Origin of the sequence: Chryseobacterium sp. CH25 (assembly GCF_004119455.1) — a bacterium.
Taxonomy (GTDB): Bacteria; Bacteroidota; Bacteroidia; order Flavobacteriales; family Weeksellaceae; genus Chryseobacterium.
This window is the reverse complement of the sequence record NZ_NRQT01000009.1, coordinates 57,672-114,923: the sequence shown is the minus strand read 5'-3', so window position 1 is coordinate 114,923 and position 57,252 is coordinate 57,672. Positions and strand designations below refer to the sequence as shown.

Annotated in this window: 61 protein-coding genes and 1 tRNA gene (1 of these 62 cut by a window edge); 20 read left to right on the top strand and 42 right to left on the bottom strand. The window is 35.2% G+C overall.

Annotated features, from left to right (window positions below; all coding sequences use genetic code 11):
• From BOQ64_RS18460 to BOQ64_RS18450, 3 genes are all read left to right on the top strand, one after another.
• Positions 1-1,335 carry the 3' end of a two-component regulator propeller domain-containing protein gene (locus BOQ64_RS18460; RefSeq protein ID WP_129057202.1) on the top strand. Its footprint begins 1,653 nt before the window's first position, so the window shows 1,335 of its 2,988 coding nt (coding positions 1,654-2,988); its start codon lies beyond the left edge, outside the window; it ends in the stop codon at positions 1,333-1,335.
• Positions 1,328-1,966, top strand: coding sequence for a response regulator transcription factor (locus BOQ64_RS18455; protein ID WP_129057201.1), 639 nt, complete (start codon positions 1,328-1,330; stop codon positions 1,964-1,966). The genes BOQ64_RS18460 and BOQ64_RS18455 overlap by 8 nt, the downstream gene beginning before the upstream one ends.
• Before the next feature lie 512 nt (positions 1,967-2,478).
• Positions 2,479-3,321: a M12 family metallopeptidase gene (locus BOQ64_RS18450; protein ID WP_129057200.1), complete on the top strand. Its 843-nt coding sequence runs from the start codon at positions 2,479-2,481 to the stop codon at positions 3,319-3,321.
• A gap of 196 nt (positions 3,322-3,517) precedes the next feature.
• On the opposite strand, the gene BOQ64_RS23210 is transcribed toward BOQ64_RS18450, so the two are convergent.
• The 5 genes from BOQ64_RS23210 to BOQ64_RS18430 all read right to left on the bottom strand — a co-directional run bounded on the left by BOQ64_RS23210 (position 3,518) and on the right by BOQ64_RS18430 (position 9,273).
• Positions 3,518-3,691 (bottom strand): bacteriocin-like protein, encoded by a 174-nt coding sequence (locus BOQ64_RS23210; RefSeq protein WP_410494461.1) that lies wholly within the window; start codon positions 3,689-3,691, stop codon positions 3,518-3,520.
• Between the two features lie 168 nt (positions 3,692-3,859).
• Positions 3,860-3,931, bottom strand: a tRNA-Arg gene (locus BOQ64_RS18445).
• 74 nt (positions 3,932-4,005) lie between these two features.
• Entirely contained in the window at positions 4,006-5,784 is a 1,779-nt protein-coding gene (locus tag BOQ64_RS18440) for a TonB-dependent receptor (RefSeq protein WP_129057199.1), read from the bottom strand.
• A gap of 33 nt (positions 5,785-5,817) precedes the next feature.
• Positions 5,818-6,306 carry a hypothetical protein gene (locus BOQ64_RS18435; protein WP_129057198.1) on the bottom strand — a complete coding sequence of 163 codons (489 nt, stop codon included), beginning with the start codon at positions 6,304-6,306 and terminating at the stop codon, positions 5,818-5,820.
• 3 nt (positions 6,307-6,309) lie between these two features.
• Entirely contained in the window at positions 6,310-9,273 is a 2,964-nt protein-coding gene (locus BOQ64_RS18430; RefSeq protein ID WP_129059786.1) for a tetratricopeptide repeat protein, read from the bottom strand.
• Positions 9,274-9,694: 421 nt separating this feature from the next.
• On the opposite strand from BOQ64_RS18430, the gene BOQ64_RS24615 reads away from it, so the two are divergent.
• From BOQ64_RS24615 to BOQ64_RS18420, 3 genes are all read left to right on the top strand, one after another.
• The gene (locus tag BOQ64_RS24615; RefSeq protein WP_262708775.1) at positions 9,695-9,820 is read left to right on the top strand and encodes a hypothetical protein; all 126 of its coding nucleotides are present in this window, start codon (positions 9,695-9,697) and stop codon (positions 9,818-9,820) included.
• A 56-nt stretch (positions 9,821-9,876) separates the two neighbouring features.
• Complete coding sequence (locus BOQ64_RS18425) at positions 9,877-11,547, top strand: APC family permease (protein ID WP_129057197.1); 1,671 nt, start codon at positions 9,877-9,879, stop codon at positions 11,545-11,547.
• A 133-nt stretch (positions 11,548-11,680) separates the two neighbouring features.
• Positions 11,681-12,001: a DUF962 domain-containing protein gene (locus tag BOQ64_RS18420; RefSeq protein ID WP_129057196.1), complete on the top strand. Its 321-nt coding sequence runs from the start codon at positions 11,681-11,683 to the stop codon at positions 11,999-12,001.
• Positions 12,002-12,132: 131 nt separating this feature from the next.
• Here the strand turns inward: BOQ64_RS18420 and BOQ64_RS18415 are convergent, their stop codons facing one another.
• Genes BOQ64_RS18415 through BOQ64_RS18405 form a run of 3 tightly spaced genes read right to left on the bottom strand, consistent with a single transcriptional unit; the run spans position 12,133 to position 13,871 of the window.
• Positions 12,133-12,600 (bottom strand): hypothetical protein, encoded by a 468-nt coding sequence (locus BOQ64_RS18415; protein WP_129057195.1) that lies wholly within the window; start codon positions 12,598-12,600, stop codon positions 12,133-12,135.
• Between the two features lie 9 nt (positions 12,601-12,609).
• Positions 12,610-13,068, bottom strand: a complete 459-nt coding sequence (locus BOQ64_RS18410; RefSeq protein WP_129057194.1) for a lipocalin family protein — start codon at positions 13,066-13,068, stop codon at positions 12,610-12,612.
• Positions 13,065-13,871, bottom strand: coding sequence for a hypothetical protein (locus BOQ64_RS18405; RefSeq protein ID WP_129057193.1), 807 nt, complete (start codon positions 13,869-13,871; stop codon positions 13,065-13,067). The genes BOQ64_RS18410 and BOQ64_RS18405 overlap by 4 nt, the downstream gene beginning before the upstream one ends.
• A gap of 293 nt (positions 13,872-14,164) precedes the next feature.
• On the opposite strand from BOQ64_RS18405, the gene BOQ64_RS24175 reads away from it, so the two are divergent.
• Positions 14,165-14,779: a DUF4377 domain-containing protein gene (locus tag BOQ64_RS24175; protein WP_228448465.1), complete on the top strand. Its 615-nt coding sequence runs from the start codon at positions 14,165-14,167 to the stop codon at positions 14,777-14,779.
• Positions 14,780-14,967: 188 nt separating this feature from the next.
• Here the strand turns inward: BOQ64_RS24175 and BOQ64_RS18395 are convergent, their stop codons facing one another.
• Positions 14,968-15,918 (bottom strand): SPFH domain-containing protein, encoded by a 951-nt coding sequence (locus BOQ64_RS18395; protein ID WP_129057192.1) that lies wholly within the window; start codon positions 15,916-15,918, stop codon positions 14,968-14,970.
• A 162-nt stretch (positions 15,919-16,080) separates the two neighbouring features.
• Positions 16,081-17,436, bottom strand: coding sequence for a deoxyguanosinetriphosphate triphosphohydrolase (locus BOQ64_RS18390; protein WP_129057645.1), 1,356 nt, complete (start codon positions 17,434-17,436; stop codon positions 16,081-16,083).
• A gap of 161 nt (positions 17,437-17,597) precedes the next feature.
• On the opposite strand from BOQ64_RS18390, the gene BOQ64_RS18385 reads away from it, so the two are divergent.
• Positions 17,598-18,224 (top strand): class I SAM-dependent methyltransferase, encoded by a 627-nt coding sequence (locus BOQ64_RS18385; protein ID WP_129057191.1) that lies wholly within the window; start codon positions 17,598-17,600, stop codon positions 18,222-18,224.
• A gap of 140 nt (positions 18,225-18,364) precedes the next feature.
• Positions 18,365-18,973, top strand: coding sequence for a DapH/DapD/GlmU-related protein (locus tag BOQ64_RS18380; protein ID WP_129057190.1), 609 nt, complete (start codon positions 18,365-18,367; stop codon positions 18,971-18,973).
• A gap of 123 nt (positions 18,974-19,096) precedes the next feature.
• Here BOQ64_RS18380 and BOQ64_RS18375 read toward each other — a convergent pair whose 3' ends face one another.
• Together BOQ64_RS18375 and BOQ64_RS18370 are read right to left on the bottom strand one after the other, a co-directional pair.
• Positions 19,097-19,819: a LytR/AlgR family response regulator transcription factor gene (locus tag BOQ64_RS18375; protein WP_129057189.1), complete on the bottom strand. Its 723-nt coding sequence runs from the start codon at positions 19,817-19,819 to the stop codon at positions 19,097-19,099.
• 355 nt (positions 19,820-20,174) lie between these two features.
• A complete protein-coding gene (locus BOQ64_RS18370; protein WP_228448464.1) occupies positions 20,175-20,894 on the bottom strand; it encodes a sensor histidine kinase in 720 nt (239 codons plus the stop codon).
• 257 nt (positions 20,895-21,151) lie between these two features.
• Between BOQ64_RS18370 and BOQ64_RS18365 the strand changes: the two genes are divergently transcribed.
• On the top strand, positions 21,152-21,523 hold the full coding sequence (locus tag BOQ64_RS18365) for a hypothetical protein (protein WP_228448463.1): 372 nt from the start codon (positions 21,152-21,154) through the stop codon (positions 21,521-21,523).
• Between the two features lie 51 nt (positions 21,524-21,574).
• Here the strand turns inward: BOQ64_RS18365 and BOQ64_RS18360 are convergent, their stop codons facing one another.
• Complete coding sequence (locus BOQ64_RS18360; RefSeq protein ID WP_129057187.1) at positions 21,575-21,910, bottom strand: DMT family transporter; 336 nt, start codon at positions 21,908-21,910, stop codon at positions 21,575-21,577.
• A 1,248-nt stretch (positions 21,911-23,158) separates the two neighbouring features.
• On the opposite strand from BOQ64_RS18360, the gene BOQ64_RS18355 reads away from it, so the two are divergent.
• The 6 genes from BOQ64_RS18355 to BOQ64_RS18335 all read left to right on the top strand — a co-directional run bounded on the left by BOQ64_RS18355 (position 23,159) and on the right by BOQ64_RS18335 (position 27,199).
• On the top strand, positions 23,159-23,878 hold the full coding sequence (locus BOQ64_RS18355; protein ID WP_129057186.1) for an AAA family ATPase: 720 nt from the start codon (positions 23,159-23,161) through the stop codon (positions 23,876-23,878).
• Entirely contained in the window at positions 23,875-24,624 is a 750-nt protein-coding gene (locus BOQ64_RS18350) for a YggS family pyridoxal phosphate-dependent enzyme (RefSeq protein ID WP_129057185.1), read from the top strand. Before BOQ64_RS18355 ends, BOQ64_RS18350 begins: the two co-directional genes overlap by 4 nt.
• Positions 24,624-25,055 (top strand): hypothetical protein, encoded by a 432-nt coding sequence (locus tag BOQ64_RS18345; RefSeq protein ID WP_129057184.1) that lies wholly within the window; start codon positions 24,624-24,626, stop codon positions 25,053-25,055. The genes BOQ64_RS18350 and BOQ64_RS18345 overlap by 1 nt, the downstream gene beginning before the upstream one ends.
• 92 nt (positions 25,056-25,147) lie before the next feature.
• Positions 25,148-25,321 (top strand): hypothetical protein, encoded by a 174-nt coding sequence (locus BOQ64_RS23205; RefSeq protein WP_164975843.1) that lies wholly within the window; start codon positions 25,148-25,150, stop codon positions 25,319-25,321.
• Between the two features lie 368 nt (positions 25,322-25,689).
• A complete protein-coding gene (locus tag BOQ64_RS18340; protein ID WP_129057183.1) occupies positions 25,690-26,412 on the top strand; it encodes an ankyrin repeat domain-containing protein in 723 nt (240 codons plus the stop codon).
• Positions 26,413-26,416: 4 nt separating this feature from the next.
• Entirely contained in the window at positions 26,417-27,199 is a 783-nt protein-coding gene (locus BOQ64_RS18335) for a hypothetical protein (protein WP_129057182.1), read from the top strand.
• Between the two features lie 115 nt (positions 27,200-27,314).
• Here BOQ64_RS18335 and gcvP read toward each other — a convergent pair whose 3' ends face one another.
• On the bottom strand, positions 27,315-30,173 hold the full coding sequence (gcvP, locus tag BOQ64_RS18330; RefSeq protein ID WP_129057181.1) for an aminomethyl-transferring glycine dehydrogenase: 2,859 nt from the start codon (positions 30,171-30,173) through the stop codon (positions 27,315-27,317).
• A gap of 541 nt (positions 30,174-30,714) precedes the next feature.
• Between gcvP and BOQ64_RS23200 the strand changes: the two genes are divergently transcribed.
• Positions 30,715-30,867, top strand: a complete 153-nt coding sequence (locus BOQ64_RS23200) for a hypothetical protein (protein WP_164465368.1) — start codon at positions 30,715-30,717, stop codon at positions 30,865-30,867.
• Here BOQ64_RS23200 and BOQ64_RS18325 read toward each other — a convergent pair.
• The 19 genes from BOQ64_RS18325 to BOQ64_RS18235 all read right to left on the bottom strand — a co-directional run bounded on the left by BOQ64_RS18325 (position 30,864) and on the right by BOQ64_RS18235 (position 45,184).
• Entirely contained in the window at positions 30,864-31,511 is a 648-nt protein-coding gene (locus BOQ64_RS18325; protein ID WP_129057180.1) for a J domain-containing protein, read from the bottom strand. The genes BOQ64_RS23200 and BOQ64_RS18325 overlap by 4 nt on opposite strands.
• Before the next feature lie 367 nt (positions 31,512-31,878).
• A complete protein-coding gene (locus tag BOQ64_RS18320; protein ID WP_129057179.1) occupies positions 31,879-32,526 on the bottom strand; it encodes an alpha/beta hydrolase in 648 nt (215 codons plus the stop codon).
• A 170-nt stretch (positions 32,527-32,696) separates the two neighbouring features.
• Entirely contained in the window at positions 32,697-32,954 is a 258-nt protein-coding gene (locus BOQ64_RS18315) for a hypothetical protein (protein WP_129057178.1), read from the bottom strand.
• Positions 32,955-33,045: 91 nt separating this feature from the next.
• Complete coding sequence (locus BOQ64_RS18310) at positions 33,046-33,378, bottom strand: hypothetical protein (RefSeq protein WP_129057177.1); 333 nt, start codon at positions 33,376-33,378, stop codon at positions 33,046-33,048.
• Between the two features lie 11 nt (positions 33,379-33,389).
• Positions 33,390-33,944, bottom strand: a complete 555-nt coding sequence (locus tag BOQ64_RS18305) for an RNA polymerase sigma factor (protein WP_228448462.1) — start codon at positions 33,942-33,944, stop codon at positions 33,390-33,392.
• 626 nt (positions 33,945-34,570) lie between these two features.
• Positions 34,571-36,577, bottom strand: a complete 2,007-nt coding sequence (locus BOQ64_RS18300; protein ID WP_129057175.1) for an alpha/beta hydrolase family protein — start codon at positions 36,575-36,577, stop codon at positions 34,571-34,573.
• 170 nt (positions 36,578-36,747) lie between these two features.
• Positions 36,748-37,206, bottom strand: coding sequence for a hypothetical protein (locus tag BOQ64_RS18295; protein WP_129057174.1), 459 nt, complete (start codon positions 37,204-37,206; stop codon positions 36,748-36,750).
• Positions 37,207-37,300: 94 nt separating this feature from the next.
• Positions 37,301-37,759 (bottom strand): SRPBCC family protein, encoded by a 459-nt coding sequence (locus BOQ64_RS18290; RefSeq protein WP_129057173.1) that lies wholly within the window; start codon positions 37,757-37,759, stop codon positions 37,301-37,303.
• 45 nt (positions 37,760-37,804) lie between these two features.
• A complete protein-coding gene (locus BOQ64_RS18285; protein WP_129057172.1) occupies positions 37,805-38,233 on the bottom strand; it encodes an SRPBCC domain-containing protein in 429 nt (142 codons plus the stop codon).
• A 20-nt stretch (positions 38,234-38,253) separates the two neighbouring features.
• Positions 38,254-39,120, bottom strand: a complete 867-nt coding sequence (locus BOQ64_RS18280; protein WP_129057171.1) for a VOC family protein — start codon at positions 39,118-39,120, stop codon at positions 38,254-38,256.
• A 292-nt stretch (positions 39,121-39,412) separates the two neighbouring features.
• Complete coding sequence (locus BOQ64_RS18275; RefSeq protein ID WP_164975842.1) at positions 39,413-39,670, bottom strand: DNA-directed RNA polymerase subunit alpha C-terminal domain-containing protein; 258 nt, start codon at positions 39,668-39,670, stop codon at positions 39,413-39,415.
• Between the two features lie 17 nt (positions 39,671-39,687).
• Positions 39,688-40,101 (bottom strand): SRPBCC family protein, encoded by a 414-nt coding sequence (locus tag BOQ64_RS18270; protein ID WP_129057170.1) that lies wholly within the window; start codon positions 40,099-40,101, stop codon positions 39,688-39,690.
• 75 nt (positions 40,102-40,176) lie between these two features.
• Entirely contained in the window at positions 40,177-40,608 is a 432-nt protein-coding gene (locus BOQ64_RS18265) for a VOC family protein (protein WP_129057169.1), read from the bottom strand.
• A gap of 98 nt (positions 40,609-40,706) precedes the next feature.
• Positions 40,707-41,495 (bottom strand): alpha/beta fold hydrolase, encoded by a 789-nt coding sequence (locus BOQ64_RS18260; RefSeq protein WP_228448461.1) that lies wholly within the window; start codon positions 41,493-41,495, stop codon positions 40,707-40,709.
• Positions 41,495-42,019, bottom strand: a complete 525-nt coding sequence (locus BOQ64_RS18255) for a DinB family protein (RefSeq protein ID WP_129057168.1) — start codon at positions 42,017-42,019, stop codon at positions 41,495-41,497. The genes BOQ64_RS18260 and BOQ64_RS18255 overlap by 1 nt, the downstream gene beginning before the upstream one ends.
• Positions 42,020-42,109: 90 nt before the next feature.
• Entirely contained in the window at positions 42,110-42,571 is a 462-nt protein-coding gene (locus BOQ64_RS18250; RefSeq protein WP_129057167.1) for a hypothetical protein, read from the bottom strand.
• 30 nt (positions 42,572-42,601) lie between these two features.
• Entirely contained in the window at positions 42,602-43,009 is a 408-nt protein-coding gene (locus tag BOQ64_RS18245) for a VOC family protein (RefSeq protein WP_129057166.1), read from the bottom strand.
• Between the two features lie 77 nt (positions 43,010-43,086).
• The gene (locus tag BOQ64_RS18240) at positions 43,087-43,677 is read right to left on the bottom strand and encodes a Crp/Fnr family transcriptional regulator (protein ID WP_129057165.1); all 591 of its coding nucleotides are present in this window, start codon (positions 43,675-43,677) and stop codon (positions 43,087-43,089) included.
• Positions 43,678-43,972: 295 nt separating this feature from the next.
• The gene (locus tag BOQ64_RS18235; protein WP_129057164.1) at positions 43,973-45,184 is read right to left on the bottom strand and encodes a DUF763 domain-containing protein; all 1,212 of its coding nucleotides are present in this window, start codon (positions 45,182-45,184) and stop codon (positions 43,973-43,975) included.
• A 143-nt stretch (positions 45,185-45,327) separates the two neighbouring features.
• Here BOQ64_RS18235 and BOQ64_RS18230 point away from each other — a divergent pair, with 143 nt between their 5' ends.
• The gene (locus BOQ64_RS18230) at positions 45,328-45,909 is read left to right on the top strand and encodes a peroxiredoxin family protein (RefSeq protein WP_129057163.1); all 582 of its coding nucleotides are present in this window, start codon (positions 45,328-45,330) and stop codon (positions 45,907-45,909) included.
• 12 nt (positions 45,910-45,921) lie between these two features.
• Here the strand turns inward: BOQ64_RS18230 and BOQ64_RS18225 are convergent, their stop codons facing one another.
• The 6 genes from BOQ64_RS18225 to tpx all read right to left on the bottom strand — a co-directional run bounded on the left by BOQ64_RS18225 (position 45,922) and on the right by tpx (position 48,750).
• Positions 45,922-46,326: a glyoxalase superfamily protein gene (locus BOQ64_RS18225; protein ID WP_129057162.1), complete on the bottom strand. Its 405-nt coding sequence runs from the start codon at positions 46,324-46,326 to the stop codon at positions 45,922-45,924.
• Positions 46,327-46,401: 75 nt separating this feature from the next.
• Entirely contained in the window at positions 46,402-46,749 is a 348-nt protein-coding gene (locus BOQ64_RS18220; protein WP_129057161.1) for a VOC family protein, read from the bottom strand.
• 84 nt (positions 46,750-46,833) lie between these two features.
• Positions 46,834-47,523: an alpha/beta hydrolase gene (locus BOQ64_RS18215; RefSeq protein ID WP_129057160.1), complete on the bottom strand. Its 690-nt coding sequence runs from the start codon at positions 47,521-47,523 to the stop codon at positions 46,834-46,836.
• 75 nt (positions 47,524-47,598) lie between these two features.
• The gene (locus tag BOQ64_RS24165) at positions 47,599-47,793 is read right to left on the bottom strand and encodes a hypothetical protein (RefSeq protein ID WP_228448460.1); all 195 of its coding nucleotides are present in this window, start codon (positions 47,791-47,793) and stop codon (positions 47,599-47,601) included.
• Positions 47,793-48,173 carry a Crp/Fnr family transcriptional regulator gene (locus BOQ64_RS18210; protein WP_228448459.1) on the bottom strand — a complete coding sequence of 127 codons (381 nt, stop codon included), beginning with the start codon at positions 48,171-48,173 and terminating at the stop codon, positions 47,793-47,795. The genes BOQ64_RS24165 and BOQ64_RS18210 overlap by 1 nt, the downstream gene beginning before the upstream one ends.
• Positions 48,174-48,246: 73 nt before the next feature.
• Entirely contained in the window at positions 48,247-48,750 is a 504-nt protein-coding gene (gene tpx, locus BOQ64_RS18205) for a thiol peroxidase (protein WP_129057159.1), read from the bottom strand.
• Between the two features lie 326 nt (positions 48,751-49,076).
• Between tpx and BOQ64_RS18200 the strand changes: the two genes are divergently transcribed.
• Together BOQ64_RS18200 and BOQ64_RS18195 are read left to right on the top strand one after the other, a co-directional pair.
• Positions 49,077-51,293: an NADP-dependent isocitrate dehydrogenase gene (locus BOQ64_RS18200; RefSeq protein ID WP_129057158.1), complete on the top strand. Its 2,217-nt coding sequence runs from the start codon at positions 49,077-49,079 to the stop codon at positions 51,291-51,293.
• 267 nt (positions 51,294-51,560) lie between these two features.
• Positions 51,561-53,729, top strand: a complete 2,169-nt coding sequence (locus BOQ64_RS18195) for a TonB-dependent receptor (RefSeq protein WP_129057157.1) — start codon at positions 51,561-51,563, stop codon at positions 53,727-53,729.
• Between the two features lie 312 nt (positions 53,730-54,041).
• Here the strand turns inward: BOQ64_RS18195 and BOQ64_RS18190 are convergent, their stop codons facing one another.
• The 3 genes from BOQ64_RS18190 to BOQ64_RS18180 form a co-directional block, all read right to left on the bottom strand.
• On the bottom strand, positions 54,042-55,034 hold the full coding sequence (locus BOQ64_RS18190) for an MBL fold metallo-hydrolase (RefSeq protein WP_129057156.1): 993 nt from the start codon (positions 55,032-55,034) through the stop codon (positions 54,042-54,044).
• Positions 55,035-55,172: 138 nt separating this feature from the next.
• Positions 55,173-56,174 carry an aldo/keto reductase gene (locus tag BOQ64_RS18185; RefSeq protein WP_129057155.1) on the bottom strand — a complete coding sequence of 334 codons (1,002 nt, stop codon included), beginning with the start codon at positions 56,172-56,174 and terminating at the stop codon, positions 55,173-55,175.
• A gap of 86 nt (positions 56,175-56,260) precedes the next feature.
• Entirely contained in the window at positions 56,261-57,166 is a 906-nt protein-coding gene (locus BOQ64_RS18180) for a helix-turn-helix domain-containing protein (protein ID WP_129057154.1), read from the bottom strand.
• Between the last annotated feature and the right edge of the window lie 86 nt (positions 57,167-57,252).

The following is a 57,252-nucleotide window of genomic DNA, read 5'->3' as shown; positions in this document are numbered from 1 at the left end:
TACAGTAAAGAAGATGGCTTTAACACCAATGAGTTCAATGGCGGATGTTCCCCCAGTACTTCTATTCTTCCAAACGGAGATTTTGTTTTCCCATCCATGAAAGGAATGGTATTTTTTAATCCTTTAAAAATAAGAAGCTATTATCCCAAAGATTTCTTTATGGAAAGGGTTGTATTTTATGACTCCAAAAGCAGTATAAAAGGAAATACCATCAACCTTGAAAACAATTTCTATAAAGCACTGATTCTAATAGATGTACCCTACTATGCCAACAGAGCCAATCTTGTGATTGAAGCCCAACTGAAAGGTTCCAATAATGAAAAATGGGAAAAGGTAAGCAGTGATGGTAAATATTATATCTCAAACCTGGAACCGGGACAGTATCAACTTTTGGTAAGGGTATTAACCTCTCCCAAAGGAGATTATGTTTACAGAACCCTCAATATTAATGTACAACATCTGTTCTATCAAATATTCATCGTTAAGCTGTTCTTAGTTTTATTTCTCTCTATCATAACATTAAAGCTGGTCAGATTAAGAATAAAAAGACAGCAACTAAAAAAGAAGGAACTTGAGAAGATTATTGAAATAAGAACTCAGAAATTATCAAAAACCGTTTCAAAACTTGAATACACCAAAGAACAGCTAAGAAAAGAAAGTGTACAGCAGAAAAAACTGCTGGAGACCATAAGTCATGATATTATCACACCTGTAAAGTTCCTGTCGATTACTGCCAAGAAACTATATGAAACTGATGAACACGATCATTATATACAAAAAAAGCATTTTGAAAGCTTTTATAAATCTTCTATAGAGTTCTACAATTTCGTTAAAACCTTAAAAGAGTATGCGGAAATCTATAATATTCCTGAAAAAAATGAACCATACAATCTTTTTGAGATCATTGACAATAAAATAACTCTTTTTGAAGTAGCAGCAAGGGAGCAGAATACACGCATTATCAATAACGTGAAAGACCCTACTGAATCCAATATTAATCATAATGTCATAGCAGTTATCATCCATAACTTAATAGACAATGCCATAAAAAACACCACCGATGGGATCATAGAACTTTCTACCATTGAAGATGAGCATATCTTTTTTCTGGAAGTAAGAGATACAGGGCAAGGCATGAGCCAGGAGCAGATGAAATATTATGAAAAGCTTCAGGATAATATAGAAAATGAAAAGCTCGTCCTGCAAAAATACAGCTTAGGATTACACCTTATTCTTCAGTTACTTATGATGATTAACGGAAAAATAGAATTTAAAAATAATACGCCTAAAGGAACCGTTGTTTCCATTAAAATAAAAAAACAAAAATATGGATAGAAAAATCATTATTGCAGATGATCATTTTGTAGTAAGATTAGGAACGACTCTTATCCTGGAATCTCATTACAAAGATGTAAAGATTTCATGTGCAGAATCTTATACAGATCTCACCAATCAGCTTCATGCAGAACAATTTGATTTGTTGATTCTGGATATCAATATGCCGGAAAGCAAGTATCTGAGCATGATTGGTGAAATAAAAGAAATACAGCCCAGCCTTAAAATTTTAGTGTTTTCAGTGTATGATCATGATATTGCCGCACAATACATCATTGAAGGAGCAGATGGATACATTAATAAATTATCGGATGAAAACAATATCCTGGAAGCCGTACAGCAAATCCTGGAAACAGGAACCTATTATTCCCAAGAAATCGTGAGAAAACTCGTTTCTTCTGCTAAAAAAGATACCCCTATTAACCCTCTTGAAATATTATCGGAAAGAGAAAAAGAAATATTCGATTTACTGGTTACAGGGTATGGAAATATTGAAATTTCAAATGAACTCAACCTTCACCTCTCAACAGTGAGCACTTATAAAGCAAGAGTTTATAAAAAACTGAACATCAAGAATACTGTTGACCTTGTCAGATTGGGGGATAAAAATCAAGTCCATAAATGTAAATAGTCTCATAAAATCAGCCTGCTTTTTGCTAGCAATTCTATGAGGTTTCTAGAATTTTTTAAATGATAAACCGAAAATCTTTACCATAATAAAAATCATCAGGATTTAATCACCAATATTGAATGCATTTTCCCTATAAAATTCGTCTGAAAAACACAAAACATATTTGCACTTAAATCACTATTTTTTGATTATTTAAGAATTATACATCAATAAAAAGGGATTTAATATATGTTTTTCATATCCAAAATACCAAAAAAACCACTTAATATATAAAACAAAAACACTGATATGAATCAATATCTCATTAAAATTAAAAAGTCACACATTTTAAGAATTCCTTTATAGAAGAGCCATTACAGCAAGTGTAGTACCTGTGTAGACACACCTTCATCTTAATTTACAAAAAAAGAAAGCGGGAACTTCAATTTTTATTAATAGTTTTAATTCACACAGAATAGATTATTTTTTTTCTGTGTTCAATAAAACCACTAATCAAAATAAAAACCAACGTTATGGAACTACACAAGAAGATCTTATTAGGATCATTTATTTCAATGGCTTTAGTATCATGTAACACTACAAATGACAGTGTAGATGAAAAAGCCCCTCAGGAGCAGCAATCACTTTCAGGATTACTGGCAATCCCTCAAGGAGATATCCCTGCCGGCTTTGAAAATACACAGATGTGTAAAGATGTTTATCTTCCAGGAGAAGATACAGCTCCAGGAGCAGCTTCAAAAGGAGCTGTTATTACCAGCAAAAAATGGACAAATGGCAGCGTTATCACTGTAGGTCTTTACGGTGGCAGCACCTATGTTCGCAATAAGGTAATACAATATGCCAAAGAATGGTCCAAATATGCCAATATTACTTTTAATTTTGTTACAACTGGAACACCACAGATTCGTGTGACATTTACATCCGGTGCCGGATCTTATTCATATATTGGAAAAGATGCTCTTAGTATAGCTTCTAATAAAGAAACCATGAACTTCGGCTGGTTTAATGATTCAACAAGTGATACTGAATTCAGCAGAACTGTTATTCATGAATTCGGTCACGCTCTTGGAATGATCCACGAACACCAGCATCCTCTAGCTGCTATTCCATGGGATAAGCCAAAAGTATATGCTTATTATGCAGGAGCTCCAAACTACTGGACTCAGGCTCAGGTAGACAACAACCTTTTTGCAAAATATTCAACTTCGCAAACACAGTATAGTGCTTATGATACACAGTCTATTATGCATTACAGTATCAGCTCAACGCTAACTACAAACGGATTCAGTGTTGGCAGCAATACAGTTTTATCTCCAACAGATAAGCAGTTTATTGCAACGGTTTATCCAAAATAAGACACCCACTTATCTTAATATAAGTCTACTTTGTAAATCGGGGTAGACTTTTCCTGCTTATAATTAACACAAAAAAGAGTTGTTAATAGGCTCAAAGTCTGGAGACTTTGCGGCAGTGATGTAAAAAACAAAAACCCTCTCAAAGAGAAGGCTTAATTGTATATTTTATAAACTGATATTCTGTATAAGATATCAATTACATAGGTCCGGTTACAGGAACACATCCACAAACGCAATCCCAAATACCCTGATCAGGATCACATACGTAAATAGAGTCACATCTATAGATATAGCCTACTCTACAATAAACAGGCCCCGCACCCTTGATTGATTTCATACTGTCTCGTGTAATTCTTTTTAGATTTTTCATAGTTATTTATTAATTATTAGTTTTTTAGAACATTTTGTTCTTATCCAAATATAATTAAATAAAACTAATCACCAAATGCTTATGAAATTTTATACTAATGAAGGTAATCTATGCTCTATTGGGGCATTATAATGAAAACAAAAAAAGCCCCTAAAAAAGGAGCTTTTGTGACCGCAGAAGGATTCGAACCCTCACTGTCGGAGCCGAAATCCGAAGTTCTATCCATTAAACTATGCAGCCGTATTCATGAGGAATAAATGATAAGTAATGAGTAATTCTTCAATTACTTATCATTCATTGCTTATTGCTTATGATTAGAAAGTAATCTTCACACCACCCAGAATCTGTGGACCTAAGACTTTATAAGCCTTGTAAGTCTGATATTTTGAGCTCAGAAGGTTATTTCCGAGTGCGAAAATACTGAAATTTTTGTGAATTTTATACTCTGCTGAAAGATTTAAATCCGCATAACCACCAACTTTATCGTTCGTATTTTCTAATGAACGGTAAATCATCCCATTAGGAGCTGAAGCATCTGCAATTCCTTCAATTGAAAAAGAGTTGGTAGTTCTGTCGCTTGCAAAAATCCCTTTGAAACCTAGTAATAACTTCTTGTCAAGCATTGTATATTTAGCACCAATACTTGCATTCACTAAAGGAACGTTGTAGATATTATCATAGTTCTTCAAATTATACTTTGTAAACCTTACTTCCCCGTCAATCATTAAGTTTTCTAATGGGAAATACTGTACGCTACCTTTAATATCGCTTACATTTCCGTCATCGTAGATCGCAGAGAATGTGTTCGCATAGTCATAAGCAGCACGGTTAAGGGTGTAATTGTTATCAAAAAGAGGGTTTGCTTTAAAGAACATGATGTCTCTCATCTTTCCAAAACCTGCAGAGAAGTCATATTTCAACGTTTCATCAATATCTCCTCTTAATCCTACGTAAAAGTGATATTTTGTTTCTGTAGGCTTTAAATACTGGTCAGAAAGCGCATAAGGATTCTCCTGAAGAAGATCTCCGTAAGTGTTAAGCTTAAGTCCACCGTCTACCCCACCGTAGAATTTAAATTCTTTGGCAGCAGCCACCTGGAACTCAGCTTGCGGGAACCAATATGTTTTATTGTTCTTCACCTGATCCATCAGTCTGTTTGAGTTCTTAGCATTCAGGAAAGAAAACCCTGATCCTACCATCAAATAAGACTCCCCTTTTCTGAAAGTTACTTTTGGTGTTAAATTCGTATTAAAGAAATTGGAAGAATTTTTATCTACCATTTCAAAATCGGTTTTCACCGCTTCTAAACCTACTCCTAAATCAGCATTCAGGTTGATTCCTGATTTCCCAAGTTCAACAGCATGCTTAGAGAAGTTAGCCAAAATGGAAACCTGGTTTTCCTGAGCATCGAAATGATCTTTAAGGAATGATGATTTTACTCTTACGTCATTCAGAATTTCGTTAGAATAGAAATCATAGTAACCATTTACTTTGAACTGATTCACTTTCTGCTTCAGATCAACATCAGCATTGGGCGTCAGCGCATAGATTCCATAATAGTTATAATTATTCAATCCATATTCAGCATTGATATTGAATTTACCTTTATCTCCATAAGAATTAAGGAAAGCCCCTATCGTTGCAGAAGTCTGCTTGGATTTCCAGTCGTAATCGTTTTTAAGACCGCTTGTAGAAAGCAAATGAACATCTGCTCCCACCTCAAATTTATTTTCAAGGGTCTTGGAAACATTTCCATCCAACAGAATTTTACCATAATTCCCCATTCCGAACTGGACATAGTTGTTCTGAGCCGTTCCGTCAAATTTCGGAGCTACATCCTCTCCCTGAATCGTAGACGTTTTAAAGTCTGAAACCGCAGGAACGTCTGTAATGGTATATTTTACAGGATTCTGGGATTTCTCTTCCGGCGGATAATTTTTAATAGTTTCCACGGAAGTCTTCTTTTTCTCGATCTTCTTTACCTCCGGCTCTCTCTTTTTGTTAAGAACCAGTTTCTCCTCCTTGATCTGGGAAAACGCGAACTGCGAAACCCCTAAAAATATTATGGATAATAATTGAATTTTCTTGTTCATATTTTCTTTATTTGAAAAAAATATATATTGGGTTTATTTATTAGAAGCCATATAACTCCCTAATAAAGCTTTCCCCGATTGTTTTGAAAAAGTTCTGCCTACCCTGAATATATTAAACAGCCAAAGGCTTTGATAAACTTTTAATTGATATTGATAATTTTTCGTTGTACTGTTTTCAGTTACATCATAACGATAAGAAATATCATAAGGAAACCCGGAAGGCAACAAACCGACAGTAATCATACTTCCAATCATCGGATTCCCACATGAAGGAGTACGTGTTTCCATAGGATGCAGTGTTATTTTTGCTGCATTGGTACTGTCTTCCACAATTTCATAGATATCAGAATGTTTTAAAATATTAAACTCTCTTTCTAATTCTTTATTCACCACAAAAGCCTTTTGCCTTGTAAAGTTCACTTTTGCCCTATTATATTCTTTAGGAGTGGCGCTATACGAAGGAATACAGCTGGATAGTGAAACAGAAATTAAAAAAGAATATGTTACTAATTTAAACATCATGCTTTATTTCTTAATCTGTTTTTTAACTTCTTTCGCTTCTGCTACGATGTCCGGGAAGCTCTTATAGTTCGCAATAATCTGGTCACATGTATAACTTGCCTGGTAGTTGTCTTTCAGTCCAATATAGTTTTTAGCCATCATTACCAATGCTTTAGCTCCCCAATACTCTTCAGAAGCATAATTATTAGCAAGTTTAAAGATGGTTTCATTGGAAGATTTGAATGCCTTTCCTTTATTCTGATAGTAAGCTTTTGCATACAAAGCTTCTGCAGCTACCGAAGTATTGGATGATTTTTCAAGAGCACTATAAGCTGTCTGAGCATCTTTATCTTTTCCTGAATTCATCAGACTTCTTGCCTTGATTACTTTCGCAGTTTCAATAACTGCCGCAGAGTTTTTAGAGTTGGCAATAACGGCATTGGCTAATTTTTCTGCTTCAGAAAAGTTCTTCTCATCTGCATATAGCTTCATTAACTCAACATTTGCATAGTTCTTAATGCTGATATTGGAAGAGTTTTTAATGCCTTCAAGATATTTCTTGGCTTCAGCTGTATTCCCCTGTGCAATAAAGATTTGTGCTAAACGGGTTTGAGCATCATCCTGATAATCATTCTGAACACCTGCTACCTCCTGTAAAACAAGTAAAGCTTTTGTTGTATTATTAGTTTGATAATAACTTTCTCCCAATTCATATTTAGCCTGATAAAGGCCTTCTCCTGTTGGATTCTGCGTTAGGTATTTCTCATAGTAAGAAATTGCATTTTTATAATCTTTCTTCGCGAAATTCTGTTTTCCGGTAGATAGGTTGATTTCATCAATTTCAGAAGCATCAACATTTACACCTATACTTCTTGCAAAACTTTCGTAGCCTGAAACATCCCCATTTTTCGTAAAGATAGGCTTGGATGCCTGAACAATCTTCTGAGCGTATGCTGTATTTTTATACTGCTCTCCCAATGATTTCAGTTCAGAAAGGGCTTTATCATTCTGGTTCTGATCAATATAATTCTGCGCTCTGTAAATGGAAGCATTAGCGATAAGGTCTTTGTCTGATGAAGTTTTGATAACTTTTCCAAAATAATCATTGGAATTGGCAAAATCATCCTGAGCAGCATAAGCTGTACCTATTTCGTATTGAGCATCATCATAATATTCAGAATCCGGATATTTCGATAATAAGTTTTTCAGATTGGTAATCTTCGCCTGAGTATCTCCTTTAAACCCTAAAGCCATTGCTTTTTGGTATACCGTGTAGTCTGTGGCGTCTGCATTTTTATCGTAGATCGCAATCGCTTCATTCAGATCATTATTTGCATAGTGAATATCTGCCAGACGAAGTTCTGCATCATTTTTAAATTCAGGTTTAGGATTTGTCAGATACTGTTTAAAATAAGTAGCAGCCTGATCGAATTTCTTAGCTTTAAAATAAGCATATCCTAAATCATAAGGTAGCTGTTGTTTTTCAGGGAAGTTTTCGTTCAGAAGTTTTTCATAACGAACAATAGCAGACGGATAATTTCCTTTCTGATAATATACCTGAGCAAGCCAGTATAAAGCTCTGCTGTTAAATTCTTTATTGATATTAAATCCTAAGCTTCTTAAGAAATACTTTTCAGCTTCGTCATAATTCCCTTTATTAAATTCTTCTGTTCCCAGTAAATAAGAAACTTCCTGATCTACTTTATTGATTTCAGGTGTTGAGCCTTGTAATCTGTCAATAGCATTCAGCGTTTCTTTATAGTTTCCGGAATACAGATATGATTTCACCAATAATGATCTCATTTCTGAAGCATTCGATGCATTCTGGTTATCATTGATATAGTTCTGTAGAACTGTAGATGGATTTTCAAACGGGTTTCCAATGTCGTATCCAAGTTTAGCATACTGTTCGTGAGCTAACTTTTTCACTTTCGCATCATAATCCATCTGATAAGAAGAACGGAATGCAGAAAGGGCTTCCTGTTTTTTATCTACAGCTAAATAAGCATTTCCAAGTTGATAATAGGCATTCTGTGCTAATGCTGAATTACTGTTCACAAGCTGGTTATAATAAGAAACGGCTTCGTCATATTTCTTCAGCTGAGCCGCTACAAATCCCATCTCATAAAGATCATTTTCGGATGGATTCTGCTGTACATTCAGATAATCTTTCAAATGAGGATATGCTGAATTATAATCCCCTTTCATGAAATAACTTTCTCCAATAATCTTGTGTACTTCCGCTTTATAGGATTCTGAAATATTCTCGTTCAATAAAGCATTTCCTTCAGAGATTGCTTTATCATAATTCTTATCATTATAATACATCTGTACATAATACGGACGTACAAGCTTTGAAAATTTGTCCTGATCTTTTACAGAATCGAAATACTGAAATGCCTTATCATTTTGCCCGTTACTGTAATACAGATGGCCAAGCATATAGGCTATATTTCCTTTTTGAGACTCATCTGCTGTTTTATAAGCTTCCTCCAGAGCATCAGTAGCCCCTTTAGAATCTCCCATCATGAACTTAGCATAGCCCAGCTTCATAATATATTGGGTATTCTCTTCTTTTGAAAGCTGATATTGGTTTACTTTTTTCAAAGTTTCCAATGCTTTGTCAAAATCCTTTTTTGCCAGATAATAATCTGCTAAAGGAAGGTTGGCCTGAGCAAAATAGGCAGAATTAGGATATTCTTTCATGAAAGCTGTCAATCCCTCTTCAGCATGATTTTTCTGAAGAATCACACCAATTACATTATCAAAAAACTGAGCCGCCTCCTTCTTTGAACGTGACAAATTCTGATTGTAGAAATATTGTCTTGCGTATTCGTATTGGGAGGCGTTGTATATTTTAGTCTGATAAAGATTTTCAGCTAGATTGAATCTGTAATTTTCTTTCTGTGTAAAATATTGGGACTGTTGAGCGTCGGAAATTCCGAAATAGATGACCGCAGCCGCTAAAAGTATTTTTTTTGATTTCATTCTTCTTGATATAAGAAAATTAGTCTAAATAAGTTAACGAAAATATTAAAAACTTATTGTTTAAGCAAGTTTTAGCAGATTTAATACTGTAATCAGGATATTCACAACAGTAAAAAATATTTCACTATTGATTGATAAAAACTCTTACTTCAGTCTGATAAAAATGTAAACAATTTTAGCTATCAGTTATCAGAAATACATTCTGAACTGATACTTTTTCAACAGCAGCTAAAAACATACCATAAATGCACTGTAATATGAAATTTAAGATACTTTTAGCATTAATTTTTATGAACCTCCAGCAGGTATAAAAAATTCTACTTCCAGAAAACAGTAGTTACAGATACTCTTATTTTGGAAAAACAGATGCTCATACTGGCAGCTCAATTACGGAACAGGTAAAAATGTAAGTGATAAAACCATGAAGGATACAGGGAAACCAATGGAGATAAAATGGTATAATGACAGCTATATGGAAATGCCTGTTTATAAAGACTTAATGCTTTTCGTTAAGTATTTTTACCTAAATGTTCTTAACGACTGTTAACATCAAAATAAAAAATCATTACATTTGTTTTTTTCAAATCAAATATAGTTTATTGAATGAGTCAACTTTTTAGAAGGAAAGTCTATTCGGATACAGATACTTCAACAGGACTTTTAAGAGTTTTAGGTGTATGGGACATCGTATTTTTTGGTATTGCGGCGATTATAGGAGCAGGGAGCTTCAGCAGTTTGGGAGAAGCCGTTTTCAGAGGTGGCCCGGGAGTGATCCTTCTCTATTTGATTTGCGGCTTTGCCTGTGGTTTTACCGCGTTGTGCTATGCTGAATTTGCCAGCAGAATTCCTACAGCAGGTTCTGCCTACACGTATGCTTATGCCAGTTTCGGGGAATTAATTGCCTGGATCATCGGCTGGGCTCTGATTATGGAATATTCTTTCGGAAATATTTATGTAGCTTTTTCATGGTCTGATTATTTCACCAGCTTTTTAGGACGTCTGGGAATGCATATCCCTGATTATCTTACCTGCAGTTATACGGAAGCCAGTAAAGCAATAATGAACGGTTCAGAAAACAAAGAATTAATCAACGCATGGAATACAGCTCCACTGATTGGAAGTCTTAAGTTTATTGTAGATGTTCCAGCTTTGGTCATCAATGGATTAATTACCTGGCTTTGTTATGTAGGGGTAAAAGAGAGTAAAAACTTCAATAACTCATTGGTTATTTTAAAGTTAGGGGTAATCCTACTGGTAATTTTGGTAGGTTTCGCTTATATCAATACAGATAACTGGACACCGATAAGTCCTGTAACAGGATCTCCATCTTTTATGCCTAATGGCTTTACAGGAGTAATGAGTGCTGTTTCAGGGGTTTTCTTTGCCTATATTGGTTTTGATGCCTTAAGTGTACTTTCTGAAGAAACAAAGGATCCTCAAAAGACATTACCAAAAGGGATGATTATCTCTCTTGTATTATGTACAGTGATCTATATTGCCCTTACTCTTGTATTAACGGGAATGGTAGATTACAGAAAATTTGATGGTGTGGGAGACCCGCTTTCTTTCATCTTTGAAAAAACAAATGCAAATGTGGCCTGGATGGAACTGATTGTTTCTTTTGTGGCAATTGTTGCTATCACTACTGTTTTATTGGTATTCCAGATGGGACAGCCAAGAATCTGGTATGCGATGAGCCGTGATGGTTTGATGCCTCAAAAATTCCTTAAAATCCACCCAAAATACAAAACACCTTCTTTTGCAACCATCGTTACAGGGATTGTGGTAGGGATTCCTATCTTATTTACAGATAAAACTTTCATCCTTGATTTTACCAGTATCGGAACGATCTTCGCCTTTGTATTGGTATGTGCAGGAGTTTTAGTGCTTCCGGCTAAGGAAAAAATCAAAGGTAGATTCCACCTTCCTTATATCAACGGTAAGATTATTTTCCCTGTTATCTTCATTGGTGGACTGATTGCTTTCTACTATTGGCAGCCTGAGTTTTTCCAAACGCTTATGAATTGGAGCGATCCTAAGGATGGAGAATTCAGAGCATCTATTTTCTTTTTTATTCTGATCAACCTGATCTTATGTGGGGTTGCTTTCATCAAGAACCTTTCTCTTATTCCATTAATAGGATTAAGCTCATGTTTATACCTTCTTACCGGAATGAGCCATGAGAACTGGTTCTGGTTCGGAATGTGGTTTATTATAGGTTTAGTGATCTATTTTGGATACGGTTATAAAAACAGTAAACTGAATAAAGCTTAACAGCAATATATAAAACATTAAAAAAAGGCAAAATAGCAGACTAAGCTATTTTGCCTTTTCTTTTTTATACCTGATTTTAAAAGCGGCAGAATTATTGCTGTAAACCCAACAGAACCAACAAACTAACACCACCATGTCTGAAAGAATCAAAACATACAGGGAGTTCTACCAGTTTTATCTTACGGAACACAGTAAAACAGGAACCCGAATTTTTCACTTTATCGGCACACTGCTTATATTTGTTGTCATAGGATATGTTATCAGCTCAGGAAAAGAGAGATTCCTATGGTATATTCCGATTGTGGGATACGGATTCGCCTGGTTTAGCCATGCGGTTATTGAAAGAAACAGACCCGCCACGTTTAAATATCCATTATGGTCACTCATCTCTGATTTCAGACTCTTTTTTGAGCTATTAATTGGCAGACAAAAGTTTACAGGAATAGCCAGCTAAATTCAAAACCATTAAGCAGAATGAAGATGATACGAATATTTAAGGCCAACTTCGTTTTAAGTACGAATGTTATTCCTTATTGTCTTGAACTAACTCATCACCTATTTAAATGGGAAACCATTAGACATAGGTTAATTTTCTTCAGCCAGATCTGGATTTTTAGTTACAGTTATTTTTCTTATCCAATACCCTAAAGATGGAAGAATAAAAGATAATAATACCGGTAATAGTAATGCAAAACCTGTTTTATCCAGATTCACAATCAAAGGAAACAGATAGCCATTATAAACTATTAAAGCCAGAGTAAAAATAAAACTGTCATTCCCTACGGTTGAAAAAAGATTAAAATCATTTCCAAACTGGTCGAACAACCCAGACATAACAAAAAATAAAACATTTACAAAAAACATCCAAAGGACGGATCTGTAAGTCATGTTTTTCTTTGCATTCAGATACCCACCCAAGATTAGAAAAAATGACATTATCGCAGAAATTGTATAATTTACAGGGCTAATATCTACCTCACTTCCACTTTTCCCAAAGAAATAGATGGCATACACCAACAAATTCAGGAGATAAATAACAGTAACATAATTCATAGGCTTCTCTTAATAAACAGATTCTACAATATTATAATGAACAGTATTTAATATCTTTTCCAGCTCTGGATCATTATCTTTAACCGGAACAGGAATATAGCTTGAGAAAGTCATCGTATTATCTTTATTGAAAGTAACAATAACCTCTTCCAGAATAGTTTTGTCATCCACAAAAAACTGAATCCTATTGTCTATGATCTTCCAGAAAGAAAGTCTTGGCTCCGATGGTATACAGTCTCCCACTTGTCCTTCTATATAATTATACACCGCAAAACCATCTTCCCTGATAGCATAATTTCTCATCAGTCTGCAATTATCAAAGTCTTTAACAACTTTCTTTTTTCCTTCATAAAATCCGGATTCTTTCAGTTTCCAGAATCCTATAACATCTTCTTTTTTAAGTTTCTGTGCACTCACTAAAGAGGCAAAAACCAAAGCGGACGAAAACAACAATCTCTTCTTCATCATTTTTTCTTTTTCTTTTTAACAGCAGGACTTTTAGGAGCTTTATCCATTTCTTCACCCACTTCTATAAGCCCCATAGACATCATAGAGGCCGGATCACCATGCTTCTCGCCTTCTTTCCAGGTTTCAAAAGCCTTTTCACGAAGTCCTAAAAGGTGATAATAAGCTCCCAGAACATTATACCCTTCCATTTCTCCAAGGTTTATCGTTTTTTGGGAAAGTTCTATGAGCTCCGGATGGGGTTTCAACTTCTTATCTTTGATTTTTTCCAAATCTCCAAAAAATCCGGGAGTGTACTCCATCATCTTTAATCCAAAAGCGTTGAGACAGGCCTTAGCCAACCCTTGATTACAAAAATCTTCACTAATTTTGGTATAATCATTTGTATTGGAAAACAGAGCATCCAATCCTGACATATTTTTCGTCTTATCATAATACCCAGCCAATAAAGCTGCTCTTTTCTGAGCTTCTACAGGATTTACTCTGTTATTAACTTCAGTACTGTCTTTTTTACGAATCCAGATTCCGTTTTTCACCCAATTTGAAATACCAATTAGCTTATCTTTTTTAATCTTAAAAATAAATACATCTTTATCCGGAATCACGATTAGGCTATCATTTCTGGTAAAATAATAACTGCTTTTAAAACCATCCACAATTTTACCATTTCCGTCAAAATTGAAACTTTTATAAAAAGTCTCATTTCCCTGTTCTTCAAAATAGCCCTGCAATGCATTGTCCACTTTTTGAGCAGACGCATTACCAGTTATAAAAACCGCAGAAACTAATACTATTAATTTTTTCATCAATTCAAATTCTTTCTCTTCTCTTTTCTTTTCTACAAAATGCAAACTCTATAATGCCTCAAGTTTTGTTTTAAAACAAAATCCAACTCAGAGCTTTTTGCATTGTTTACAGTTTCCTGGTTTCCAATATTTCTCACTTCATTTCCCTCTATTTAAAAGATTATTTCCTCTACCGTTATTTATTGAACCCGTCAAATTAAATGATTAAAAAACTAAAAAACAATAGCTGAAATCCGCTAATTCATAAAAATTTCGGCATGGTAATTGCGAGGTATGGTTTCAAAATCAAGTTTATGAAAAGTATAGCAACAATTCTAAAAGGGGCAGCACCCGCATTAGCATTATTCGCAATGACGCAGTGTACAACAACAGCTGGAGTATCCGCTGGAGATGAAAAAACTTTCATCGTAGGACCACAAACAGCAGACTGTACAGGAGTAGCTCCTATGAAATGTTTGCAGGTAAAAGAAAAGGCTTCAGAAGACTGGACAAATTTTTACACAAACATCGAAGGATTTACTTATGAACCAGGGTATGAATATGTTTTAAAGGTAAAAACAGAAAAAATTGCTAACCCACCGGCAGATGCTTCTTCCATTAAATACACATTGGTAAAGCAGGTGTCTAAAACTAAAAAAGATGTGGCTGTAGCAGGTGAAAAAACACTTATCGTGGGAGCAGAAACGGTAGACTGTTCTGCTGGAGCAGGCCGTATGAAGTGTCTACAGGTAAAAGAAAATGCTTCTGAAAACTGGAGTAATTTCTACAGCAATATTGAAGGGTTCACTTATGAGCCGGGTTACGAATATGTTTTAAAAGTAAAAACAGAAAAAATCGCTAATCCACCGGCAGATGCCTCTTCAATTAAATATACATTGGTAGAGCAGGTTTCTAAAACAAAGAAATAAAATAAAAAAGCTTCAGAAATTTCTGAAGCTTTTTTATTTGGTTAGGAGATTTGAAGATGGATACTGGAAGTTATTGTAGACCGTAAATTTATCTTTATTCGCTCGTATCAATGTTAGAGTCCAACAAGTATTATAAAAAGATTTCCATCTTTATTTTCGACTACCAGAACTCCCCTTTTCCGGCTTCCCTACTCCCTATCTCTTGAATACCCCTGGTCTTTTGGGGGTTCAGGGTACTTTCCTTTACTAGCTTCTCCTACGGTATTGGCTGTCGTCATAGCAACCACAAGATCATTCAGCATTCCGCTCGCTGCTGTTGGGGAATTAGGAAGAAGGACAAGATTACTTCTGTTGCTTGCTCCTACTGAATGTAAAGTATCATAATGCTGAGTCACAACAATAAGAGCTGATGCTTCATGAGAATTAATGTCTACATTATTCAGCATTCTCACAGATTCTTCAAGTCCTTTTGCAATTTCTCTCCTTTGATCTGCAATCCCTTGTCCTTGTAACTTCTTGGATTCTGCTTCTGCCTTTGCAACGGCTACAATTCGGATTCTTTGTGCTTCGGATTCATATTCTGCGGCAGTTTTTTCTCTTTCCGCAGCATTGATTCTGTTCATGGCATGTTTTACCTGCTCGTCTGGATCAATATCTGTTACCAAAGCTTTGATAATATCATATCCATAACTGTTCATTGCTTCCTGAAGTTCACTTTTCACTGCGACTGCAACATCATCTTTTCTTACAAAAACATCATCCAGTTTCAGTTTAGGAACTTCGGCACGTACAACGTCAAAAACAAAAGAAGTAATTTGATTTTCCGGATTTTCCAGTCGGTAGTATGCATCTCCTACCTGGCTTCTGATCACCTGATACTGAACGGAGATTTTCATCCTGATGAATACGTTATCAAGAGTTTTGGTATCAATCATCACATCCAACTGCTGAATTCTAAGATTTAACCTTTTCGCAATCTGATCTATAATTGGAAGTTTGAGATGAAGTCCTGAATGCTTTACAGCCTGGAATTTTCCAAAGCGTTCAATGATTGCTGCCGTTTCCTGCTTAACCACAAAAAACGATGCAAATAAAATAATAAGCCCGAAGATAATAACGGGAGCCAGAAAAATACCCATAGTTTAGTTTTTATATTGATTCTTATAAAGATAGAAATAATATTTAAACTGGAGTAAATTTATAGGTAAGGAAGTTTGAGGCTGAAAGCTGTAAGTAATTGAAGTGTGAAGCAGTAACTTCCTAAATCCTTTCTTCCAGCTTCCAGCCTCTATGTAATAGGCTTATACCGTCATTCCGATATCAATTCCTTTAATTTTTCTGTAAAGGTCTGTGGCATAATTATCTGTCATTCCGGAAACAAAATCTATGATTCCCAGAACTTTCTGATAATCTGTTCCGTTTTCATAGACAAATTGTCTTGGAAGAAGCTTTAATGCTTTTTTATCGTAAGATTTTCTCTCCTCTTCCGGTTTCATAATAGAAGGAATGAAATGATCCAGCAATTCATACATTACATTATAACCTGCATTTTCAATTTCTACAACGGCTTTATGGTTGTAGATCTTTTCCACGGAAAAGCTTTCAATATCTTGTAATGCTTTATTTTCTTTTTTATAGATGTCAAGTAAACCGTTTTTGAGATTCCCCTTAAGAATCGTTTCAAAGTTATACTTATACATCTCAATAGATTTATTGATTAAAGCATTGATTACTTTAGCTCTTAAATAAGAAATCTGTTCGTTTTCATTAGAAATCGAGCTTAGCTTTGTCTCAATCCTCTGAACATCATCTGTTTCAGATTTCACCAGCTCAAAAAACAGGTTTTTACAGTCTGCTGTTGAAACGATTCCCAATCTGTGGGCATCTTCCATATCAATAATGTTATAGCAGATATCATCGGCAGCTTCTACCAACCATACAAAAGGATGTCTTTTGAAAATATGAGGTTCTTCACATTCTGAAATAAGTTGGGTCCCTTTTGCAATTTCAAGGAAAATATCTTTTTCATTCTGGAAAAATCCGAATTTTTTACGGTGGATAATTCCTTTTTTCTTTGCTACAGCTTCACATGGGTATTTTGCAATACTTGCCAGGGTAGAAAAGGTAAGTTGAATTCCGCCGGCATCTTTTCCCTGCTGCTGCTGAGCCAATACTCTGATGGCATTGGCATTTCCTTCAAAATTAACCAGATCAGCCCATTCTTTTTCGTTGAATTTGGACTTCAGGTCTTTTTCGTTTCTTTCAAAATAACTTGCAATAGCGTCTTCTCCCGAATGTCCAAAAGCGGGATTTCCCACATCATGGCAAAGACATGCCGCAGCAATTACGTTTCCTAAATTATATAGATAAAAATTCTTAGAATCTTCAGTTAGATCATTTTTATAGTCCTCAGCAATGAATTCACCAATAATACTTCCTAAACTTCTTCCTACGGATGACACTTCCAGGGAATGCGTCAGCCTGTTGTGCACAAAAACACTTCCGGGAAGCGGAAAAACCTGGGTTTTATTCTGCAGTCTTCTGAATGCAGAAGAGAAGATAATTCTGTCGAAATCCCTTTGAAAATCAGTTCTTGAAGCCTTAGTATTTGGATTGTTTCCTGTACGTTGATTGGTGAAAATCTGGTTTAAATTCATCATTTTTCAAAATTACTCCAAATTTTAATTGTATGGAATAGTAATCAGATATTTCTTAGACAGACATCATCATTCAAAAAATCTATTATTATCAAAGTTTTTTCCGTTGATTACTGCAGGTAAAAAGACCTTACATTTGATCCCATTAAAAACTATAAAAAATGAAAGACAGCACATGGCTTGATAAGTGGAACGAAAGATACACCCACGAGGAGTTTGTATATGGAACTGCTCCCAATAATTATCTGGAAGAACAGCTTAAAAAATTAACTCCGGGAACGATTCTTTTTCCTGCCGATGGTGAAGGAAGAAATTCTGTCTATGCAGCATTACAAGGCTGGAATACTTCATCTTTTGATATCAGTGAGCAGGGCAGGCAGAAGGCTTTACAACTTGCAGAACAGAATGGTGTAACCATCGATTATCAGGTAGGTGAATTACAGACTTTGAATTATCATGAACAACAGTTTGATGCGATCGCTCTTATCTACGCTCATTTTCCGGGCGACATTAAATCATCAATTCATCAAATGCTTGATCAATACGTTCGTAAAGGCGGCTTTATTATTTTCGAAGCTTTCAGTAAAAAGCATCTTGATTATGTCACCAAAAATGAAAAAGTAGGTGGACCGAGAGAGATTAAGGATCTATTTTCTATTGAAGAAATTAAAGCTGATTTTCCCAACTACTCCATTGTAGAACTTCAGGAAGTAGAAATTGAGCTTGAGGAAGGCTTATTTCACAACGGAACGGGTTCTGTGATCCGTTTTGTAGGACAAAAGCAATAAAGATCATTAATACCAGGTTTTGGCTAAAGCCGGATAAATTTGATCTTATATAGTTTGAGTGGGCTAAAGCCCACTCCTATTGATACAGCCAAGCAAATATTGAAATTTAACTGCAACATTATCTATAAAAAACATTAAAAATGATTGTCATCAACCATTTCATTGATTCTTTTTCTTCGTTCATTCCGGATCAAAATATTCAGCCCTGGGAAGTCATTAAGACGCTTGAAGATATAATGGATCGTAAGCTCAGTCATCTAACTGATGATTTTGTCATACAGGAATCCTGTGCTATTCACAAAACAGTTATTGTGGAACAGAATGTGACTTTCAAAGGCCTGGTTATTATTGATGAAGGAGCTTTTATTGGAGCTAATGCTTATATAAGAGGCCCTGTTTATATCGGAAAGAATGTAAAAATTGGACCGGGAAGTGAAATCAAACAAAGCATAATCTTCGATGAAACAGCTGTTGCCCATTTTAATTATATCGGGAACAGCATTATTGGATGCAGAGTAAATTTTGAGGCTGGATCCATTTGTGCTAATCATTATAATGAAAGGAAAGACAAAGAAATATCAGTACTTTTCAATGCTAAAATTATTAAAACAGGAACTCAAAAGTTTGGGTCATTGGTGGGCGATGATTCAAAAATCGGTGCCAATGCTGTTTTATCTCCCGGAACTTTATTAGCAAAAGAAAGCATTGTAAAAAGACTTGAACTGGTAGAACAACTCCCAAAAACATAAATATTTTGAGAGAAGTGGATTCAATACTTATTTTAGGTGTCAGTTAAAGCCCACTCCTATTGATGTTGATATGTGTATGAATGATAAATGCTGAACAATTATATCATTCATTACTTATAAAAATTAGTCTCCACCTAAAAGTCCACCCGCATATTTTGTAAAAAACTCGGTTTTATACACTTCTCCTATAGGAATTTCTGCTTCTTCAATGTATATATTGTGGTTATCAAATGAATCAATATAATCTGCATTCACTACATATGATTTACTCACCCGGATGAAGTTTTCTCCTGAAATTTTCTGATGAATTGTTTTTAGATTCATAGCTGTAATGAGCTTTTGCTGTTTGGTATGAATCACTACATAATCTTTCAATCCTTCTATAAATTTAATATCTGAAAAACTGATCTTGTAAAATCTCCGGTCTGCTTTAATGAATAAAAAGTCAGCAGTATTGGATTCTACAGTATTTTTTATGGTATCATTAGAGAGGAGTTCGGTATATAAAACGGCCTTATTGATAGCTTTTTCAAGTCTTTGTGGGTCAATGGGTTTTAAAAGATAATCTACAGCTTCCAGCTCATAACTTTTCAAAGCATATTGGGAATAAGCTGTGGTAAAGATAATCAGCGATCTTTTGGGAAGCATTTCTACAAATTCTAATCCCGTTACCATCGGCATTTCAATATCAAGAAAAATAAGATCTACCTCATTATCTTTAAAAAAATCCAGTGCAGAGGGAGCATTGGAAAACTCACCTAAAATATCTATGTTTGACGTTTCACTAATAAGCGAACGCATTTCTGCTCTTGCCAGAGGTTCATCATCAACAATAATACAATTCATTATACAGGAATTTTTAAATGGACAATATATTCTTTAGGTTCCGAAGTTATTTTCAGGTCAAAGGTATCAGTATAGAGCAATTCCAGCCTTCTTTTAATATTGGCAAGACCTAATCCGCTGTTTTTCTTATCTGAAATAAAATAATCAGGATCCCGGGAATTGATACACTTAAAATAGAGATTCTGACCTTCAATACTGATATTTATTTTTACATAGGATTCTTTCCCACTTATATCAACACTATGTTTTACAGCATTTTCTACAAAAGTAGTAAACAGGTTTGGAGGAATAAAGGTAGTATTAATCGTCCTGTTCCCTGCTTCTGTCTGAATATCAAAGGTAAAATTTTCCCTTCTTATTTTTCAAGGTTTAAAAAATTGGACAGGAAATCAATTTCTGAAGTTAATAATGTTTTCTCCACACTGTTCTCATAAAGCTGGTACCTGAGGAACTCTGAAAGTTTAACAATCACTACTGAAGCTTTTGCAGGATCCGTTCTGATGAGTGCTTTTACATTATTCAGCATATTGAACAAAAAATGAGGATTGATCTGGTTTCTGAGTTCATTAAGTTCCATTTGCATGGTCAGATTACTCAGTTCATTGATTCTTTGATTATCTTTAATCCATTTCTGCAACAACTTAACTGTGGTGGTAGTAAATATAATTGGAATGCACATCAATACTCCTTCATAAACACTTCCTTTTTCAGTCTCTCTGTGAATATTTTCAACTCTGAAATCAGCAAAAACCGACCTGAAACCAAATCCTATAATATTAATTCCTATTACTCCCATAATGACAAGAAGTACTAAATAGGCAATATATCTTGTTGTAAAGAAAAGCTTTGGTACCAGGATATAAATATTAATATAGATCATGGTAATTAGGATTGAGTATACAAAGACCAGTACATACAACTGATGTATTCCTGAAAATGACTGCCAGAACCTGCCACTATACAGCCAAAGGAAAAAAGAGATCAGAAACAGCAGGTGCCTGGCGTATTTGTAACGGTCTTCCACCAGGAAGTCCATTGCAAGGGTTTCTTTAAAATGCCATAACCTATATTTCATATTTTTGGATTAATATCTAAATACAAAAATAGACAATCCCTTAGCTTATACCTATAATATTATACGAAACCCATACTTTATTATACCAATTATATCTTCTGTATCCTGATCGGATTTCGTATAAAATACCGGCGGTTTTGTATAAAAAAATATCAAGGCAACCTTATTCTTTTTTTCTTTGCAACCTTTAATTAATGCATATGGAATTAGCAGTTTTTCAAGAATTAACCGAGGAGATCACATCAGAATGTTTTTTTATGACAGCCTCACAACAAGAGGAAAAAGTAATACAGCTTATCGACCTTCATCATTTTATAGAATGCTTTGACTCTAATATTAAAATTCTCAATTACATTCAACATCCTATTAATATTATAGAACAAAATGGAATGAAGAAAGGAGTTCTTTTTTATAATCTGAAGCATTCATCCTTTATAGACTGTAATGCAGCTGAAGAATTCAAAAGAAGACATCAACTTTCTGAACTCTGGTTTGTGTTTGTGGAAGAAGAAACGGTAACCAATACCACTTATCACACAGATTTTATCATCGAAAACAGTCTGGAAATTTTCTATGACCATATTTTTCTGTTTCAGTTTTTCCAATCTGATATAAAGAAATTAAAATAGATAACAATCTAAAAACAAGTCATAAATATTAACAGATCGTATCGTTACCTATTAATGGGTTCCCATTTTTGAAAATACATTAATCACAATCACTCCAATAATAATAAGGGCTATTCCAATAATAGCGGGAAGATCCGGAACCTGTTTAAAGGCCACCACTCCAATTATTGTGATAAAGACAATTCCTACTCCAGACCAGATAGCATAAGTAATCCCTACTGGAATCTGACGAAGGCTTAAACTTAAAAAATAAAAGGCGCAGGCATATCCTATTACAGTAACAGCGGATGGTAACAGTTTAGAAAACTCTTCTGATTTCTTCAGAAAGGTAGTCGCTATGATTTCAAATACAATAGCTAAAGCCAAAAAAAGATAACTGCGTCCCATAAAGTATTATTTCTACAAAAATAACAAAACCTCTACCCTGTTCCCAAAAAGTTATCTCATAACTTCCTTTTTACCTTCACGAAACAAACAATTTTCCATTTATGACGTACTAAGAATGTCATAGAATCTGACACCTGACAAAAAATATCCAACGTAAAAACTACCGGTAAAAATAAATTTTCTTAACATAGAAGTTACTTTCCTGCTGAAATTTTACACTTCAACTTTTCATTTTTTCTCAGTATTATGCAGAGCATTACTTATTGTTTGTTTTATCAAGTCTAATATATAAGACTGAAAACGGTTAACATTTTCATACATTTTTAAAGACAGAACAATAAATATATTAACAAATTCATAATAACACATTAACAAAACATAAACTTAAAATCTCTTAAATTTTAAATAAAACACCCTTAACACACTGATATACATCATAGTGTTTTACTTTGGCACGTGATTTGAAAGCTGTAATATTGCAATTGAAAGATTGATAAAAAAAGTCAAATAATTAAAAATAATACAAATGGTAACTTATATCGGTATCGCAACATGTTTAGTAGTATTCTCATCATATTTCATGACAGTAAGAAGAGAAAGAAACTAATCATTAAAATAAATAAGCCTATAGCAAAACTATACTAATTATATTGTTTTATGTTTTTACTCTGAGAAATCAGACTGCTCTTTTACCAGTGAGGTAAAAGGGCCCAAAAACATAACAAAAAGATCTTAGTTTCATAACAAATTTTAATATCCAATGATGAATCCGGGCATTAGTCCGGATTTATTTTTTTACAGATACCTAGAACCTGTTACCAAGGTTGATGACAAAAAGCTTTCAGTTATCTTAAAGAAAAATATCATTGACTTTTGTAAGCTTAACATCTTTTTTCAAACGCAAAGTTCTAATGGTTCTTGCGTTTTACTTTAGGGAGCTAAGATGACTGCTCCGCAGCAGAAGAAGCTATATGGATATGCAGATGCTTAGAAAGAATCAATTCATTGATTCCCTCTTTGCTCACTTATAAATATAACGTTATAATCATAAAAACTTTGCGTCAAATTTCATTCTCGTTGAACCAAAATACCATTACATTCACCCCCCTTCTTTACCACCTCATACAAATTATACTCATTCTCCATTAATTTTCTCTACTGGCCTAGCTGTTTATTCCTATTCAGGATGTTTTCTCTCATTTAATAAAGCCTTATCTTTGTTAGATTCAAGAACCATTAATAGTCATCATGAATCTGTACAACCTCATTATTCAAGATAAAGAACAAGTAAGCCTTAACGATGTATTTCTCAATAAAAATAACAGAGATCAACTTGTACAGCTCATTAAGGAACATACCTACAGCAAAGAACTTCAGGAATACGGCCTTCCGGTGAATCATAAAATACTACTTCAGGGAAGCTCAGGATGCGGGAAAACCATGACTGCAAAAGCCATTGCTAATGCTCTTGGAAAAAATATTATCATTTTAAACTTAAGCAATATTGTTTCCTCCAGAATTGGAGAAACCTCCCAGAATATCAAAATGATTTTTGATAAGGCAGCCAGAGAAAGATCTGTTCTTTTCCTTGATGAGCTGGACCAGATCGGAAAAGCAAGAGGAAGCGACGATAAAGATGTGGGTGAAATGAGAAGATTAGTAAACACCTTACTTCAGCTTATTGATTATTACCCTGAAAATGCACTGTTACTGTGCGCTACCAATCATCCGGAAATTATTGATACGGCTCTATTGAGACGTTTCCAGCTTAGAATCAATTACGAAATGCCTTCTACTGAGTTTCTGGATACCTTCTATGACACCTTACTTAGCCAATTCCCGGAAGATATGAGAACGATTGAGAGGAAGTATTCCATTTCTTTTGCAGAAGCTAAGGATCATGCTTTAACAGCTGTAAAAACTGCTTTAATTCAAAAACTGGAAGCTAAAGAACCTGTACAGTCATGAAAGAAGACATCCTTCACAACCTGAGAATCATCAATAACCGGATTCAAAATGCCTGCGAAAAAGCAGGAAGAAATCCTGATGAGGTTAAACTTTTACTGGCCACCAAAACGGTTTCCGCAGAACGCATTAAAATTGCCCTGGAAAACGGCCAAACCTTGATTGCAGAAAATAAAGTACAAGAACTGAAGGAGAAATATGAAGAATTGAAAGACACTTTTCACAATAATCACTTTATTGGCCATCTTCAGACCAATAAAGTTAAAGATATTCTGAAATATGATGTCACCTGTATTCAGTCACTTGATCGTCTGGAACTGGCAGAAAAACTGCACCAGAGACTTTCTGCTGAGAACAGAACTATTGAAGTTTTGGTCCAGGTAAATACTTCCAATGAGGAAAGTAAGTTTGGAGTGGAACCCAATGAGGCTATTGAATTAACCCGAAAGGTTTCAGAGTTTTCTACATTAAAGATAAAAGGCTTGATGACCATTGGCCTGTTCAGTGCAGAAACTGAAAAGGTAAGATCCTGTTTTAAAATTCTTAAAAAACTTCAACGGGAAATCATCCAGGAAAATATTCCTAATGTGGAAATGAATGAACTTTCTATGGGAATGAGTGGAGACCTTGAAACAGCCATAGAAGAAGGCGCTACCATTGTACGTGTTGGTACGGCTGTATTTGGAACAAGAATCTATCCGGATAGTTATTATTGGGATGAAGGAAACAATAATAAGGCGAAAAAATAATGTTCTATACATTTACCATTAAGATAAAAGAAGGAAAAACTTTCAAAAATGTTACCGATACTGTGCGTGATTCATTTATTGAAAGAGAAATGCATGATATAAAAATCCAGGGTAATCACATAACAGGAAAAGATGATCTGATAAAACTGGACTTTTCAAGCAGATATCCTATCACCATATCTCCAGCTAAGGAACATTTTATTTATGACGAAAATACCAGAATTCTGACGTACAAAATTGGAGCATTCTACCCCATTTTCTTCAATTTAATATACGCGGGGGTACTTTTTCTCATTCTTCATTTTCTTGTACAACATTGGATTATAGAACTGGTTGTACCCAGTATATTTTTTATTCTGATAACCATCGCAGGCTATGCTCAATACCAAATGACAATAGATAAAATCTCAAGAAAAATAAATGAAGATTAAGTACAACAAATAATAAAAGTCAACTTACATATAGTCTACAAAATCGGTATACTTTTTGATTATAAAACATTAATAACCAAATAAATGCAATTATGATTAGAAAATTACTTTCGGGCTGTCTGTTATTGACAGTATTATTCTTTTATTCTTGTGAAAAAGAAAACACACAGATGAAAAGTGGAATCTCCATTGAAACCATTTCAATGATCACCGTACTTACTATGGGAGTAGCCATTCTGGTAGCCTACAGCTATAAGAGAAGATAAAAAATAAATATAACACAGAAGCCTCTCAATTTTTGGGAGGTTTCTTTATATAGTTAACGTTACAGAAAAGCATTTAATTATTGAGACTGCTTCGCTATGACGATAAACAAAAATCCCTCTCATTACTGAAAGAGATTTATTATATCTGAAAAAGGTCTGATTACATATAACCTTCAATAAACTTAAGTATATACTAAGTTTCTGTCTCTGTAAGCTTTGTCTGCCCTTGATACAGAAGCGAAGAATTTGTGGTCTCTTACCCGCTATAGATTACATTCTATAATAAAATTACCATAAAAATCTCAAGAGAGTTACTTCTAAAGATATTATTATATATTTGATCCTTTATTAAAAATAACTTATACAACATGAAAACAAAAAGCATCTTTATTGCTTTATCATTATTAGCGTTTAGCTCCGTATACTCACAGAAACTTATCAAAGCTATTGAAGCTCAGAATTTCGAAAAAGTAGCAAGCCTTATTGAAAAAGGTGAAAACGTAAATAAAAAACAGGGAGAATACGAATTAACTCCTCTATTTGCTGCCTCTGGAACTGGAAATTTAAAACTAGTTGAACTTCTGATTAACAAAGGAGCTAATGTCAATACCCAATTGAAAAGCAAAAGTACAGCATTACATATGGTAGCCCAGGAAGGATTCATTAGTATTGCAGATTTGTTATTAAAAAACAAAGCCAATCCTAATTTAAAAGATATAAACGGATGGACTCCTCTTACTTTTGCAGCCAGAAACGGCAAATTAGATATTGTGAAAATGCTTGTAGAAAACGAAGCTGAAGTGGATGCTATTGCTGCAGATCATTCAACTCCATTTTGTATAGCAGTATCCAGAAACTATCTTGATATTGCAGAATTTCTTGCTCAAAAAGGAGCCAACATTAATAATCTGGATAGCGATAATGAAACACCAATCATGTACTGTGCTCAAGCTGGTAATGTGAAAGGTGTACAGTTGCTTTTACAATATAAACCTGATTTAACTATCAAAAATAAGGATGGCAAGACAGCCTTGCAAATAGCTAAGGAAAAAGGTAATGCTGAAGTAATAAAATTACTTGAAAACATTTAAGCTAATGAAAATTTCTTCTACCCTCTTAATCATTTTAATATCAATAACAGGATTTGCCCAAAACACATCTGATAAGAAGTTTGATCAAGAAGCTTTTGAGTATTTAGACAAAACTACTGAAAAAGAATCTGCATCATTAGAAACTTTCCTATTTTATTCTAAACCGTTTTCTAAATGGGATATACGACCATTGGAAGAAAAACAAGTTCGGGCATTGGATTCAATATATTCATCCAGTCAGATTCCTAATTTCATTTGGGGTGCATTTTCCAACAAATATGAACTTCCTGAAAAAGTGGCGATGAATAAACCCAATATATTTTTAAATGAAGGAATTAATGCTCAAAGCAACTGGAATTCCCATTTTAAAAAGAATATTAAGATATTTAATACACTCTCTGAATACATTTTAAAATCACCACATAAAATTTACCTTAACCAAAGTACCATTCAAAGAATTGATGATATTTATAAAGAAAACAATGTTTTTTGGAGCTATCTCATCAATAAAAATTCTCCTTATCCTATTTCACCAGAAATAACGATTAAAAATAAAATAAAATTTTCAAATGAAGATATTGAAATACTCAGTCTAATCAAGAAATTAAATTTCTATTGTGCCATCAGAACAAACAAAGGAATATTTTATATCATAGATGGATTTACAGATAATTCATATGGCATTTATTACAGTTCAAAAAATGAAATGGAACAAGACAATCATCTTTTTCAAATCATGAAATACGAACCACTCGATAAGCAGTATTTCTATTTTATAGCAAATTAAAACACAAAATATCGTTCGAAATCTTCAATTCTATAAAAACTAAAACTTACAATATTTAAAACAAAAATCCCTCTCATCACTGAAAGGGATTTGTTATATCTAGAAAAAATTCTAATTACATATAAGCTTCAATAGGCTCACAAGTACATACTAAGTTTCTGTCTCCGTAAGCTTCATCTACTCTTGATACAGAAGCGAAGAATTTGTGGTCTCTTACCCACTCTAATGGATAAGCTGCCTTTTCTCTGCTGTATGGTTTATCCCAAGAATCAGAGATTACCAATTGTTCTGTGTGAGGAGCGTTTTTCAATACGTTGTTTGCCGGATCTGCTTCTCCGTTTGCAATCTCATCAATTTCCTGCTTGATAGAGATTAAAGCTTCTGCAAAACGATCAATTTCTGCTTTGCTTTCAGATTCTGTAGGCTCAATCATTAATGTTCCTGCTACCGGGAAAGAAACTGTAGGAGCATGGAACCCGTAGTCCATTAATCTCTTCGCTACATCAGCCACTTCAATTCCTAAAGATTTGAACTGACGGAAATCTACGATACATTCGTGAGCTACTCTTCCGTTTTCGTTTGAATACAAGATTGGGAAATGCTCAGCTAAGATTTCTTTCAGGTAGTTAGCATTCATGATCGCGTGACCAGTAGCTTTTTTCAATCCGTCTGTTCCTAGCATCTTGATGTAAGCATAAGAAATGTTCAGGATCAACCCAGAACCGTAAGGTGCTGCAGAAATACCATCAATAGCCTCTTTAGCTCCGATTTTGATGTTTGCATTAGAAGGAAGGAATGGTACTAAGTGTTTAGCCACACAGATTGGACCTACTCCAGGACCTCCACCTCCGTGAGGAATTGCAAAAGTCTTGTGAAGATTTAAGTGACAAACGTCTGCTCCAATGTTTCCTGGACTTGTAAATCCTACCTGAGCGTTCATGTTGGCACCATCCATGTAAACCTGTCCTCCGTGCTCGTGGATTAAGTTTGTAATTTCCTTGATGTTAGCATCAAAGAATCCGTAAGTAGAAGGATATGTAATCATTACAGCAGATAAGTTTGCTGAATGTAATTCTGTTTTAGCTTTTAGATCTTCAAAGTCGATTTCCCCGTTTTCAAGGTTTTTAACGACTACGATTTTCATTCCTGCCATGGCAGCAGAAGCCGGGTTAGTTCCGTGTGCAGACTGAGGAATCAATACTACATTTCTGTGGTGATCTCCTCTTGAGATATGGTATTCTCTGATTACCATTAATCCTGCATATTCTCCCTGAGCTCCAGAGTTTGGCTGTAATGAAGTTCCAGCAAAACCAGTGATTTCAGCAAGGTCTTTTTCAAGCTCTGCAATCATCTGCTGATATCCTCCAGCCTGATCTACCGGTACAAATGGGTGTACACTACCCCAATCTGCCCATGAAAGCGGCAACATTTCAGTAGCTGCGTTCAATTTCATTGTACAAGATCCTAAAGAGATCATTGAGTGTGTCAATGATAAATCTTTTCTCTCAAGACGCTTGATATAACGCATCAATTCTGTTTCTGTATGATATCTGTTGAATACCTCTTCTGTAAGAATCTGATCTTTTCTAAGATTTTCTTCAGGAATACTGTATCCTTCTTTGATTTCTAATTTGAAAGTCTGTTTGTCTTTAAACTGAGCGAAAGAAGCCATCAGATAGTTTAATTTCTCTAATGTAGTACTTTCGTTGATCGCAATACTTACTACGCCTTCTGTGAAGTAGTTAAGGTTAAGTCTGTGATCCAGCATCAGTCTTACTAATTTTGCTTTCTCATCTTCAGCCATTGTAATTTTCACGGTATCAAAGATTGGCTCTTCTACTACCTGATAACCCAATGCTGCAAGACCTCCTTTTAAAGCATTTGCTTTAAAGTGAATTTGGTCAGCAATATAGTTTAATCCCTTTGGACCGTGGTAAACAGCATACATACCAGCCATTACTGCCAAAAGAACCTGAGCAGTACAGATATTGGAAGTTGCCTTCTCTCTCTTAATGTGCTGTTCTCTTGTCTGTAACGCCATTCTTAATGCACGTTTTCCATACATATCCTGAGAAACCCCAATGATTCTTCCAGGAATATCTCTTTTATATTCTTCTCTACAAGCAAAGAATGCTGCGTGAGGACCTCCGTATCCTAATGGAATACCAAATCTCTGAGAAGTACCTACTGCACAGTCAGCACCCATTTCAGCCGGTGACTTTAATTTCACCAATGCCATTGGATCACATGCAACAGCTACCTGAAGGTCTAATTTTTTGTATTCTACAATATTTTCTGTATAATCCAGAACAATTCCGTTTTTACCAGGATATTGTAATAAAACACCATAATAAGATGCATCAAATGCATGTGTTTTGTGGTCTCCTACAACAACTTCAATTCCTAATCCTTCTGCCTTAGTTTTCAATACAGAGATTGTCTGAGGCAATACAAGGTCAGAGATGAAGAATTTATTAGCATCTGCTTTTTTCTGATCTTTAGTTCTGTTGTTGAAGAACATGTGCATAGCTTCAGCAGCAGCAGTAGATTCATCTAACAAAGAAGCGTTAGCAAGACCAAACCCTGTAAGGTCACACACTACAGTCTGGAAGTTAAGAAGCGCTTCTAATCTTCCCTGTGCAATTTCAGCCTGATATGGCGTATATGCAGTATACCAGCTTGGGTTTTCAAAGATATTTCTCTGGATTGCTGATGGTAAAAGTGTATTGTGGTATCCGAAACCAATATAACTTGTATAATCGGTATTTTTTGATGCCAGCTCTTTAGAGTGGTTTAGCATTTCGTATTCCGAAAGTGCATCTGAGATCTCAAGATCTTTTTCTAAACGGATAGAAGAAGGAATGGTCTGAGAAATTAACTCTTCAATACTAGAAACGCCAAGTTTTTCCAACATCGCCTGTTTATCGGCTTCATTTAAGGAAATGTGACGGCTCACAAACTGTTCTGTATTCATTTTTATTTATTAGATTTTGTTTGTAAAAAGATGGGTAAAATTACAATTTTTTACATGATTGTACAACAGTCTAAATCCATTGATAATTCACTAATCTGTTCAGTTATTACAACACACTTCGCTTTTACCAATCGTTAATCCAAGTTTCATTTGTTTTAAACACTAATTATATTGATTTTATAAATTATAATCAACGATACTATGAATTTATTATGAATAAAATAATACTGTAATCCTTAAAAATTGAATCATTTCGCCAAAAATCTCAGATCTGATGAGGAAAGACCGTGAAATAAATACATTTTTCAAGCCGGCTTCCTGATTTCATTGGGGGTATACTGAAGCCTATTAAACTTTCATCATTTATATTTCAATAAAAAGGGCTTTCACTCACAAAACCGGTAAATCTCTATGATACTTCAGATACTTTTTTAACGCTTTTCAGTTGTATAAAAAGAGAGACAGACTGCTATTCATCAGGTTTAAAGAATTTTATGAAATTTTATTAATTATATTTATTCTAAATTAATATATTTGCAGCATGAATATGATTGTCCCATTTAAAGTTCCGCCTTTGGCACCTGTGTATGCATTCAACAATGAAGAGATGTTCTGTGAAAAGAAATCTTGCTGCAAGAAGTTCAAGAAAGGGAAAAGATGTAAAAAGTGCCCGGGAAGGAAGAAAATGGCTTAAAACAATTCCTTAACCAGGAAATATAAGGCAACAGCCAAAATTATAACTCCCCAAAACAACATAACAATTTTAGGCTGACCCGTTTTGTTCACTACCGTACTGGGCTGTGGTCTAAACATTTCATCTACTGTATTTTTGAATTTTTCAGTATCATTTTCAAAAACCTCAGTGATCGTAATTCCCTGTACTACAGTTTTATGTAATAATGAATTGGTTGCATGAAGCAATAGCTGGAATTTTCCATCCTTAAATTCTGTGATCTTAAAGATCCTTTCTCCATAAGGTTTCTCTAGCCCAAAAGGCAGAACCTTTACTACATCAGCATTGCTTGTCTGCCAGCTGATGATAATCTCCTCTCCTTTCTTCGCGTGGATTTTATTCGCTGTAAAAGTTTTAATAGCAGGTGGAATATTATACCTGAAGCTTCTCTGATGACTTTCTAAATTCTGATCATAAGATTTTCTCCTCGAAGGATCACTCAATGTTTCATATGCTTCCTGAATTTCACGAAAACGGTCTGCAAAAAAATCGTCGTTATCATTTTTATCGGGATGGTATTTCAGGGAAAGCTTTCGATATGCTTTTTTGATGTCTTCATCTGAAGCATCCTGAGATATACCGAGAAAATAGTAGTAGTCTTTCATTGAGCAGTACAAAAATAGGGATTTATTTTTCTTTTTGCTTTGTGTTTATTGGAAAATAGCCACTGTTTCAAAGTTTAATCTAAAGTGTTGGAAAAACGCAATGGCGCAAAGAATATTGAAAGACTATATGCTTTAAGGCGCAAGGATTTTATCTGCGATAAAATTGAATGCCAATAAAATAGGTTTTAATTGGCCACGAATGCACGAATTCTTTTATTTATTCATTTTTCATGGTAAAAAATAGGTGTATTCATTTTCTACAGATTGGTTAGCTTCCTTATACATTTAAATATATGCCTTGTGTCTTTTGTATATTTTAAATCAATGATTCTACCACTAAGAAAATTCTTTAGTTAGACACTATAAATTATTTACTATCAATCCATGCTTTTGTTGGAACAATCCATTCATCCAGAGCTTTGAATAAGAAGCCATGATTAAGCCCTGTATTAAGTTCAATCTCTTTAAAATTTTTTATATTTGATTTGATGAACCGTTGCTCCTGAGAGAGAGGAACATGGCCGTCATCTGATTTTTCTGTAATGGAAAGTATTTTTCCATACAACCTGAAATCCGGATCTTTCTCCAAAGAATCATCTTTAAAACTAGCTCCAATAAAAACAAATTTAAGCTCCGGATTTTTTTGGTAATAGGAAACATACTGTGCAATATAACCACCTTGTGATGTTCCGACAACCGTAATATTTTCGGCTCTAATTCCTTTCTTTATCAGTTGGTCAATCTGTTTCTTTATTTTTAGTGCATAGACTGCCGGATCAGTATTACGCTTCCTCTTTTCAAAAAGAATAATATTACTGCTGTCCTTCAGCTGGTGAAGGACTTTTTCATACTCTACAATACCGTATTTGGGATGCACTTCATCTACAGAATGATCTTCCAGAAACTTATTATGCAGGAAGAAAACATACTGTTTCTGTTTTAGCTCAGATTTCTGTCCGTACACAATGATAGAAAAAATGGTAAGTACAGTGATAAAAAAACTCTTTGACAACATTATGAAATATATTTTAATCCGAAGAACAAATTTAGTATTTAATAATCAGGTTTCCAATGAATATGGAATTTCATTCCATCTATCTAGCAATTTTAAATAAAAAAATTCCGGCTCGGGAAGCTTCGCTTCCCGAGCCGGAATTAAACAATTTCAATTTAGTATTTTACTTTTTATGCTTCACAGGTATTATCCTTTCTGCAACATCTTGAGTTGAATTCTTTTTTGAATTTACCTTTCAGTTCCTGATAGTCTTCATCATTCATTTCTCTGATCTTGTCGGCTAATCCGAAAGGGGATTTTTCTTTGATTCCGTATTCATCAAAAATACCTCTGATAAATCTTTTTCTTTGTGCTGCTTTTTTTGCAATTAAGGCTACACCTACTACGGCTAATGCTCCAAGAGCTCCTTTTAATGCTGAATTTTTCATTTTTTCAAAATTTTAAATTTTACTACTTCTTGTTTTTTATAGAGACGAATGAATTTTAATTTTACTTTACTACTTCTTTAAAATTTTTAAATTATTCGTTATTTCTGTTGAAGAATCCTCCAGAGCATCTGTTTCTCCAGGCTTCTTTAAATTTCTCTTTTTCTTCAGGCGATAATCCTTCCATTTTCTCTCTCATCTTTCTCTCTTTAAAATCCTTCATTCCTTTTCCAAAATGAAAACCTCCGAAAAGAATTTTACTTAAAATCAGGATTCCCATTGCCTGCCAGAATGTAATGGATTTTACTCCTAAAATTTCCGGAAGAAGACAATTCCAAAGTGACATTACGATCCACGTAACGGCTAGGAGAATTAATGGCGGACATAACAATAAAAAAATCCAGCCTTTTTTGTGTTTATGATTCATAATTTCTTTTTCTAACTTTTTAAATCTTCGTATAATTTTCTCAATCTGTTTCTCAGGTGCTTCACAGCATAGTTTTTTCTACTGATGATGGTTTTGATGTTCTCCCCTTGTTCATCGGCGATCTCCTGGAGGGTTTTGTCGTTCAGTTCGTTTTCTACGTAGACCAGCCTTTGTTTTTCGGGAAGTTCATCAAGCGCTTCAAACAGTTTTTTCCAGATTTCATCCTGAAACATCTTCACTTCAGGGCCCGCACTGTCATCCATCAATAAAATATCTTTGATGGAAAAACTTCCGTCTTCGTCCTCATAGACGAAATCTTCCAGATTTTCTGTTTTCTTTTTACGATAACGGTCTGTGATTTTATTCGCCGTTACCCTGTACAGCCAGCCTCCTACATTCACAATCTCGGAAAGATTGGTAAGACTACTGAACTGATACCACACTTCCTGCAGAATATCTTCCGCATCCTCCGTGTTTTTCACTTTGGGACGAATATAAGACATCAGCTTCCCTCCGTAATTGGAAACGGTTTGCGAGATGATACTTTCTTTATCCTTCTGTGGCATTGTTATTTTTTCGACAACCTCCATACTGCTATGACGGCTATGCTTTTGGTTTTACTTTAATAAATTTAAAATATTTTTCCGGAATTTTGGGTTTTCTTTTATCCATCGGAGTTTTTAATTATAATTGATGAGTGATAAATGACGAATGATATAGGTTAAGATTATTGATGATAGTTTTTGTTTCACTTCTAAACTGAAGAAACAGCAGCAACTTGTAAAATTAAGTATCCTGATTATCTGGGAAATTTGCGAGAACTTAGGTTGGGAAAACGCAAATGCGCAAGAAGCTATTATGATTATGTATATTTTTAAGGCGCAAGAAAATCAAAGATTTTCAGTGGAAAATAGCTGCACTATCCGAGAGAAATTTAGATTCCACGCTACACTTCGTTCCGCTCTGAATGACAAAAACAGTTGATTATTCATTTATCTGTAGTAGTACAAATTTTATCATAGATAAAATCCTTGCGCCTTAAAGCATACAACTATTCTGTTTTCTTTGCGTCATTGCGTTTTCCAACTTTACGTACAACTCATATAGAGATTGCTTCGCTTCGCTCGCAATGACAAAAAAAGAAACGGAAGACATTATATCTTCCGTTTCCAACATTATAAAAATTGCCGGTTTATTTTTTATTGAAATTCTCAGCAAAGAATCCTAACATTGACTTATACAGTTCAATTCTGTTAGGTTCTTTTCCGAATCCGTGTCCTTCATCATATTTTACCATGTATGGAACCTCAAATCCTTTCGCACGCATTGCTTTTACAATCTGATCAGATTCGTTGATGTTTACTCTAGGGTCATTGGCTCCTTGTACTACGAATAATGGCTTTTTAATTTTATCAATCTGAAATACAGGAGATACTTCTTTTGCAATTTTAGCTTCTTCCGGATTATCCAGATCATACCAGATCTGTTTTACCATTTCTTTGTAAGGTTTCCAATATTCCGGGAAAGAAGAAAAGAAGGTGAAAATGTTGGATACTCCCACATAGTCTACTCCACAGGCATATAAATCAGGAGTTTTAATTAATCCCATCAAAGTAGCATATCCACCGTGGCTTCCTCCATAGATTGCTATTTTATCTTTATCTACCCAGCCCTGGCTGATTGCATATTTTACCCCATCTTCCACATCATCCATAGCTTTTCTTCCGATCTGCTTATAGCCGGCCTTCTGGAACTCTTTTCCATAACCACCGGAAATTCTGAAATTCACCTGAAGTGTTGCATATCCTCTGCTGGCAAACAATTGAGTTTCCGGATTGAATCCCCAATGATCTCTGATTCCCTGAGGACCACCGTGAGGATTTACAATCAGAGGAACTTTCTTGCCTTCCAGCGCCGCTTTAGGTAAAGTAATATATCCACGAATGGTTAATCCGTCTCTGCTTTTGAATTCAATAGGCCTCATTTCAGCCATATCTTCTTCTTTCAGCTGTGGCATCAGATTGTAAAGAAGCTTTGTCTGCTTGGTTTTAGTATCATACTCATAGTAAGTTCCGTATAATTTGTCACTACCTACTACTACCAAAAGCTTATCATTATTATCATCTGAAGAAACAATACCAAATTCTTTATCTCCAAACTGAGATTTTAACTGGTCATCAATTTCTTTATAAAATTTACTTACCGGAACTGTTTCTCCTTTTAACCCTTCATAACTAATATAGTCCAATTCATAATTTCTGTTCTTACCAGCTACACTTATAGAACTTACATCATATACAGGATTAGCATATACTTCTTTAATTACTGCATTTTTCTTCAAATCATATAAAACAATTCTCGCCTTATCACTATCCAGATTAGTCACTACATACGCTTCATCTTTGTTCTTAGAATTATCATTAAACCTGATAATACTGAAAGTATCTGACCAGTCTGCAGATTTCAGAAGATTGAATTTTCCTGTCTGTAAATCTTTGTAGTAGGTTTTAGTAGTTAATCCGTTTTCAAGAATGCTATAGCCTCTTAAATTACCGTCTTTATCAAAAATATATCCATCAATAGGGCTGTTGACATCTTTATTTTCATAAAGCTGAGTTATTTCTCCCGTTACAAAATTGATTTTATAAGGTTCGAAAATCTGCTTATTATTTTTATTCATTGTAACCACAACGAAATCTGTGTCTTTGATGGGATTAATTTCTCCCAATGTGATGCCATCAAATGGTGTTAAATCCTTAAGGTTTGTTCCGTCTACATTTGCTGCATACAGATGGATATTTTCATTACCGCCTTTATCCTGAGTATAATACAGACGGCTTTTATTCAGCCATCCATAACTTTTTATCAGATCATCTTTTTCAACAATCGCTTTGGTGATTTTTCCTGAACTAAGCTCTTTAACGTATACATGATTTTTCTTGTCCTGATCTTTTTCTTTATAAGAAAGATATTTTCCATCAGGGGAAATCTTAAATACTGAAGCTTTTGGCCTTGCAAAGTAGTCTTCCACTTTATATTTGAAATTTCCTTTATCGTAAGAAACCAGTTTCTCAAGATTGGCTTTGGTAGAAGGAAGCGTAGGATCTCCCGGAAGTTTAGCTGTGGAATTTTGTGCATTCATCATAATAGCGGAAAGTACAATATAGGCTGTACCGAAAATTTTGGAATTTAGATTCATAGTTTACGTTTTTAAAATTTAAAAAACAGAGTACCTAATTCAATATTTCAATCAATAAAAAATAAGTTTCTTTATATATAAGACAATTCAAAACTCAAAACGTTACAATATTTAACATTTGTTTTGAAAGTTTTAAAAATAAAAAGCAGCTCTAAGAGCCGCCTGTATGTTTATTGTAAGTAGATTCCGAAATACCAGGTCCATGCTATTAAAATAACCTGCATAGGAATTCTTTGAGTATAGAGGTACTGCATTCCCGGCCCGGTATAATCTGCTTTAAAAATATTAATGTTCTTTTGAGATGAATTGATATTCGCGATGAAAACCAATACATAGAAAATAATCAGTAAAACAGCTGTCGTTTCACGAATAGAAGGAATCATAAGCCCTATTCCTGCAGCAATTTCTAAAAGTCCGGTAAAATACACCCAAAACATTTTAGCGGGCATAAAATCGGGAATCATCATGGCCATTCCTTTCTGAAATTTAAAATGGGAAAACCCTGTAAATATGATGAAAACCGCCATACCAAGATTTCCTGAAAACAGAAAATCCGCCTTCCCTTGAAATAACAGGGTTGCCAATAAAGCTAAGATAAACACACCGAAGAGAATGACTAATAATTTCATATTTTTCCGAATTACCAGATGAGAGATTAAGATAATTTTGGCTAGAGGCCTACACTTCTTCCTAACAACATTAAGCCTTGAACTTCAAACTCTTCTACACTGCGGTAAGATTAACACCTTCTGCCAGACTCTTCACTACCATCAGTCCTTTCGTAAATCCTGTATTCATGTGGTCCCGCCATTCTTTATCTACCTGAACTTCGGTATGAAGCTTTGTTTTTCCATCAAAATCAGTCAGGAAATATTTTTCAAAGCAGCCGCTCCATTCCATGACTTCTTTGCTGTGTGTATCTTCTACTCCATTTTCAGTCATTCCCAGATGTTTAAAAACAATTTGATTGGGTTCATCCAAACTGTCTATGGTAGAAACCATTCCATCTCCTTTTTCATTAAGGAAATATGTTTTTCCACCTACCTGCCAGTCGGATTTCATGACAGAGGATCCGGCACCAAAATATTGAGTCCACTGGCCATAGGTTTCCGGTCCCCAAAGAATGTCCCATACCTTCTGTAAAGGAGCATCTATTATTGTTTCGAACGATAAGGTTTCCATATTTTTAAATTTTTGTGATTGGTTTTATTTCAGATAAGTATTTCTTTACAGCTGATTTTCCGAAAGGTGTTTAACTATATTCATTGCTTTTGGAAATTTTTCTTCAAAAAAAGATTTAAACTCAGCCGGAGTATTAATAACAGTTCTTAACAATGTTCCTTCATCATTCTCTTCCAAAAAGTAAGCTTCTGTTGCATCACCCCATTCCTGGGCAACTTCAATTCCTTCATAAATTTCTCCCAGATGCAGGAATGTTATTGTCTCATTGGGAACTACCTTTATAACCCTGCTGTACATTCCATTGTTTTTGGGGTCTAAGAACTTTACAATGCTATTCTCTTCCAATGCTCCTTCATAAAAAGAGCCTTCTGTAAAAGCGGTAGTCCATTGTCTGTAAGTAATATCACTCCAAAGGACGCTCCATACTTTTTCCGGTTCTGCATTAATTTCTATTTCGTATGATAATTGTTCCATGTATCTATATTTTAATTGTTTTAAGAATGATAAGCGTCTTCTAAATCCTGAATCATGATTTTCTGCATTTTCATCATGGCCTGTACCACCTTATAAGCTTTTTCCTGATTAGGATCGTTCATCAGTTGAATGAGTCTTTTAGGAACGATTTGCCAGCTTAGCCCGTATTTATCTTTTAACCAGCCACACATGCTTTCTCTACCTCCGTTTGAAGTAAGTGCATTCCAGTAAGTATCGGTTTGCTGCTGATCGTCTGTCATTACAACCAAAGAAATACCTTCATTAAAATCAAACTGATGATCGTAAGAATTATCCATGCAGTATAGGGTATAATTATCAATGGTCACTTGCGCATGCTGTACATTTTCAGCAGGTTCCTGTATATCATGGCCTTCTCCCCCTTCTCCGTAAGTTAGAATATCTCCCATCTTTGAATCAGGGAAGGTTTGGGTATACAACTCCATAGCCTCTTTAGCTTTACCATTATTTTCATGAATAAACATCAAGGTAGGAACAATTTTCTGCCCTTCTGCCTTTTCTCCAAAAAACAACTGCCAGGTTACTCCATATTTGTCTTGTACCCATCCGTATTTTGTACTCCAGGAATAAGAACCAAGCTCCATTAAAGCCATTCCGCCCTCTACCAGTTGGTCCCAGTACTTCTGAACTTCATCTTCCGTTTCACAAAGTATTGTAAAAGAAATGGAAGGATTCTTTTTGAACTGAGGTCCACCATTAAGAAGCATTAGTCTTTGTCCAAACAGATCAATGTTCATTACTACCTGAGTATCTGCGGTAATTTCACCACCAAAAACTTTACAGTAGAATTCTGCAGATGCCTTAGCATCTCCGTCATACCAAAGACACGGAAAAATATCGTTATTCATAAGTTTAAATTTTAAAAGTTCAGTTTAATTTGTTTTTCTTGATAATTGAATTTATTCTGTAGCCAATTTATTCATAAAATCTGTAGAAACTATTCATTCTGGAAGATTTTTCATGTTGAGATTCTCATTGCGCTCCGCTTCATTCAGAATGACAGAGCCTATATCTATATTTCATTATAAACTGATACATCTAAGAAAACATAAAGCAAAAGAAGTCCAATGTCCTTGCATTTAAAGAGAATTATACTCATCTATCCGCAATGACACGATAAAAAATCAAGTTTTTTTACTTTTATGCTTCTTTAAAACACTTCTGATTCTCTTTCATATAATCTTTCAGCTTCATCATGGTATTCTTTCCGAAACCATGCAATTGTAAGATCTCTTTTTCAGAATAATCTGACAGTTTTTCCAAAGAATCTATTTTTTCTTTCTTCAGGGCTCTTCTCGCAGGCACTGCAATGACTCCCAGAAGGAAATCCTCCTCAGGATCATAGCTGACAGCATAAATGGAATTCAAACTCTTTGACATGATAACTAAATTGATCATGGCGACAAAAAATGTTTTTAATGATTCTCAACATACTTATGGAAATTATTAAGGATAGCATACCAGCCATCTCTCTGCATTTCCACTGAATTTTGTTTCTCCGGATCGAAAATTTCAATCACTTTTGTAGTATTCTCATCAATCTTATCAAAGATCACTTCTACTTTACGCCCGTCTTCCATGTGATATTTAATAATTTCGTGAGGAGTTACTTCATCATACACCCCTTCAAAATCAAATGCGAAGCTTTTATCTTTTGCTTCCATTTTGTTTTTAAACTTTCCACCTACCTTCAGATCGTTTTCAGAACTTGGACAATGCCAGCTTTCATGGGCAAAATTCCATTTGGTGATATGTTTGGGTTCGTTGAAGTAATTCCATACTTTTTCTACCGGCGCTAAAATGGTGATGTCTATTTTAATTGGGTCCATAGTTTATTTTTTTTGATTGAATAAAAGAGCTGCCCGAAAACGGGCATCTCTTTTTATAATTAGTTAAATATAAGATTATTTCCCGTATTCTTCATTATAGTTTACCATCCAATGAACACCATATTTGTCTTGAAAACTTCCAAAATAATCTCCCCAAAACTGGTCTTCAATTGGCATTTCTATATTCCCACCTTCAGAAAGTCCTTTAAAAAGTCTGTCTGCTTCTTCTCTCGAATCCGGAAAAATAGAAACATAATTGTTATTTCCTACGTTTAACTTCTGTCCAAAGCTTGGAACAATATCGGAAGCCATTAAAAGGTCATTTCCAATTGGAAGTGCAATATGCATTACCCTGTTTTTTTCTTCTTCAGAAAGATTTTCGGTACCGGGAGCATTTCCCATTTTATGGACTTCGCCTACGAACTCACCTCCAAAAACTGATTTGTAAAAATTGAATGCCTTTTCAGCTGTTCCATCAAAATTTAGGTACGGATTTAATTTTGCCATGATTTTTAATTTTAAAATGTTATTTTTTTTTAAAACACGAATGACACAAATAGTTTCACAAATGGCACAAATATCTTAATGTGAAAAAATGAGTGCAATTAGTGATTGTGATGATTTAAAAATATTTCTACTTCTTTGATTGTAAAATTGATTAAGTTTTCATTGAGACTGCCATCAAAATCAGCCATCATATAAGTTCCATGAGTTGCCGGGAGAATCATCAACCGAGAGCCTTCTACCAGACGCCACATTGCTACGGTATGTTCCGGTTTCATCACGTCCTGATCTCCACTGATGAAAAGGGTTGGTGACTGAATAGCACTCAGTACTTTATCATCCCAGTCTACAAAAGTTTGCATTCTCTTACTGTCTTTATCAAAGAGATTTTCCAACTTAGAAAAGTCTGGGTTTAGGTTTAAAAAATTGATTTTAAATGGTTCCGGCATTGATTCAAAAGTGGCTTCATCCATCATTTCGAAAAAGCCGTCCATCATACCCTCTCTTTTATAAAATGCTGAGGCAACAATCAGTTTTTCCACGATTCCGGGATGACGATGCCCAATCTGCATTACGGTATTTCCACCGTTACTGAATCCCCAGAATGAAGCTTTATGAATATTAAGTTCCGCTAAAAGACCAGCTACGTCATCAGCATCCTGTTCAAATGTTTCAGGAATATCACGATGCTCGCTTCGTCCATGATTCTGAAGATCTATTCCAATAAGCTGAAACTTATTTCCCAGCCTTGCAATAACCTCTTTATAATCATAGAGAATTGATGAGCCACCACCATGAATTAAGACCAGAGGTTTTCCGGATCCATAGATTTCATAATACAGCTGAATTCCGTTAACACGTTTATATCCTTTTTCTATTGGGCTCATCATTAGTAATTAAGATTTTCATCTACATCATACTTCATTCCCGGATAGTCTAAAATTCTTCTCATCAGACCGATCTGTCCACTCAGATAGTCTTCACGGCCAATACACATTCCTGCAAAATTGAGCTTGGTTTCTTTAATAAAAGGGATATTCATTCCGATTTCAAAGATTTCATCCAGCTCTTCATCTGTTACTTCCCATAGTTTCTGGTATACTTTAGGGGAAACTTCATGGAAATTTTTCTTCAGGTCTGCTAATGTTGGGTATTTCAGACTTTCATCCAGTGTTTTTCCCTGAAAAAACAGATCATTATTAGGATCCTGATCCTGAAGGCCTAGTACCATTCCCAGACCATAACGCATATTCACAAAGTTCCCTGCCATCCAAACAATATGATTGGTTTTGTTTTCAATTCTTTTCAATGCATCTTCTTCCGAAATGCCGTCCAAAACATTCATAAAGCTTTGGGTATGCATTCTGTAAGCCGGAATAATGAGCTCCATTTTTTTTGATTTTGGTGTGTTCATTATTTTATTTTTTAGTTAGAAACTAGATATTTTTGAGTTGAATTTTCTCTACAGAATTTGCGGATTAAGCAGATTTTCATGCTTAACAGTTTATTTTATAGCTCCTGGTTTTCCCAGAATTCTGCGGAGATAACCCAATTGCCCTGCATGATAAATTTCGTGAAGACAAAGAGTTGAAATATCATTGACATTTTCTGTATTAAAATGTTCAAGGGTATTCAGCTTTGCTTCCAGTTTTTCCTGAGATTGCTGAAAGTATGATTTCAATTCCTCAAAATTGATGAATTCATCTTTCCTATTCAGAGCAATTTCTCCTCTATTGTAACATGAAAATTTTTCACTATCCCAAACAGATGCTTCGCCCAGAATATTCAACAATGGATTTCTTATGTAGATCAGATGACCTAAAATCCAGTTCATACAATTGGCTTCGTTATTAGGAAAGACCATTGATTCTTCATGGGTAATACCTTCCGTATTCAGCTCCACAATCTTCATTGTACTGAAGACCTGGTTTTTTACCAATTCTATCTCATTTGATTTTGTTTCCATATCTCATGTGATAATTTGATTCATCAATTACTAGGATGGGAGTTGGGAAACATCTGCGTACATTACTTCCCACTGATGTCCGTTTAAATCGGCAAAAGCACTTTGATACATCCATCCGTGATCCATAGGCTCACTATATTTAGAACCTCCATTTTCAATGGCTGTGGTTACCATTTGATCCACTTCCGCTCTACTTTCTACTCCAATGGCAAGAAGTACCTGAGTGGTATCTCCTTTGGCAAAAGGTCTGTTGGTAAAAGTTTGGAAAAATTTTTCTTTCAGAAACATGGTATAGATATGATCTTCTTTCATCACTACACACACTGCTTTATCATCAGAAAACTGCTCGTTAATAGAAAAACCGAGTGCTGTCCAGAATGCTCTGGTCTTCTGTACATCTTTTACAGGTAAATTGACATAGATTTGATTGATTTTCATTTTTTATAATTTTGGTGTTAAACTTTTAACCAAAATTACCAAGGTGTAATGAAAATCTACTTGCCATAGGGCAAGATTTAAATTTTCTTGGGATGGGAGACCAATTCTTTACGGATTCTGCTCAGAGAAGTGTCTGTTACGCCAAGGTAAGATGCAATCTGTTTTAATGGAGCAAACTGTATAACTTTAGATTTCTGTTCCAGGAGGTTCAAATATCTTCTGGTAGCTGATAGAGTGAACATTTCCACGGATCTTTGTTTATAAGCGAAAAGTTCTTTAGACATCCATGCTCTTCCCCATTCTCTAAGATTTGGTATTTTGTGAAAGAGTTCCTCAAAAGTATCATAATCCAGCTTCCAGCATTCACAGTCTGTAATACAAACAATATTTTCCTGCGTTGGGATTCTTTGAAACATGGATAAAACTTCAATAATCACCTCATTCTCCACAAAAAAGTGGGTAGTTACTTCATTTCCGTTAAAATCATTGACAAAAGAACGGGCTAATCCGCTATCCAGAATATAGTATTCATTGGCCATTTTGCCCTCCTCAAGAATAAAATCCCCTTTTTGAAAAGATGTTTTTTCATGAGCCTGAAATATTTCATCAAGTTCTTCCTGAAGAAAAAACGGGAAATCGTAACATATTTCGAGGGATTTGTGAGTCATTTGGTCATTTTTTTAAGACTTTAAAATTAAAATTTTTAATTGGATTAAAAGCAATAATTATTAAACAAAATAATTAAACCATGATTCAACAGCATATATTTCATTGAATTTATGACAACTTAATAAAAACACATAATTAAACAGGAGTTTGATTACAGAAGGAAACCACCCCGTCAAATCTGCGATTTGACACCCCTCCGGTGGAGTGGAATGGTTATACTAATATTTGTTTTTTATTGTTGGAACAATTAAGATTCTGAGAAGAAATTATTTTGGAAGGAGCTATATCTTCCTCCTAAAATAAAGAGAGTTGAATAGGTTTAGGTGGGACAGGTTTTTGAGCATCTCCCATTACTGTTTTTCCACCAAATCGCCACGAATTCTGACGTTCTTCTTCAATGACTTCCTGAATGTCAAAATCTGGGGTGAAATCCTTTTCAGCTTTGGTTACAATCTGATGAAGCTTATTCAGGGTATTTAGCTTATCTGAATTTCCAAGTTTTGACTTTTCGATTCCTTTTCTGAGAATACTGATACTTTCATCATATACATTTATAGGGACAGGGAAAGGATGCCCGTCTTTTCCGCCATGAGCAAAGGAAAACCTCGCCGGATCTTTAAATCTTGATGGCGCGCCATGAATAACCTCACTTACCAACGCCAGAGACTGCATAGTCCTCGGCCCTACTCCTTCCAACATTAATAAATCTTCAAAATTCTGGGGTTGCTCCTCACGGGTGAGATACAAAAGAGCTCCGAGACGCTTAAGATCTACATCGGAAGCCCGAACATCATGATGTGCAGGAAGTATCAGCCTTGAAAAGTCTTTCATGACCTCTATAGAATCTGTGTGAGAAATATCCAGGATCCCTTTACGGTTCTCTGCTGCTTGGGATGCAGTAAGGTTTAGAATATGTCCTCTTGAAATCCCGTTAATTCCTGTGTGAGGTTCTTCTATAAATGAAGTGATCTTTTCAGAATGCCAGTGATAGCGTCTTGCTGTACCATCAGAATCATGCATTCCCTGTTGAATGACACTCCAGTTTCCATTGTCTGACAGGATAAAATTGTGCAGATACAACTGATATCCGTCCTGTATGGCTGTATTGTCAACTTTAGCAGAGAGTTTGCTGGCTCTTACCAGTTCATTTCCATTCAATCCTGTTTTCTCAGCTATATGAATAAGTTCTGATGGTGTTTCTCTGGAAAATTTTCCTTTTCCACCACAAATATAAAGTCCCAGTGATTGAGAATTGGGATTAATAGAACGTTTCAAGGCACCCATTACGGATGTGGTTATCCCTGAAGAATGCCAGTCCATGCCCATTACTGCTCCGAAACTCTGAAACCAAAACGGATCTGCCAATCTGCGAAGCACCTCATCTTTACCATAATCTGTAAGAATAGCTTCAACAATGGAAAGCCCGAGAACAGACATACGTTCATACAGCCATGGCGGTACTTTGCCATAGTGAAGAGGTAAATCTGCAGTTCCTGAACGTTTCATTTTTCAATTTTGGAAAAACAAAGTTAGGTTTAATATTCCAAATGAATACCGGCCCTAATCAATAAAAATATTTCTCAAAAATTGGTTATGTGCTCTTTTTTTATGACTTTTGGATCAATAACCATCAATACATCATCATAGGTATGAAAAAGCTTTTATTATTATTCATAGCACTTTCACTTTCTTCCTGTAAAGAAAAAAAGGAAACAACAACTGCAGAGAATATCGATCAAATACGGGAAGAATGGAATAAAAACAGGTTGGATTTCTTTATTGGTGCTACTCCACAGCCTTTTTCAGCAAAGACAATGAATGGTCATCTGTTCAATTCCAATGATTATAAGGGAAAAAACCTCCTTATTTTTATTTACAGTAAAAAGTCTTTGGAAAAAGACCATAATGTAAGCTATAATATGACCGATGATATGAATAGGCTATTTGCTGAATATAAAGATCAGGCAGGCTTTATAGGCATACTGGAAGGACTGGAAGATGACAAAACAGCACATGAAAAAGCGTTAAAAGATGCCGGAAATATTCAGTTTGACCAGATTGATAATACTAAATCCCCACAACGGCAGGAACAGATTAAATACAACACCTTCTGCACTCCTGCCAGAATACTGATCAACAGCAATGGCAAGGTTATTCATTCTAACTGTGGTGGTGCTACAGACCAGGAGCTTATGAGGAAATTAGACAGTATAAAAACTCAACAAAAGTAAGCTTTGGATGATCTATTCATGTGAATGGAACTTTAAAAGCCCATGTTTTTCTTCATCATATTTTTCATTGAAAATAATTTTATTTCCAAAAGGATCGTGTACTGTAAAAGAAACGGCATCATAGAATGTTTTCTCCAGTCCGGGACGGTTGTATTTATAATTTTTATCAATGAGTTCTTTATGGTATTCCGGAACACCTTCACCCCAGATAAAAATGCTGCTGCCGGGACTTGCATCTCCATGATGTTCACTCAAATGAAGAATGATATTATCTTTTTTAACTTCTATATAAACCGGAAAATTTTCTTCAAAACGATGCTCCCAGACAATTTCAAAGCCTAGCCAATCGATATAAAACTCCTGCATTTTTTGGTAATCAAAAATTCTTAGGACAGGGATGATTTGTTCTGCTTTCATGATAATTATATATTAATATTTTTAGGTTTTGGCTAAAGCCCGTTCTTATTGAATGATATGTTTAATGTTTAATGTTTATTGATGAGAAAGAATATTAATCACCTTCCCAAACGGGTCTTTTACAAAAAATCTTCGCACTCCCCAATCTTCATTCGTGATATCATAAACAATCTTAAAACCTCCCTTTTTCATTTTGCTATAAATTTCATCAACATTATCTACTTCTATAGACAAATCAGGAACTTCGGTCTCATTACCTCCTTGTTGGGCAAAACTGATCTGAACCTTAGCTTCCTCGTCAGTTCCTAAGGTTTTTATCCAGCCATGATCCATCAGGACATCAAGTTCTAAAATATCCTGATAAAAGAGGTTTCCTTTTGTAAGATCATCTGTTTTTATATTAGCTACGATTCTTTTTACCATGTTGATTTTTATTCATAAAAAAAGCCCTGTGAAAATAGTTAAAATTTTCCAGAGCCTTACAGGTCTTTATGATTAATTTATATTTTACAGAGAAGATGCCGCCTCTAGAATCAACTGCGTAACTTCTTCAGGATGTGAAGCTAATGAAGCATGCCCTGCATCTAATGTAATTATTTTTTTAGGCTGCATACGCTCTGCCATCTCTTTTTCCGTTTCTGCCGGAATCATACGGTCATCGGATGAAATCTGGTACCAGCTTGGTTTTGTTTTCCATGCCGGTTCTCCTGCAACATCTCCAAAACACTGTCCATGAATAGGTTTTTGAGACAATGCCATTACCAACGCTTTTTCATCATCCAGATCCTGACTGAATGCGGATTTAAACTCATCATATTTGATCCATAAAAAGCCTTTATTATCAGGATAAATACTTGCTCCACCCGGAGATTCTCTTCTTCCTAACAGAGAGCCTAAGCTATCTCCTGCATCAGGTGCAAAAGCAGCAATGTAAACCAATCCAACTACTTTATCATGGTGTCCAGCTCCTGAAATAACCGCTCCGCCATAAGAATGTCCCACTAAAAGAACTTTCCCTTCCTGGGCATCAATAAGATCTTTTGTTTTATTAATATCATCCTGTAATGAAGTAAGAGGATTCTGAACGCTTCTTACTTTATACCCTGCTTTTACAAGAGAAGGAATAATGTACTGCCAGTGAGATCCGTCTCCCCAGGCTCCGTGTACCAAAATAATGGTTAAATCTTTTTGTTCCATGATGTTAAGTATTTAAGTATTAAATTTTAATAATGTAAAGCTACAATCTAAAATACCACCGGACGTTAACTTAAGTTAATTTACAATCCTGCTCCTGATTCTGCTTAAAGACTGTTCTGTAACCCCCAGATAACTGGCTATATGCTTCTGGGCTATTTTCTGGAAAAGAAGTGGCTGTTTTTTAAGAAGGTTTAAATATCTGTTTTCCGGAGAAAGGCATATCAGATCATCAATTCTTTTTTTGGCATCCAGATAAATTTTCTCACTCATCACCGTCCGAATTTCTGCCAATAGGCTTCTTTTTGATATAATGCCTGCAAATGTTCTTTACTCAACAGTAAAATCTCACAATTTTCCAATGCCTGAATATTCATGTTGGAGACGGTATCACAAAGGATGCTTTCATAATCGGTAAAAAATTCATTTTCAAAATAAAATCCGAAATTGATTTCTCTGCCCTGATCATTGATATAAAAGCATCTGATTGTTCCTTTTTTAATAAATCCAAGATATCTGCATTTATCACCCTGTTTTAAAAAGAAATCTGACTTTAAAAGCCGGGTATCTTTCAACAAGGAATAAAACTCATCAAAATGTTCCTGATCTACCTGAAAAAGTTCTCCGTATTTCTCGTAATGTTCGGTCATCATATATTGTGTATTTTGGATTCAAAAAAAGCCTTGCAAATCATTTTCACAAGGCTTTCTACAAAGATTATTTCTATTATTTGTTCAATGCTGCCAAAGCTGCATCGTAGTTAGGCTCATCAGCAATTTCTGAAACCTGCTCTGTGTAAACCACTTTATTGTTTTCGTCCGTAACAATTACAGCACGGCTTAACAGACCTTTTAATGGAGAATCTGTAATGGTTACTTCATAATCATCACCAAAGCTGCTTCTGAAATCTGAAAGTGTTTCCACCTTATCTAATCCTTCTGCTGCACAGAATCTTCCTAACGCAAACGGAAGGTCTTTAGAAACGTTAATTACAACAGTGTTATCCAATTTAGAAGCTTCTTCATTGAATTTTCTGCTTGAAGCTGCACAAGTAGGAGTATCAATACTTGGGAAAATATTGAATACTTTCTTTTTTCCTTCAAAAGTTTGAAGAGTCTTCACAGCTAACCCTGAATCAACCAGTGCAAAATCTTTAACAGTGGTTCCTACAGCTGGTAATGTTCCTATTGTGTGTACTTCGTTTCCTTTTAAAGTGATTGTCGTTGACATAATATTTATTTTTTTAGTTTTTCAAATTTAATCAAAAAAGAAAATTTCTCTATCTAATATAAGGTTAAATTAATCTTAAAGTGAAAATAAAAATACTTTAGTCTGGCCATCAGTTTTTTAGCAATTTCCAACTTCATATCAGGCTCTGAAAACTTCAACGTTGAATTTAATATCAATTTTAACGGAACCGGAGAATATACAATTGTTCAGATATAAAAATCAAAAAGAAGCTTTTCTATTCTTTTTTTATTTAAAAATCCTCCAAAAAAACAATCATATTTAGTAAATTTGTGGGACTATAATTTCAAATAACAAATAACAGTATAATGTCAGAAAAATCAAAAATTTACTACACATTAACGGATGAAGCACCAATGCTGGCTACCCACTCGTTTTTACCTATTGTAAAAGCTTTCACTAAATCAGCAAACATCGAGATCGCTGTTCCGGATATTTCCCTGGCAGGCAGAATCTTAGCTAACTTCCCTGAGTTTTTAAAGGATGACCAGAAGATTGGTGATGCTTTGGCTGAATTAGGAGAATTAGCAACTCAACCGGATGCTAACATTATCAAATTACCAAATATTTCTGCTTCTGTTCCTCAGTTGGATGCAGCTATCGCTGAACTACAAGGAAAAGGTTTCGCAGTCCCTAACTATCCTGCAGAGCCTAAGAATGATGAGGAAAAAGCCATTAAAGCTAAATATGCAAAGGTTTTAGGAAGTGCTGTAAACCCTGTATTAAGAGAAGGAAACTCTGACAGACGTGCTCCAAAAGCTGTTAAAAACTATGCAAAAGCAAATCCTCACAGAATGGGAGATTGGGCTTCTGACAGCAAAACTGACGTAGCTCACATGAACACTGGTGATTTCTACGGAACAGAAAATTCTACAACGTTAGAAAACGCTACAAAATACAGAATCGTATTCAAAGGAAATGAAGGGGAAACAGTATTAAAAGATTTCGCAGGTCTTCAGGCTGGTGAAGTGATTGATTCTTCTGTAATGAACCTTAATGCATTAAAAGTTTTCGTTCAGGAAGCTACTGAAGAGGCTAAAAATAGAAATGTACTTCTTTCTGCTCACCTTAAGGCGACAATGATGAAAATCTCTGACCCTATTATTTTTGGGGCTATCGTAGAAACTTTCTTCAAAGAAGTATTTACTAAATATGCTGAGACTTTCAAGTCTTTAGATATTAATCCAAATAACGGTCTTGCTGATCTTTTCGATAAAATTAAAGGAAATGCTCAGGAAGCTGACATCAAAGCTGATATTGAAAAAGCTTTGGCTGCAGGACCAAGAGTGGCTATGGTAAATTCTGACAAAGGAATTACTAATTTCCACGTTCCTTCTGACATCATTGTAGACGCATCTATGGCTGCTCTTGTAAGAGGTGGTGGTAAAATGTGGAACAAAGACGGAAACGAAGAAGATACAGTTTGTATCATCCCGGACCGTTCTTATGCAGGTTTCTATCAGTCTGTAATTGATGATATGAAGGCGCATGGAAAATTAGACCCTACAACAATGGGATCTGTTCCAAACGTTGGATTAATGGCTCAAAAAGCTGAGGAATATGGTTCTCACGACAAAACATTCCAATTATCTTCTGAAGGAACTGTAGAAGTTCAGGATGAGGCTGGAAATGTTCTTCTTTCTCAGAAAGTAGAAAAAGGTGATATTTTCAGAATGTGTCAGACTAAAGATGCTCCTATCCAGGACTGGGTAAAATTAGCAGTAAACAGAGCGAGACTTTCTGATACTCCAGCTATCTTCTGGTTAGATAAAGGAAGAGCACACGATAGAGAAATCATCAAAAAAGTAGAAAAATATCTTGCAGATCACGATACAACAGGTCTTGACATCAGAATTCTTGATGTAAAAGATGCTATGACTGAAACGCTTAAGAGAGCTAGAGAAGGAAAAGATACTATTTCTGTTTCCGGAAACGTATTGAGAGATTATTTAACTGACCTTTTCCCAATCCTTGAGCTTGGTACTTCAGCTAAAATGCTTTCTATTGTTCCTTTGATGAACGGTGGTGGTTTATTTGAAACAGGTGCCGGTGGTTCTGCTCCAAAACATATTGAGCAGTTCCTTGAAGAAGGATATTTAAGATGGGATTCTCTAGGTGAATTCCTAGCACTACAGGCTTCTTTAGAGCATTTAGCACAAACTCAAGGGAATACAAAATCTCAGGTTTTAGCAGATGCATTGGATGAGGCTAACGCTAAATTCTTAGCTACTGATAAATCTCCTGCAAGAAAAGTAGGTCAGATTGATAACAGAGGTTCTCACTTCTATTTAGCAATGTATTGGGCTGAAGCTTTAGCTAACCAAACTGCTGATGCTGAATTAGCGGCTCAGTTTGCTCCGGTAGCTGCTGCTATGAAGGAAAACGAAGAAGTAATCAATGCTGAATTAATCGGTGCTCAAGGTAAGCCTCAAAATATTGAAGGTTATTACAAAACAGACACGTACAAAACTTACGCTGCAATGAGACCAAGTACTGTTTTAAATGAAATTATTGACGGAATCTAATCTTCAGAGACCTAATTAATTATACAAAAACCTCGCTATTTGCGAGGTTTTTTGATTTTTATAGACTATCATCATCTTTTGCATTTCATATAGTTACAAATACTGCTTCTTTTTAAGAGGCTCTTTTATAGAATAAAACTTAATAAACAAATCACCACCGATTCACAATATAACTTATCAATACTTTATCTAAATAGTAAAAATAAAACAGCACTCATTTCAAATTTCCTGTTTTTTCAATATGTTTGTAAAAAACAGACTGTCTTAATGAAAAAAATCTACATCCTTGCTCTCTCCTTGTCAGCCATTGCTTTTGCCAATGCTCAGGAAAATGAAAACCGTATTGATGAGGTGGAAATCCACGCAAGAGCGAAAGTCATCAAAGAAAGGGAAGAATTTAAAAAACACGCACAATCCACAGAAATTATTTCTGAGTATGAAATCAATCGTAATAATCCTGCTTTTATAGAGCAGAGCCTTAATACTATGGCCGGAGTTCAGGTAGAAAAGAGAACTCAGCTGGGCGGACAGAGAATTGTCATACGTGGATATGGAAATGATCAGAAGTTCAATAACTGGGGGATCAAAATGTATCTTAACAATATTCCGCTTACCGGAGCTGATGGAGTTACTGTTCTGGATGATGTCAATTTCGGACTGGTAAACCGTATAGAAGTGATAAAAGGTCCTGCAGCCACATTGTATGGCGGAGGTTCCGGAGGCGCAGTGAGACTGTATATGCAACCGGAAAGCAAAAAGGGAAATTCTGTTTCAGAACAGTTTATGACCGGGTCTTTTGGGTTATTTCAAAGCTCTACTTCGGCAACTAGTGTGGGAGATAACCACTCCATTACTGCCAATTATGGACATATTGGAAGTGACGGTTACCGCCCTAACGGTAAGAGCATTAAGAACTTTTATAATATCAACGGAGAGTTTAAGCTTAATAATAACCAGAAAATAACTTTATTGGCTTCTCATGGCAACTCGCTGGAGCAGGTTTCGGGGCAGATCTCCTATGACGACTATTATAATGGGATTGATAACGGAAATTTTGCCTACATCAGACGTGGGGCCAAAACAAAATTTGTTACTTCAAGAGTGGGAATTGGCCATATCTGGAAAATTACGCCTAATTTCAAAAACAATACTACCGTTTTCTATACAGGTACAACAGGGGAAAGAATTGCTGCCGGAGCTAATGAAACCTCATCTTTTTCTAATTATGGACTCAGATCCGTATTTGAATTTAATAAAGAATGGGAGCATTTCAAAAGCCAGACAGAATTTGGAGTTGAAATTCAGCAATCACAATCCACTATTACCAATTATCGCTACAAAAGTGTAAAAATCACAGAAGAACCTGTTTTAAGACCATTATATGATGGTTCTTACTTTAATAACACAAACAATCAGTCCAATTATTTTGCAGTTGAGAAAATCACTTATAAACCTTGGGATTTAATGTTCCTTGCAGGCGTGAGCATCAACCAGCTCAGCTATAAAAGGAAAGACCTCTTAGCTCTTCCTGGATTGTTTGTTGTTAATGGTAAGGATCTTTACAATAAAAATCTATCGTTTGAAAAAAAGTTCAGTGCAGCGGCAAGTCCACATTTTGCATTACAGAAAACCTGGAACAATCAGATCTTCAATCTTAGTTATAGTGAAGGATATAACGCCCCTACTTCTGTAACTGCTTTTATCACCGGATTGAATGTAACCAATGATAACCTTGTTGCAGAAAAAGCAAAAATGTGGGATTTCAGCATCCAGGGATTACTAGATGATACTTCCATAGATTATCAGTTTTCATTATTCAGCATCAATATTAAAGATAAACTTACTCAATTAGCCGGCAGAATGTCTAATCCGGAACAAACACCTTATACTTATTGGGCGAATACCGGCGAACAGAATAACAAAGGTCTGGAAATGAGTGTAGGATATTCGTATAAACCGAATAACTTATTCATTTCAAGAATCCAGCCCTTCGTGAGTTATACTTATAATGACTTTAAATATTCCACTTACTTTAAAGAAAACGGAGATAAAGCCAATGTGGTAGGTGTGCCTAAAACCAAAATATCTGTAGGATTGGATTTTGATACTCAAATCGGGCTCTACTGGCAGAATACCTATAATTATATGGGAAGTGTTTATACTGATTTCACCAATAGCAATAAGGTGAAAAGTTTTGGTCTTTTAAATTCCAAAATCGGTTATAAACACAGTTTTAATCAATGGGATCTGGATGTTTTTGTAGCAGGAAACAACCTTACCAGCCAGATTAATTATACTTTCCTTTTTTACGGAAACAGTATTAATGATACTGATAAGGATAACCAGTATAATAATGCAGCTATTTATACGGATGTGAATCCGGGATCGAGTAAGGCGTATTTCTTTACAGGATTTAATCTGAAGTATAATTTTTAGAGATTCTTTACAGGTTCAGAATGACAAGCCGAGCTTTGAAACCTTTGGGTAGCCTTTATTTAGGGTTCGTGAAAATGGGTTTTGGCTAAAGCCAGATGAATGAATATTATATGGAGAGCGGGCTAAAGCCCGCTCTTATTGAATAACCACCCCGTCAGATTTTCAATCTGACACCCCTCCAGAGGAGGGGAATATTACTGCCATCTAACTTATAGAAGTAAATATAATCAGCAGACGGGCAGGCAAATATTCTATTATTTTCAGCAGCTATTTTTTAACCCCAGCTCCCAAATAGATATTTATACCGGTGTATCAATTCATAAAGCTCTCAGGAATCCATTCAAATCCTGGGGCTTTTATTTTTGTAAAGCCTAATCCCGGCCATGGCAAATGGGAAGCAAACGCCCTGGTTTTTGTATCTGCCAGCTGTTTGAGAAACTTCTTTCTTGATGCCGTAGCAATATCCAGGTCTGTATCTCCTGAAAACCCCCAATCAGGATGTGGGAAAAGAATAACATCTGAGTGAATAAGGTCAGCAACATACATCAGCTTTTCATTTCCTGATGATATTGTAGTGACAGTTAAACCGGGAGTATGCCCCGGTGCAAGCTGAAAATTGAAATGGTTATACAGTGTATTATTCAAATCATAAAATTTCAATTTTGGCTGAATAACTTTCAAGATATTCTGAAGGGCCGGAATAATCTGGTTGAGCATTTCAGGATGGGCTTTCAAAGCACTGTTATTAAAATCTTTCACGGAAGCATTCATCCAGAAATCATGTTCTGTTTTTGAAATGAAAATAGAAGCATTGGGAAAAACAAGCTTATTCTGCTTATCTACCACTCCACCGATATGATCGGGATGGGCATGAGAGATAAAAATATCCGTAATATCTTTTGCAGAGAATCCTGCTTCCTGAAGGCTTTTTAATAAAAATCCGGTTCTTTCATCTGCAAATATTCCCATGCCACTATCCATCAGAATCAGTTTTTCTTTTGTTTTAACCAGCAGAATATTGACTGCCATATCAATATAATTATCTGCCCGGAAGTTATCTTTAAGGATTGCTTTCAGTTTGGCAACATTTCCTCTTGGGGCAAATGAGTTCAGGTTTTCTTCATGGATATATCCGTCTGTCAGAATAAACATATCCAGTTCTCCCAGTTTAATCTTTTTAAAACCGGAAAGATCATCGTCTTTTTTCTCTGATTTGATCCTTGTTTCTGCAAATACATTTGAAAAAGGTATGAAACTTAGCGTTCCTGCAAGCAGGCCATTCTTTAATAATTCTCTTCTATTCATAATTGAGATGGTGTTTCTGCATTCATGATAACTAAAATAACATCTCCTGCAGTGGAAATGTTCTGATCTAATAAATGCAATATGTTTTATAGAAAAAACTGAGTCTCTGATATTCAGAAACCCAGTGTAAGTATAGTTTTAGTTGTTAACCAGTTTCATTGAACCTTCATTATATCTTTCTCCTACGTTAGGATATTTCTTAAGAATGGCATCAATGGTTTCCAAATCTGATTGAGACAGCTCAATATTGGCTGCAGCAACATTTTCTTCAAGATATTTGATACGCTTAGTTCCCGGAATCGGAATGATATCATCTCCCTGGTTCAATACCCATGCTAATGCCAGCTGAGTTCCTTTTACTCCTTTGGAAGCTGCAAATTCATTAATTTCATTAGCTAATTTTGTATTATTCTCCAGATATTCCTGCTGATAACGAGGTAACGATTTTCTGAAATCATCATCTCCAAGGTTCTGAACCTCATTGATATTAGCAAAAAGACCTCTTGCCAATGGTGAATAAGGCACTAACGAGATTCCCAGTTCTCTGATGGTTGGCAAAATTTCATTCTCAACGTCTTTGGTAAGAATAGAATACTCTGACTGCAAAGCAGCAATAGGATGAATTTTATTCGCTTTTCTGATAGATTCTGCAGAAGCTTCAGACAACCCGATATATTTTACTTTTCCTGCCTTAACCAGCTCCGCCATAGCACCTACTGTTTCTTCTACAGGAACATTAGGGTCAACCCTGTGTGCATAATATAGGTCTATAGTATCTATTTTTAACCTTTGAAGGCTTAAATCTACCGCCTGTCTGATCCATTCCGGAGAACCGTCAAAGTATGTTCCCGGCGCACCACTGTGGCTGGCTTTTCCATCCTTAAATCTGAATCCGAATTTAGTAGCAATAAAAATTTTATCCCTGTTAGGCACTAAAACTTTTGAGATTAATTTTTCATTTTCTCCATTAGCATACATATCTGCTGTATCCCAGAAGTTAACGCCTAAATCTAATGCTCTATGCAAAGTACTGATACTTTCCTGTTCATCTGAAGGGCCATAAGCAAAACTCATTCCCATACAGCCTAATCCAATAGCAGAAAGTTGTTCACCGGTGTTTCCTAATTTTTTAAATTTCATGATGGTTTTATTTTAAATTGATAAGACAAAATTAGAACATGAAACAGACACGTTTGATATAGAATTCAAACCAAGAATTATAAAATTCAAACAGGGCTTGTTCTTAGGGCATTGGGAGCTATTCCAGTCTGTTTTTTAAAATAATTGGTAAAATAAGCAGGTTCTTCAAAGCCCAGTCCGTAAGCAATTTCAGCAATATTCCAATCTGTATGGGTTAACAGAGCATTTGCTTCCTGTATCACTCTTCCTGTAATCTGCTGACTGGTGGTCTTCCCCGTAATCTCTTTTACAGAACGGTTTAAAGAATTAACATGAATGGAAAGACTCTGCGCGTAATCATTGGGCGTTTTTAATTTCAAAAAAGCTTCAGGACTGTCGATAGGAAACTGTCTTTCCAACAGCTCCATAAATAAGGATGCTACTCTTTGAGATGCATTTTGATAAGGCTCAAAAGTTTCTGCCGGATGCATTTTCATCGTTTCATGAATCATCAGGTGGAGATAAGCTCTCAGCATATCATATTTATGAACATAATCCGACTCAATTTCCGTCATCATTTTGGTATACAGGTCAGAAAGTATTTTCTGTTGTTCTTCTTCCACAAAGAAAACAGGAGTTCCGCCAATTTTAAACAATGGTGAATCCTGAAGATTACCCAAACGGCTTCCGTTCTGTAGAAATGACTCTGTAAAAAGGCAAAACCAGCCTTTCTGATCGTCATCATCAGCTTCCCAGGAATATGGAACAATGGGATTGGAAAACAACAATGCGGGACGGTCTACATAGATCCATTTATCGGCATAGTGAAGCTTTCCTTTTCCTATAATCAGTGAAATCTTATAATAATCTCTTCTGCTATACGGTGATAGAAGAGAGCAGTGATCCCGTGAAAACACATTAAAGTGCCCCATATTATTTGCACCTAAGCATAGAGGTCCCAAACCGGGAGCATTCCTTTCGTAAAAACCTTGTATTGATTCATTGGATTCCATACACCAAAGTTATAAAATTCAAACAAATTAGAAAATAGAATTGTTTAAATGGAAGACATATTAATTGGTCGGAAGATTGATGATGG

Coding starts and splice junctions, on each gene's coding strand:
- BOQ64_RS18455 (WP_129057201.1), top strand. CDS start 1,328: ATGGATAGAAAAATCATTATTGCAGATGATCATTTTGTAGTAAGATTA.
- BOQ64_RS18450 (WP_129057200.1), top strand. CDS start 2,479: ATGGAACTACACAAGAAGATCTTATTAGGATCATTTATTTCAATGGCT.
- BOQ64_RS23210 (WP_410494461.1), bottom strand. CDS start 3,691: ATGAAAAATCTAAAAAGAATTACACGAGACAGTATGAAATCAATCAAG.
- BOQ64_RS18440 (WP_129057199.1), bottom strand. CDS start 5,784: ATGAACAAGAAAATTCAATTATTATCCATAATATTTTTAGGGGTTTCG.
- BOQ64_RS18435 (WP_129057198.1), bottom strand. CDS start 6,306: ATGATGTTTAAATTAGTAACATATTCTTTTTTAATTTCTGTTTCACTA.
- BOQ64_RS18430 (WP_129059786.1), bottom strand. CDS start 9,273: ATGAAATCAAAAAAAATACTTTTAGCGGCTGCGGTCATCTATTTCGGA.
- BOQ64_RS24615 (WP_262708775.1), top strand. CDS start 9,695: ATGAAGGATACAGGGAAACCAATGGAGATAAAATGGTATAATGACAGC.
- BOQ64_RS18425 (WP_129057197.1), top strand. CDS start 9,877: ATGAGTCAACTTTTTAGAAGGAAAGTCTATTCGGATACAGATACTTCA.
- BOQ64_RS18420 (WP_129057196.1), top strand. CDS start 11,681: ATGTCTGAAAGAATCAAAACATACAGGGAGTTCTACCAGTTTTATCTT.
- BOQ64_RS18415 (WP_129057195.1), bottom strand. CDS start 12,600: ATGAATTATGTTACTGTTATTTATCTCCTGAATTTGTTGGTGTATGCC.
- BOQ64_RS18410 (WP_129057194.1), bottom strand. CDS start 13,068: ATGATGAAGAAGAGATTGTTGTTTTCGTCCGCTTTGGTTTTTGCCTCT.
- BOQ64_RS18405 (WP_129057193.1), bottom strand. CDS start 13,871: ATGAAAAAATTAATAGTATTAGTTTCTGCGGTTTTTATAACTGGTAAT.
- BOQ64_RS24175 (WP_228448465.1), top strand. CDS start 14,165: ATGAAAAGTATAGCAACAATTCTAAAAGGGGCAGCACCCGCATTAGCA.
- BOQ64_RS18395 (WP_129057192.1), bottom strand. CDS start 15,918: ATGGGTATTTTTCTGGCTCCCGTTATTATCTTCGGGCTTATTATTTTA.
- BOQ64_RS18390 (WP_129057645.1), bottom strand. CDS start 17,436: ATGAATTTAAACCAGATTTTCACCAATCAACGTACAGGAAACAATCCA.
- BOQ64_RS18385 (WP_129057191.1), top strand. CDS start 17,598: ATGAAAGACAGCACATGGCTTGATAAGTGGAACGAAAGATACACCCAC.
- BOQ64_RS18380 (WP_129057190.1), top strand. CDS start 18,365: ATGATTGTCATCAACCATTTCATTGATTCTTTTTCTTCGTTCATTCCG.
- BOQ64_RS18375 (WP_129057189.1), bottom strand. CDS start 19,819: ATGAATTGTATTATTGTTGATGATGAACCTCTGGCAAGAGCAGAAATG.
- BOQ64_RS18370 (WP_228448464.1), bottom strand. CDS start 20,894: ATGAAATATAGGTTATGGCATTTTAAAGAAACCCTTGCAATGGACTTC.
- BOQ64_RS18365 (WP_228448463.1), top strand. CDS start 21,152: ATGACAGCCTCACAACAAGAGGAAAAAGTAATACAGCTTATCGACCTT.
- BOQ64_RS18360 (WP_129057187.1), bottom strand. CDS start 21,910: ATGGGACGCAGTTATCTTTTTTTGGCTTTAGCTATTGTATTTGAAATC.
- BOQ64_RS18355 (WP_129057186.1), top strand. CDS start 23,159: ATGAATCTGTACAACCTCATTATTCAAGATAAAGAACAAGTAAGCCTT.
- BOQ64_RS18350 (WP_129057185.1), top strand. CDS start 23,875: ATGAAAGAAGACATCCTTCACAACCTGAGAATCATCAATAACCGGATT.
- BOQ64_RS18345 (WP_129057184.1), top strand. CDS start 24,624: ATGTTCTATACATTTACCATTAAGATAAAAGAAGGAAAAACTTTCAAA.
- BOQ64_RS23205 (WP_164975843.1), top strand. CDS start 25,148: ATGATTAGAAAATTACTTTCGGGCTGTCTGTTATTGACAGTATTATTC.
- BOQ64_RS18340 (WP_129057183.1), top strand. CDS start 25,690: ATGAAAACAAAAAGCATCTTTATTGCTTTATCATTATTAGCGTTTAGC.
- BOQ64_RS18335 (WP_129057182.1), top strand. CDS start 26,417: ATGAAAATTTCTTCTACCCTCTTAATCATTTTAATATCAATAACAGGA.
- gcvP (WP_129057181.1), bottom strand. CDS start 30,173: ATGAATACAGAACAGTTTGTGAGCCGTCACATTTCCTTAAATGAAGCC.
- BOQ64_RS23200 (WP_164465368.1), top strand. CDS start 30,715: ATGAATATGATTGTCCCATTTAAAGTTCCGCCTTTGGCACCTGTGTAT.
- BOQ64_RS18325 (WP_129057180.1), bottom strand. CDS start 31,511: ATGAAAGACTACTACTATTTTCTCGGTATATCTCAGGATGCTTCAGAT.
- BOQ64_RS18320 (WP_129057179.1), bottom strand. CDS start 32,526: ATGTTGTCAAAGAGTTTTTTTATCACTGTACTTACCATTTTTTCTATC.
- BOQ64_RS18315 (WP_129057178.1), bottom strand. CDS start 32,954: ATGAAAAATTCAGCATTAAAAGGAGCTCTTGGAGCATTAGCCGTAGTA.
- BOQ64_RS18310 (WP_129057177.1), bottom strand. CDS start 33,378: ATGAATCATAAACACAAAAAAGGCTGGATTTTTTTATTGTTATGTCCG.
- BOQ64_RS18305 (WP_228448462.1), bottom strand. CDS start 33,944: ATGCCACAGAAGGATAAAGAAAGTATCATCTCGCAAACCGTTTCCAAT.
- BOQ64_RS18300 (WP_129057175.1), bottom strand. CDS start 36,577: ATGAATCTAAATTCCAAAATTTTCGGTACAGCCTATATTGTACTTTCC.
- BOQ64_RS18295 (WP_129057174.1), bottom strand. CDS start 37,206: ATGAAATTATTAGTCATTCTCTTCGGTGTGTTTATCTTAGCTTTATTG.
- BOQ64_RS18290 (WP_129057173.1), bottom strand. CDS start 37,759: ATGGAAACCTTATCGTTCGAAACAATAATAGATGCTCCTTTACAGAAG.
- BOQ64_RS18285 (WP_129057172.1), bottom strand. CDS start 38,233: ATGGAACAATTATCATACGAAATAGAAATTAATGCAGAACCGGAAAAA.
- BOQ64_RS18280 (WP_129057171.1), bottom strand. CDS start 39,120: ATGAATAACGATATTTTTCCGTGTCTTTGGTATGACGGAGATGCTAAG.
- BOQ64_RS18275 (WP_164975842.1), bottom strand. CDS start 39,670: ATGATCAATTTAGTTATCATGTCAAAGAGTTTGAATTCCATTTATGCT.
- BOQ64_RS18270 (WP_129057170.1), bottom strand. CDS start 40,101: ATGGACCCAATTAAAATAGACATCACCATTTTAGCGCCGGTAGAAAAA.
- BOQ64_RS18265 (WP_129057169.1), bottom strand. CDS start 40,608: ATGGCAAAATTAAATCCGTACCTAAATTTTGATGGAACAGCTGAAAAG.
- BOQ64_RS18260 (WP_228448461.1), bottom strand. CDS start 41,495: ATGATGAGCCCAATAGAAAAAGGATATAAACGTGTTAACGGAATTCAG.
- BOQ64_RS18255 (WP_129057168.1), bottom strand. CDS start 42,019: ATGAACACACCAAAATCAAAAAAAATGGAGCTCATTATTCCGGCTTAC.
- BOQ64_RS18250 (WP_129057167.1), bottom strand. CDS start 42,571: ATGGAAACAAAATCAAATGAGATAGAATTGGTAAAAAACCAGGTCTTC.
- BOQ64_RS18245 (WP_129057166.1), bottom strand. CDS start 43,009: ATGAAAATCAATCAAATCTATGTCAATTTACCTGTAAAAGATGTACAG.
- BOQ64_RS18240 (WP_129057165.1), bottom strand. CDS start 43,677: ATGACTCACAAATCCCTCGAAATATGTTACGATTTCCCGTTTTTTCTT.
- BOQ64_RS18235 (WP_129057164.1), bottom strand. CDS start 45,184: ATGAAACGTTCAGGAACTGCAGATTTACCTCTTCACTATGGCAAAGTA.
- BOQ64_RS18230 (WP_129057163.1), top strand. CDS start 45,328: ATGAAAAAGCTTTTATTATTATTCATAGCACTTTCACTTTCTTCCTGT.
- BOQ64_RS18225 (WP_129057162.1), bottom strand. CDS start 46,326: ATGAAAGCAGAACAAATCATCCCTGTCCTAAGAATTTTTGATTACCAA.
- BOQ64_RS18220 (WP_129057161.1), bottom strand. CDS start 46,749: ATGGTAAAAAGAATCGTAGCTAATATAAAAACAGATGATCTTACAAAA.
- BOQ64_RS18215 (WP_129057160.1), bottom strand. CDS start 47,523: ATGGAACAAAAAGATTTAACCATTATTTTGGTACACGGAGCCTGGGGA.
- BOQ64_RS24165 (WP_228448460.1), bottom strand. CDS start 47,793: ATGAGTGAGAAAATTTATCTGGATGCCAAAAAAAGAATTGATGATCTG.
- BOQ64_RS18210 (WP_228448459.1), bottom strand. CDS start 48,173: ATGATGACCGAACATTACGAGAAATACGGAGAACTTTTTCAGGTAGAT.
- tpx (WP_129057159.1), bottom strand. CDS start 48,750: ATGTCAACGACAATCACTTTAAAAGGAAACGAAGTACACACAATAGGA.
- BOQ64_RS18200 (WP_129057158.1), top strand. CDS start 49,077: ATGTCAGAAAAATCAAAAATTTACTACACATTAACGGATGAAGCACCA.
- BOQ64_RS18195 (WP_129057157.1), top strand. CDS start 51,561: ATGAAAAAAATCTACATCCTTGCTCTCTCCTTGTCAGCCATTGCTTTT.
- BOQ64_RS18190 (WP_129057156.1), bottom strand. CDS start 55,034: ATGAATAGAAGAGAATTATTAAAGAATGGCCTGCTTGCAGGAACGCTA.
- BOQ64_RS18185 (WP_129057155.1), bottom strand. CDS start 56,174: ATGAAATTTAAAAAATTAGGAAACACCGGTGAACAACTTTCTGCTATT.
- BOQ64_RS18180 (WP_129057154.1), bottom strand. CDS start 57,166: ATGGAATCCAATGAATCAATACAAGGTTTTTACGAAAGGAATGCTCCC.